50 protein-coding genes and 3 pseudogenes (1 of these 53 running past the window's edge) are annotated in these 57,671 nt (G+C 60.7%); 24 read left to right on the top strand and 29 right to left on the bottom strand.

Going from position 1 to position 57,671, the window contains the following annotated elements:
- From ABLE71_RS25220 to ABLE71_RS25205, 4 genes are all read right to left on the bottom strand, one after another.
- On the bottom strand, window positions 1–109 hold the 5' end (the start) of the coding sequence (locus ABLE71_RS25220; protein ID WP_348786239.1) for a GntR family transcriptional regulator. It extends 659 nt beyond the left edge of the window; the window shows 109 of its 768 coding nt (coding positions 1–109); the start codon lies at window positions 107–109; its stop codon lies off the left edge, out of view.
- A gap of 107 nt (window positions 110–216) precedes the next feature.
- On the bottom strand, window positions 217–1,227 hold the full coding sequence (locus ABLE71_RS25215) for a C-terminal binding protein (RefSeq protein WP_348786238.1): 1,011 nt from the start codon (window positions 1,225–1,227) through the stop codon (window positions 217–219).
- 25 nt (window positions 1,228–1,252) lie between these two features.
- Window positions 1,253–3,640, bottom strand: a complete 2,388-nt coding sequence (locus ABLE71_RS25210; RefSeq protein WP_348786237.1) for a thiamine pyrophosphate-dependent enzyme — start codon at window positions 3,638–3,640, stop codon at window positions 1,253–1,255.
- 109 nt (window positions 3,641–3,749) lie between these two features.
- Window positions 3,750–4,970, bottom strand: coding sequence for a mandelate racemase/muconate lactonizing enzyme family protein (locus ABLE71_RS25205; protein WP_348786236.1), 1,221 nt, complete (start codon window positions 4,968–4,970; stop codon window positions 3,750–3,752).
- A gap of 130 nt (window positions 4,971–5,100) precedes the next feature.
- On the opposite strand from ABLE71_RS25205, the gene ABLE71_RS25200 reads away from it, so the two are divergent.
- Genes ABLE71_RS25200 through ABLE71_RS25185 form a run of 4 tightly spaced genes read left to right on the top strand, consistent with a single transcriptional unit; the run spans window position 5,101 to window position 8,915 of the window.
- A complete protein-coding gene (locus tag ABLE71_RS25200; RefSeq protein WP_348786235.1) occupies window positions 5,101–5,895 on the top strand; it encodes an SDR family oxidoreductase in 795 nt (264 codons plus the stop codon).
- 3 nt (window positions 5,896–5,898) lie between these two features.
- On the top strand, window positions 5,899–6,747 hold the full coding sequence (locus tag ABLE71_RS25195; RefSeq protein ID WP_348786234.1) for a transketolase: 849 nt from the start codon (window positions 5,899–5,901) through the stop codon (window positions 6,745–6,747).
- A complete protein-coding gene (locus ABLE71_RS25190; RefSeq protein ID WP_348786233.1) occupies window positions 6,744–7,721 on the top strand; it encodes a transketolase C-terminal domain-containing protein in 978 nt (325 codons plus the stop codon). The genes ABLE71_RS25195 and ABLE71_RS25190 overlap by 4 nt, the downstream gene beginning before the upstream one ends.
- 9 nt (window positions 7,722–7,730) lie before the next feature.
- Window positions 7,731–8,915 (top strand): mandelate racemase/muconate lactonizing enzyme family protein, encoded by a 1,185-nt coding sequence (locus tag ABLE71_RS25185; protein WP_348786232.1) that lies wholly within the window; start codon window positions 7,731–7,733, stop codon window positions 8,913–8,915.
- Here ABLE71_RS25185 and ABLE71_RS25180 read toward each other — a convergent pair.
- The 4 genes from ABLE71_RS25180 to ABLE71_RS25165 all read right to left on the bottom strand — a co-directional run bounded on the left by ABLE71_RS25180 (window position 8,912) and on the right by ABLE71_RS25165 (window position 12,774).
- Window positions 8,912–9,943, bottom strand: coding sequence for a LacI family DNA-binding transcriptional regulator (locus tag ABLE71_RS25180; protein WP_348786231.1), 1,032 nt, complete (start codon window positions 9,941–9,943; stop codon window positions 8,912–8,914). The two genes, ABLE71_RS25185 and ABLE71_RS25180, sit on opposite strands and share 4 nt — an antisense overlap.
- 76 nt (window positions 9,944–10,019) lie before the next feature.
- Window positions 10,020–10,595: an SDR family oxidoreductase gene (locus ABLE71_RS25175; RefSeq protein ID WP_348786230.1), complete on the bottom strand. Its 576-nt coding sequence runs from the start codon at window positions 10,593–10,595 to the stop codon at window positions 10,020–10,022.
- Window positions 10,596–10,603: 8 nt separating this feature from the next.
- Window positions 10,604–11,383: an SDR family NAD(P)-dependent oxidoreductase gene (locus tag ABLE71_RS25170; RefSeq protein WP_348786229.1), complete on the bottom strand. Its 780-nt coding sequence runs from the start codon at window positions 11,381–11,383 to the stop codon at window positions 10,604–10,606.
- 242 nt (window positions 11,384–11,625) lie between these two features.
- On the bottom strand, window positions 11,626–12,774 hold the full coding sequence (locus tag ABLE71_RS25165; RefSeq protein ID WP_348786228.1) for an amidohydrolase: 1,149 nt from the start codon (window positions 12,772–12,774) through the stop codon (window positions 11,626–11,628).
- Window positions 12,775–13,004: 230 nt separating this feature from the next.
- Here ABLE71_RS25165 and ABLE71_RS25160 point away from each other — a divergent pair, with 230 nt between their 5' ends.
- The 4 genes from ABLE71_RS25160 (at window position 13,005) to istB (ending at window position 17,309) form a co-directional block, all read left to right on the top strand.
- Window positions 13,005–13,805: an alpha/beta hydrolase gene (locus ABLE71_RS25160; protein WP_348786271.1), complete on the top strand. Its 801-nt coding sequence runs from the start codon at window positions 13,005–13,007 to the stop codon at window positions 13,803–13,805.
- Window positions 13,806–13,870: 65 nt separating this feature from the next.
- Window positions 13,871–14,764, top strand: coding sequence for a DMT family transporter (locus ABLE71_RS25155; RefSeq protein WP_348786227.1), 894 nt, complete (start codon window positions 13,871–13,873; stop codon window positions 14,762–14,764).
- Window positions 14,765–14,995: 231 nt separating this feature from the next.
- A complete protein-coding gene (istA, locus tag ABLE71_RS25150) occupies window positions 14,996–16,525 on the top strand; it encodes an IS21 family transposase (RefSeq protein WP_348786226.1) in 1,530 nt (509 codons plus the stop codon).
- On the top strand, window positions 16,515–17,309 hold the full coding sequence (istB, locus tag ABLE71_RS25145) for an IS21-like element helper ATPase IstB (protein ID WP_348786225.1): 795 nt from the start codon (window positions 16,515–16,517) through the stop codon (window positions 17,307–17,309). Before istA ends, istB begins: the two co-directional genes overlap by 11 nt.
- Before the next feature lie 170 nt (window positions 17,310–17,479).
- Here istB and glyA read toward each other — a convergent pair whose 3' ends face one another.
- From glyA to ABLE71_RS25115, 6 genes and pseudogenes are all read right to left on the bottom strand, one after another.
- Window positions 17,480–18,760, bottom strand: a complete 1,281-nt coding sequence (glyA, locus tag ABLE71_RS25140) for a serine hydroxymethyltransferase (RefSeq protein ID WP_348786224.1) — start codon at window positions 18,758–18,760, stop codon at window positions 17,480–17,482.
- Between the two features lie 60 nt (window positions 18,761–18,820).
- Window positions 18,821–19,113: pseudogene (locus ABLE71_RS25135) on the bottom strand (formate--tetrahydrofolate ligase); the annotation flags it as partial.
- 237 nt (window positions 19,114–19,350) lie between these two features.
- Entirely contained in the window at window positions 19,351–20,688 is a 1,338-nt protein-coding gene (glnT, locus tag ABLE71_RS25130; protein WP_348786223.1) for a type III glutamate--ammonia ligase, read from the bottom strand.
- A gap of 38 nt (window positions 20,689–20,726) precedes the next feature.
- Window positions 20,727–22,055, bottom strand: a complete 1,329-nt coding sequence (locus ABLE71_RS25125) for an FMN-binding glutamate synthase family protein (protein WP_348786222.1) — start codon at window positions 22,053–22,055, stop codon at window positions 20,727–20,729.
- Between the two features lie 12 nt (window positions 22,056–22,067).
- Window positions 22,068–22,805 (bottom strand): GXGXG domain-containing protein, encoded by a 738-nt coding sequence (locus ABLE71_RS25120; protein ID WP_348786221.1) that lies wholly within the window; start codon window positions 22,803–22,805, stop codon window positions 22,068–22,070.
- A 4-nt stretch (window positions 22,806–22,809) separates the two neighbouring features.
- Window positions 22,810–23,706: a glutamine amidotransferase family protein gene (locus ABLE71_RS25115; RefSeq protein WP_348786220.1), complete on the bottom strand. Its 897-nt coding sequence runs from the start codon at window positions 23,704–23,706 to the stop codon at window positions 22,810–22,812.
- Between the two features lie 160 nt (window positions 23,707–23,866).
- Here ABLE71_RS25115 and ABLE71_RS25110 point away from each other — a divergent pair.
- A pseudogene (locus ABLE71_RS25110) lies at window positions 23,867–24,629 on the top strand (IS5 family transposase).
- A gap of 62 nt (window positions 24,630–24,691) precedes the next feature.
- On the opposite strand, the gene ABLE71_RS25105 reads toward ABLE71_RS25110, so the two are convergent.
- Window positions 24,692–25,705 (bottom strand): GlxA family transcriptional regulator, encoded by a 1,014-nt coding sequence (locus tag ABLE71_RS25105; protein ID WP_348786219.1) that lies wholly within the window; start codon window positions 25,703–25,705, stop codon window positions 24,692–24,694.
- 86 nt (window positions 25,706–25,791) lie between these two features.
- Here ABLE71_RS25105 and ABLE71_RS25100 point away from each other — a divergent pair, with 86 nt between their 5' ends.
- Genes ABLE71_RS25100 through ABLE71_RS25085 form a run of 4 tightly spaced genes read left to right on the top strand, consistent with a single transcriptional unit; the run spans window position 25,792 to window position 30,789 of the window.
- Window positions 25,792–27,042 (top strand): sarcosine oxidase subunit beta family protein, encoded by a 1,251-nt coding sequence (locus tag ABLE71_RS25100; RefSeq protein ID WP_348786218.1) that lies wholly within the window; start codon window positions 25,792–25,794, stop codon window positions 27,040–27,042.
- 9 nt (window positions 27,043–27,051) lie between these two features.
- Window positions 27,052–27,321, top strand: a complete 270-nt coding sequence (locus ABLE71_RS25095) for a sarcosine oxidase subunit delta (RefSeq protein ID WP_348786217.1) — start codon at window positions 27,052–27,054, stop codon at window positions 27,319–27,321.
- On the top strand, window positions 27,318–30,281 hold the full coding sequence (locus ABLE71_RS25090; RefSeq protein ID WP_348786216.1) for a sarcosine oxidase subunit alpha family protein: 2,964 nt from the start codon (window positions 27,318–27,320) through the stop codon (window positions 30,279–30,281). Before ABLE71_RS25095 ends, ABLE71_RS25090 begins: the two co-directional genes overlap by 4 nt.
- Entirely contained in the window at window positions 30,274–30,789 is a 516-nt protein-coding gene (locus ABLE71_RS25085) for a sarcosine oxidase subunit gamma family protein (protein ID WP_348786215.1), read from the top strand. Before ABLE71_RS25090 ends, ABLE71_RS25085 begins: the two co-directional genes overlap by 8 nt.
- Before the next feature lie 60 nt (window positions 30,790–30,849).
- On the opposite strand, the pseudogene ABLE71_RS25080 reads toward ABLE71_RS25085, so the two are convergent.
- Window positions 30,850–31,456: pseudogene (locus ABLE71_RS25080) on the bottom strand (helix-turn-helix domain-containing protein).
- 253 nt (window positions 31,457–31,709) lie between these two features.
- Between ABLE71_RS25080 and ABLE71_RS25075 the strand changes: the two are divergent.
- Both ABLE71_RS25075 and ABLE71_RS25070 read left to right on the top strand, forming a co-directional pair.
- Window positions 31,710–34,670, top strand: coding sequence for an NAD(P)-dependent oxidoreductase (locus ABLE71_RS25075; RefSeq protein WP_348786270.1), 2,961 nt, complete (start codon window positions 31,710–31,712; stop codon window positions 34,668–34,670).
- A 10-nt stretch (window positions 34,671–34,680) separates the two neighbouring features.
- Complete coding sequence (locus ABLE71_RS25070; RefSeq protein WP_348786214.1) at window positions 34,681–35,976, top strand: glycerate kinase; 1,296 nt, start codon at window positions 34,681–34,683, stop codon at window positions 35,974–35,976.
- Between the two features lie 207 nt (window positions 35,977–36,183).
- Here ABLE71_RS25070 and ABLE71_RS25065 read toward each other — a convergent pair whose 3' ends face one another.
- Window positions 36,184–36,783, bottom strand: a complete 600-nt coding sequence (locus ABLE71_RS25065) for a HupE/UreJ family protein (protein WP_348786213.1) — start codon at window positions 36,781–36,783, stop codon at window positions 36,184–36,186.
- 47 nt (window positions 36,784–36,830) lie between these two features.
- Window positions 36,831–38,057 (bottom strand): agmatinase family protein, encoded by a 1,227-nt coding sequence (locus ABLE71_RS25060; RefSeq protein WP_348786212.1) that lies wholly within the window; start codon window positions 38,055–38,057, stop codon window positions 36,831–36,833.
- Window positions 38,058–38,360: 303 nt separating this feature from the next.
- Between ABLE71_RS25060 and ABLE71_RS25055 the strand changes: the two genes are divergently transcribed.
- A complete protein-coding gene (locus ABLE71_RS25055; protein WP_348786211.1) occupies window positions 38,361–39,299 on the top strand; it encodes a LysR family transcriptional regulator in 939 nt (312 codons plus the stop codon).
- Between the two features lie 38 nt (window positions 39,300–39,337).
- On the opposite strand, the gene ABLE71_RS25050 is transcribed toward ABLE71_RS25055, so the two are convergent.
- The 9 genes from ABLE71_RS25050 to ABLE71_RS25010 form a co-directional block, all read right to left on the bottom strand.
- On the bottom strand, window positions 39,338–40,117 hold the full coding sequence (locus ABLE71_RS25050) for an ABC transporter permease (RefSeq protein ID WP_348786210.1): 780 nt from the start codon (window positions 40,115–40,117) through the stop codon (window positions 39,338–39,340).
- Complete coding sequence (locus tag ABLE71_RS25045; protein ID WP_348786209.1) at window positions 40,114–40,968, bottom strand: ABC transporter permease; 855 nt, start codon at window positions 40,966–40,968, stop codon at window positions 40,114–40,116. The genes ABLE71_RS25050 and ABLE71_RS25045 overlap by 4 nt, the downstream gene beginning before the upstream one ends.
- Window positions 40,965–42,002 (bottom strand): ABC transporter ATP-binding protein, encoded by a 1,038-nt coding sequence (locus tag ABLE71_RS25040; protein ID WP_348786208.1) that lies wholly within the window; start codon window positions 42,000–42,002, stop codon window positions 40,965–40,967. The genes ABLE71_RS25045 and ABLE71_RS25040 overlap by 4 nt, the downstream gene beginning before the upstream one ends.
- A 128-nt stretch (window positions 42,003–42,130) precedes the next feature.
- Complete coding sequence (locus tag ABLE71_RS25035; RefSeq protein WP_348786207.1) at window positions 42,131–43,192, bottom strand: extracellular solute-binding protein; 1,062 nt, start codon at window positions 43,190–43,192, stop codon at window positions 42,131–42,133.
- A 201-nt stretch (window positions 43,193–43,393) separates the two neighbouring features.
- Entirely contained in the window at window positions 43,394–44,311 is a 918-nt protein-coding gene (locus ABLE71_RS25030; RefSeq protein WP_348786206.1) for a polysaccharide deacetylase, read from the bottom strand.
- 94 nt (window positions 44,312–44,405) lie between these two features.
- Window positions 44,406–45,125 carry a DUF2848 family protein gene (locus ABLE71_RS25025; RefSeq protein WP_348786205.1) on the bottom strand — a complete coding sequence of 240 codons (720 nt, stop codon included), beginning with the start codon at window positions 45,123–45,125 and terminating at the stop codon, window positions 44,406–44,408.
- A 1-nt stretch (window position 45,126) separates the two neighbouring features.
- Window positions 45,127–45,888, bottom strand: coding sequence for an SDR family oxidoreductase (locus ABLE71_RS25020; RefSeq protein ID WP_348786204.1), 762 nt, complete (start codon window positions 45,886–45,888; stop codon window positions 45,127–45,129).
- A 32-nt stretch (window positions 45,889–45,920) separates the two neighbouring features.
- On the bottom strand, window positions 45,921–46,745 hold the full coding sequence (locus ABLE71_RS25015; RefSeq protein WP_348786203.1) for an SDR family NAD(P)-dependent oxidoreductase: 825 nt from the start codon (window positions 46,743–46,745) through the stop codon (window positions 45,921–45,923).
- On the bottom strand, window positions 46,742–47,470 hold the full coding sequence (locus ABLE71_RS25010) for an SDR family oxidoreductase (protein WP_348786202.1): 729 nt from the start codon (window positions 47,468–47,470) through the stop codon (window positions 46,742–46,744). The genes ABLE71_RS25015 and ABLE71_RS25010 overlap by 4 nt, the downstream gene beginning before the upstream one ends.
- On the opposite strand from ABLE71_RS25010, the gene ABLE71_RS25005 reads away from it, so the two are divergent.
- On the top strand, window positions 47,454–47,990 hold the full coding sequence (locus ABLE71_RS25005; RefSeq protein WP_348786201.1) for a LysR substrate-binding domain-containing protein: 537 nt from the start codon (window positions 47,454–47,456) through the stop codon (window positions 47,988–47,990). The genes ABLE71_RS25010 and ABLE71_RS25005 overlap by 17 nt on opposite strands.
- Before the next feature lie 18 nt (window positions 47,991–48,008).
- On the opposite strand, the gene ABLE71_RS25000 is transcribed toward ABLE71_RS25005, so the two are convergent.
- The gene (locus ABLE71_RS25000; protein ID WP_348786200.1) at window positions 48,009–48,608 is read right to left on the bottom strand and encodes a cupin domain-containing protein; all 600 of its coding nucleotides are present in this window, start codon (window positions 48,606–48,608) and stop codon (window positions 48,009–48,011) included.
- A gap of 137 nt (window positions 48,609–48,745) precedes the next feature.
- On the opposite strand from ABLE71_RS25000, the gene ABLE71_RS24995 reads away from it, so the two are divergent.
- A complete protein-coding gene (locus tag ABLE71_RS24995) occupies window positions 48,746–50,011 on the top strand; it encodes a M20 family metallo-hydrolase (protein ID WP_348786199.1) in 1,266 nt (421 codons plus the stop codon).
- A gap of 52 nt (window positions 50,012–50,063) precedes the next feature.
- Window positions 50,064–51,149 carry an arginase family protein gene (locus tag ABLE71_RS24990; protein ID WP_348786198.1) on the top strand — a complete coding sequence of 362 codons (1,086 nt, stop codon included), beginning with the start codon at window positions 50,064–50,066 and terminating at the stop codon, window positions 51,147–51,149.
- 99 nt (window positions 51,150–51,248) lie between these two features.
- Here ABLE71_RS24990 and ABLE71_RS24985 read toward each other — a convergent pair whose 3' ends face one another.
- Window positions 51,249–51,422, bottom strand: coding sequence for a hypothetical protein (locus ABLE71_RS24985; RefSeq protein WP_348786197.1), 174 nt, complete (start codon window positions 51,420–51,422; stop codon window positions 51,249–51,251).
- 411 nt (window positions 51,423–51,833) lie between these two features.
- On the opposite strand from ABLE71_RS24985, the gene ABLE71_RS24980 reads away from it, so the two are divergent.
- From ABLE71_RS24980 to ABLE71_RS24960, 5 genes are read left to right on the top strand one after another with little or no spacing between them, the layout of a single operon-like run.
- Window positions 51,834–52,919 carry an ABC transporter ATP-binding protein gene (locus ABLE71_RS24980; protein ID WP_348786196.1) on the top strand — a complete coding sequence of 362 codons (1,086 nt, stop codon included), beginning with the start codon at window positions 51,834–51,836 and terminating at the stop codon, window positions 52,917–52,919.
- Entirely contained in the window at window positions 52,916–53,902 is a 987-nt protein-coding gene (locus ABLE71_RS24975) for an ABC transporter ATP-binding protein (protein WP_348786195.1), read from the top strand. Before ABLE71_RS24980 ends, ABLE71_RS24975 begins: the two co-directional genes overlap by 4 nt.
- 45 nt (window positions 53,903–53,947) lie before the next feature.
- Window positions 53,948–55,567: an ABC transporter substrate-binding protein gene (locus ABLE71_RS24970; protein WP_348786194.1), complete on the top strand. Its 1,620-nt coding sequence runs from the start codon at window positions 53,948–53,950 to the stop codon at window positions 55,565–55,567.
- 60 nt (window positions 55,568–55,627) lie between these two features.
- Entirely contained in the window at window positions 55,628–56,572 is a 945-nt protein-coding gene (locus ABLE71_RS24965; RefSeq protein WP_348786193.1) for an ABC transporter permease, read from the top strand.
- Between the two features lie 7 nt (window positions 56,573–56,579).
- Window positions 56,580–57,482 carry an ABC transporter permease gene (locus ABLE71_RS24960; protein WP_348786192.1) on the top strand — a complete coding sequence of 301 codons (903 nt, stop codon included), beginning with the start codon at window positions 56,580–56,582 and terminating at the stop codon, window positions 57,480–57,482.
- Window positions 57,483–57,671: the final 189 nt, after the last annotated feature.

Genomic DNA, 57,671 nt, shown 5'->3' with positions numbered 1-57,671 from the left:
CGGAGATGGGTTTGCGCAGGAGGTCGGCGAGCTGGCGGTAAAGCGGACCGCTTGCACGTCCCAGAGTGCGCTTTGGAAGCAATCCCAGATTGGCGACGTGTTGGTTCATGCGACTCGCTGGCCCGTGGCCAATCTATATTCGTTTCGCCTTCCGCAGGCTAGGCGGACGGCGCAGCAAGCGAGGCAAAGCGGTGGATCATGGCGCGACAGGCAGCGCTACTTCAGATACTCCGCATTGACGCAATTGGTGAGCCGGCCTTCCGCCAGATAGGCATGGACCACTTCGATGGACTTGAGCCTGAGGTCCACCATCGACGCCGGACTGTAGAAAGCCGCATGCGGCGTCACGATCAGGCGGTTGGCGATCCATGCCTCCCCCTGGCGCCAGGCCTTGATCAGCGCATGATCGAGATCGCCGGGTTCGCTCGGCAGCACGTCCAACCCCGCGCCTGCGACAGCGCCACTGCGCATCGCGTCCTCGAGCGCATCGAGGTCGACAATCGGGCCGCGAGCCGTGTTGACGAGGATCAGTCCCGGCTTTGCCGCGGCGAGTGCCGTCACGCCGATCAGGTTGCGGGTTTCGTCCGTCAGCGGCGTGTGAACGCTCGCGACATCGGAACGCGCCATCAATTCGGCGAGCGAATGCACGCGCTCGTAGCCAGTCGACAGGTCGACGCCGGACAGGAGATGCGGATCGTAGAAGATCACCTTCATGTCGAACGCGGCCGCCCGCCGGGCCGCAGCGAGCCCGATGCGGCCGAGCCCGATGACGCCGAACGTAGCGCCCTTGTGGCGACGGATTAGCGGCGCCTTCGAAAAATGCCAGCCCTGCGACCCGTCGGCTTCTATCGCCACAGGGTAGGAAAACGTGCCGCGCGTCAGCGCCAGCATCAGCGCGATCGCATGGTCGGCGACTTCGGTGGTGCCGTAGTCGGGAACGTTACAGGCTGGGATTTTGCGCGCACCCCATCCCGCGGTGTCGATGTTGTCGAAGCCGACGCCGGAACGCACGGCGATCCGCGCTTTCGGAAAGGCGGTTGGCGGCGAAGCGACATTGTGGGTTGGGGAATAGTTGATGACCGCGTCGACCGCCTTGCAAACGTCCGGATCCAACTCGGCGGGCTTCTCGTTGGTCGACCTGGCAAGCACGAAATCGATACCAGGATAGTGCTTGCGTTCAAGCTCGGCGTCGTCGGCCGCCTGCCAGTTGGCGCAGAGAATTTTCATGTCGTTCCCTTGGAAACGGAAAGGCCTATTTCTTGATTCCGCCGATGCGTCCGCCCATCGGAACGACCGCACCGACCGGCTGGTCTATCCGACCGAGCATTCCGCTGACCGGCGCCTCGATCTCGACGACAGCCTTGTCGGTTTCGATCTCGGCGATCAGTTCCCCGGCCTTGACCTGGTCGCCGACAGCCTTGAGCCATTTCACGATCTTGCCTTCGCTAACGGTCAGATCGCCGAACGGCATGGTGATCGGCTCGTCATCTGATGGCGGCGCCGGCGCGGCCGTCGCCGCTACCGTCGCGGTCTTTGCCTGCACCGGCCTGACCGGCTCGGCGCTCTTGATGCCGACCGTGTACCAATGGTCGGGAACGGGCGGCACACCGGCAATCACGTCCAATGCACCCTGCTCGATCCGCGCTGCGTCGATCAGCATCGCGCGCTCCAGAACGGGTGCGAACGGATGCGATGTCGGCGCGGTGTGCAGGCGTCCGGGAGGCGCGTCGAGTTCGTCGAACGCAAGCTCGTTGATTGACTGCGCAATCTCGCCGCCGAGGCCGCACATCGCCCAGGCCTCGTCGACGACAAGCAGGCGATGCGTCTTCCGGACGCTCGTCACAATGGTCTCGATGTCGAGCGGCATGATCGTGCGGGGATCGATGACCTCAGCTTCGATGCCTTGCGCAGCCAGGGCCTCCGCCGCTTCCAGCGCGCGCTGCACCATCTGGCCGGCGGCAACGATGGTGATGTCGGTACCCGTGCGCGCAATGCGGGCGACGCCGAACGGCACATAGTGCTCGCCTGATGGCACCTCGCCCTTGGACGCGAACAGCGCCTTGGGTTCGAGCATGATGACCGGGTCGGACGCCCGCAGCGCGGTCTTCATCAACCCCTTGGCGTCGGCCGGATTTGACGGCACGCAGACGATGAGGCCTGGCATGTGCGCGAAGACCGGATGGTAGATGCCGCTGTGGTGCGGGCCGGAACTGCGCAGGGCGCCGGCGGCCATGCGCACCACCATCGGCGCGCTCATCGCACCATTGCTCATGTAGCGGAGCTTGGCGGCCTGCAGGAAAATCTGGCCGGCCGTCTCGAACGCGAAATCGGCGAACATCAGGTCCGAAACGGTTCTGACCCCGGTCGCGGAGGCTCCCACGGCGGCGGACGTAAACCCCTGCTCGGAGATCGGCGTGTCGACCATGCGCCCGGCGCCGAATTCCTGCCACAGGTTCTTGGTGTGGGCGAAGCTGCCGCCACGCTCGCCCGTGCCCTCGCCAAAATAGAGGATATTCGCGGAGGCCCGCATCTCCTCGGCGATGCCGTCCCGCACGGCTTCAAGCCAACCCTGGGTACGCGTTTCGCCGACGGCGCGCGGACGCAGCGCCTCGGGTGGATTGATCGGGTCGGCGAAGACATGCAGGCGCACCGTCGCCGGATCGGGCTCGGGCGAGTTGCGGGCGAATTCGAGCGCGTCCTGGACCACCTTCTCGATATGCGCCTCGATCTTTGCAAGCGCCTCGTCGTCGGCAATGCCGTAGTCGTCGATCAGCCGCTTGCGGAACATGTCGATCGGATCGCGCTTGATCCAGGCGTCAAGTTCTTCCTGCGTGCGGTAGGTCCCGATGACAGGGTCGCCTTCGTGGTGCCCGACGGTGCGGTAGGTCTTCGCCTCGATCAGCGTCGGGCCTTTGCCGGCGCGCGCGCGCTCCGTCGCTTCCTTCATCGCCAGCCAGACGGCGAAAACGTCGTTGCCATCCACGGCGACGCCCGGAATGCCATAGGATTGCGCCTTGGTGGCAATCTCGGGATTGAGCGTGATCGCATCCAGCGGCGTCGCCGTGGCATAGAGGTTGTTCTCGCAGACGAAGACGACCGGCGCCCGCTGCACGGCCGCGAAATTCAGCGCCTCGTGGAAATTGCCGTGGTTGGCGGCGCCGTCGCCGAAGAAGGCGACGCCGATGTCGTCGGTACCCCGCTGGCGCGCGCTCATGCCGATGCCCACCGCATGGCCGATGCCGGCCGCCACGATGCCGTTGGTGCCAAACAGACCGACCGACTTGTCGTAAAGGTGCATCGTGCCGCCGCGGCCGCCGCAGATTCCGTCGACCTTGCCGAAAAGTTCGGCCATGACGCGGCCGGGGTCGGCGCCCTTGGCAAGCGCGTGCCCGTGGCCGCGATGGGTCGAAGTCACCCAGTCGGTCTGGCGCAGATGCGCGCAGACGCCGACGCCGGTGGCCTCCTCGCCGAGGTAGAGATGCAGGAAACCCGGCGTTTCGCCCTTGCGGCAGGCAATCTGCGCCACGCTTTCGAAACGCCTGAGCAGAACCATGCGTTCGAAGAGATCCAGCAGGACCTCGCGGTCCGGCAGGTTGGCGGCGCCCTTGAAATGATACGATCGCGCAGCCGAAGTCGCCACCCGAGCCTCCCTCCACGTCGTGCCGCGCGATGATGCGGCCGCGAGCGTTCATATGCTCGCGTACAGGATCATAGATTATAATAGCATAATGTCTACTGGCGAACGGCCTTCACAGCCGTGTTGTGTGCACCGTAGCATCCGGCCGCTCGAAAAGCTCCGGCCGCAGGCTGAGGCCGAGACCCGGCCCATCGAGTGGCGCGACGCTGCCTTCCACGACGGACGGAATGTTGGCGACGATCTCCGTGTACCACCCCGTGTAGTAGGCGCGCACGGCTTCCTGGTAGTTGGCGTTCGGCAGGGTAGCCGACAGCGCGCAACTCGCTGCATAGACGACGGGGCCGGTGCAGTCATGCAGAGTCACCGGCAATTCGCTGGCTTCCGCCATGTTGGCGATCTTGCGAGCCTCCGACAGCCCTCCGCACCAGGCCAGGTCGATCATGATCACCGATGCGGCAGGTTTGTCGATCAGTCGCTTGAACATCTGCCGTGACGCCAGCCTTTCGCTGGCGGCGATCGGGATCGAGGTGTGTCGCGCCAGTTCAGCCATGGCATCGAGTTCGTTGTAGCGGATCGGTTCCTCCAGCCAGGCAACGTCATAGTCCCTGAGCGCATCGGCGATGCGCAGCATCGGCGGCAATGTCCAGAGGCCGTGCAATTCGACCATGATCTCCATGTCGCGGCCAACCGCATCGCGGATCTTCCCAAAAGGCTCCAGCGCCCTGTCGAGGTCGGGCAACGAGATGCGGGTTCCGTTGGATGCTTCGGCCGCGATATCGAAGGGCCAGATTTTCATGGCGCGGATGCCTTCGGACAGCAGGCTCTTTGCGAGTGCGCCGGCGTCGTAGCGCCAGGCCAGAAGATCCTCGTAAGGACCCTCGTTGGAGTCGCCGGGCTTCAGCGACCAGTCCTCGCCACGTTCGAACAGCGCATTCTTTTTCGTCGCCCGCACATGCTTGTAGCCGGCGCATGTGTTGTAGATGGGCACGCGCTCGTGGGTGCGTCCGCCGAGCAGCCGCCACAGCGGTTCGCCAAGAGCCTGGCCGTAGATGTCCCAGAGCGCGATGTTCACCGCCGAATTTCCGCGTACCTCGGCCCCGGAATCGCGCGCACCGACATAGACGCTGCCCAGCGTGCGATCATGCAGTTCGATGTTGCGGGGGTCCTTGCCGAGCAAATAGGGCGCGACGTTGTCGTGGATATAGCTGGCGACCGGCCCCGGCGCCCAGAAGGTCTCGCCGGTGCCGACGATGCCTGCGTCGGTATGAACGCGCAGCCAGAACAGGTACGGAAACTCGACAAGCTGCAGCGTGTCCACCGCCGTTACCTTCATCTGTTTTCCTCCCCTTCGGACGTCCGGCACTCGATCCCTTGTAGCACGGTTCGAGCGCCGCATCCCGTTGACAGGATTCTATGGTACCGGTATCAAGCGCGTCAAGACTGGCCGCTGGGAGGGCGCCTTTTTGCCTGCCGAAATCAAGAACAATACGGTGCCAAGGGCGCTGGTCACCGGCGCCGCGGGCGGTCTTGGCCGAGAGGTGGCGGTCCAGCTTGCAGCGCGCGGCTGCGCCGTCGCGATCACCGATATCAATGCCGACGGGATTGCCGAGACTGCGCGCCTGGTAAGCGCTCAAGGCGGGGACGTCGAGGAAATCGTTGGCGACTTCACGCTGGAAGGCGCGCCGGAAACGGCTGTGCAAAAAGTGGTCGAGCGCTGGGGTGGCATCGACATACTGGTCAACAACGCCGGCTACGGCGTGATCGAGCCGTTTCTCGACTCGACCTACAAGTCCTGGACGCGAACCTTGACACTCAACGTCACGGCGCTCGCCATGGCCTGCAAGGCGGCCGGCCGCGTGATGCGCGATCAGCGCTCGGGCCGCATCGTCAACATCACCTCGCCTGGCTCGCGCATGGCGTTGCCCGACTACACCGCCTACACGGCGAGCAAGGCCGGCGTCGATTCGATCACGCGCGCGGCGGCCGTCGCGCTTGCGCCCTATGGCGTGCTGGTCAACAGCCTGGCGCCCGGCATGATGGACACGGAGATGCAGCGCTCGACGGAGGCCGATCTCGCCCGCGTGAATGGCCGCAACGACCTGCAGGCGTTTCTCGACGAGCGCACGCGCCGCATTCCGCTGGGACGCCGCGCCGAAATCTCCGAAGTCGCCGAGGCTGTCGTCTGGCTCGCCCTCGATGCTCCGAAATACATGACCGCCGAACGGCTCAACATGTCCGGCGGACTCGACAAGGACTGACCGATGCTGAGAAACTCTCCACCCGGCGACGCCGATATCGGCGTGCTCGAAGGCCGCGCGACGAATTTGCGCCGCCATATGCTCACCATGGCGCGGGGCCAGGGCGCCGGATATATCGGCCAGGGACTGGGCATCGCCGACACGCTTGCCGCCCTCTATTTCCACGAACTGCGCTACGATCCATCCGATGTGACATGGGCGGAACGCGACCGCTTCCTTCTGTCCACCGGTCACTATTCGATCGCGCTATGGTCCGCGTTGGCGGAGGCCGGCATCCTGCCGGTCGATGAACTCTCCACCTACGGCGCCGACGACAGCCGCCTCGAAATGTCGACACTCGACACGACGCCGGGCGTCGAACTGATCGGCGGTTCGCTCGGCCACGGCCTCGGCCAGGCCGTCGGGCAGGCGCTCGGATTGCGCCTGCAGAAATCGGTGGCGCGCGTCTTCGTCGAATTGTCGGACGGTGAGATGCAGGAAGGCTCGACCTGGGAAGCCGCAATGTCGGCAAGCCATTTCAAGCTCGACGGCCTCGTCGCGCTCGTCGATTGCAACGGCATCCAGGCGGACGGCCCCGTCGTTCTCGACATGGAGCCGGTTGCCGACAAATGGCGCGCCTTCGGCTGGGACGTCAGCGAGATCGACGGTAACGACATGAACGCGATCGTCGGCGCCCTGATGCTGGCGCGGTCGCAAAACGGCAAGCCCAAGGCGATCATCCTGCGCACGCTGCCTGGCAAGGGCGTCGCACGAATCGAGACCAGCGAAAAGGCGCATTTCTTCCGCGTCGACGTCAAGGAGTGGGACGGAATCATCGCCGACTTCGAACAGAGCGTTGGAGCCATGCAATGAGCGCGCCTGCAAGAACGCTGGCCATGGGCCAGGACGAGGCGGTCGACGGCGGCCGGCCTAGCACCGAGGCGCCGTTCGGGCGCGCTCTGGCGAAACTCGGCCAGACGCGGCCGGAAATCGTCGGACTGACCGCCGACCTCGGCAAATACACCGACGTTCATCCCTTCCGCGATGCGTTTCCCGACCGCTTCTTCAATGTCGGAATGGCCGAGCAGAACCTCGTCGCGGTCGCAGCGGGTCTCGCGCGCACCGGGCTCATCCCCTTCGCCACGACCTACGGCGTCTTCGCCACGCGACGCGCCTTCGATTTCGTGGCGATCGCCTGCGCGCATTCAAACCTCAACGTGAAGATCATCGCGGGCCTGCCGGGACTGACGACCGGCTATGGCGGTACGCACCAGGCCATCGAGGATTTGGCGCTGATGCGGATGATACCGGGCCTCACCATCATCGACCCCTGCGACGCCACCGAAATCGAAGCCGCGACCGCGGCGATCGCCGACCACCAAGGACCGGTCTATATGCGGCTCCTGCGCGGCGTGGTGCCGGTCGTGCTCGATCCAAGCTACACATTCGAGATCGGCAAGGCGGTGACGCTGCGCGACGGCAAAGATGTCGGCATCGTCTCCACCGGCTTCATGACCGAGCGCGCGCTCGATGCCGCCGAAATCCTTGCCAAGCAAGGGGTCTCGGTGGCGGTGCTCCATGTTCCGACCATAAAGCCGTTCGATACCGACGCCGTCGCGTCGTTTTGTGCCGGTGTCGACCACGTCGTCACCGCCGAAAATCATGTCGTCGTCGGCGGGCTTGGCAGTCTGGTCGTGGAAACGCTGTTCGATTCCGGCGTCGGCAAGAAGGTTACCCGCGTCGGCCTGCCGGACCGCTACATCGAATGCGGCGCTGTGCCGACGCTGCAGACTCGCTACGGCATAACCACCGAGGCGATCGTCGGCAAGATCGGCGACCTGCAGTAGGATCGCGGCATGAAAATCACAGAGATAGAAACCTTTGCCGTCGGCGCGGGCTGGAAGAACTGGCTGTTCGTCAAGGTCCACACTGACAAGGGCATCCACGGCATCGGCGAAGGCACGCTGAACGGCTTCATCAAGACGACCGAGGCGGGCGTCCACGAACTGAAGCACCTTGTAGTCGGGCAGGACCCACGCCGCATCAACGCGCTCGCCAAGCGCATGCTCGACAGTGTGTCGCTGGATGGCGGCCACATCCACCGCACGGTCATCGCCGCGGTCGAGGTCGCCTGCTGGGATATCCTCGGCAAGAGCCTTGGCGTTCCGATCCATCAGCTGCTCGGCGGGCAGGTGCGCGACAACGTGCTCGGCTACGCGAACGGCTGGTACCGCACCGAGCGCACGCCAGAGGCGTTTCTCGAAGCAGCCGGGGCTGTTCTTGCCAAGGGCTTCAAGGCGTTCAAGCTGGATCCGTTTGGCACCGCTCAAGGGTTCATCTCGAGGGAAGAACTGGACCTCTCCTACGACATCTGCCGCATGCTGCGCGACAAGCTGCCGAAGGACACGTCGATCCTGATCGACGTGCATGCGCGCTTCACTGAGATCGCCGCACTCCAGGCCGCCCGGAGATTCGCCGATCTCGATATCTACTGGTGGGAGGAGCCGACGTCGCGCGACCGCCAGGAGACCGTGCACGAGGTCGCGCACCGCTCGCCCATCCCGGTTGCTACCGGTGAGATGTACGACACGGTCGGCCAGTTCTATGCGCTTGCCGAAGGCGGCGGCGTCAACATATTCCAGCCGGAGCCGATGTCGCTCGGCGGCATCGCGCCATCGATGCAGGTCGCAAACCTGGCGCTGGCGCATGGCAGCTACATCGCCCCGCACCAGAGCGGCGGGCCGGTGGCTACAGCCGTCTGCCTGCAACTCGCCGCAGCTGTGCCGAACTTCCTGATCCAGGAACACTTTGATGCCTTCAATGAGCCGTGGACGCGCGATCTCGTCACATGGCATCCAGCCGTCGATCCAAAGAATGGCCATCTGTCGCTGCCCGATGCGCCGGGCCTCGGAATCGACCTCAACATCGAGGCGATCAAGGGCCATCCCTACGATCCGCATGCCTACCTCAACGTCCACACGGAAGGCTGGGAGAAACGGCTGGGCACCGACGCCGAAAATAGGGCTAGGATGAAGCGCTAGGCGCTCTCGCGGTCGACTATCTCGAAGCCGAGGCTGGTGATGGTGGGCGACCTGCGGTCGCCGCCGAGCCGCGCCAGCAACTGGCGCACGGCGCGACGGCCCATCTCGTAGCGGTTGACGCGAACGGTGGTCAGCGGCGGAAACAGTTGCGCCGCGAGATCCATGTCGCCGTAACCGGCGATGGCGATGCGGCCCGGCACCGCCCAGCGGCGGCGGTGGCATTCCTGTACGGCGCCAATCGCTAGCGTGTCGCTCGAAAAGAAGATCGCGTCGATGTCCTTGTGCCGGTCCGTCAGCGTGACCAGCGCCTGGGCTCCGCCCTGCGCGGTGATCGGAACCTCGACCTCCATGTCGTCGTGGTTCGCGATACCGAGTTCCGACAGCGCGGTATGGTAGCCGGTGCGGCGTTGTTGCAGGCGATCGTTGCCATGGATCGGCGTCGAGACGAAACCGATGCGCTTGTAGCCCTTGGCGGCCAGATGCATGGTCATTGCGTAGGCCGTCTCGAAATTGGAGACGCCGACCACCATGTCGAGCGGCTTTCGCCCCTTTATCTCGGATATCTCGACCACCGGCGCACCGCTGCGTTTCAGAAGCGCGCGTGCCGCGTCGCTCTGCACGAAGCTCTGCAGGATCATGCCGGCGGGCCGCCAGCCAAGCAGCGTGCGGATCGACTTTTCTTCCGCTTCCCGGGTGAACTCCCCCTGCACGAGCAGCATCGAATAGCCGCTCTCGTGGCATTCGTCCGACATTCCCTGCACTTGCTCGGCAATGCCGGAATTGATCAGCGGCGGCACGACCGTGCCGATCATGCGGCCGGCGCCGCGCATGCTCGACGCCAGCCGGTTGGGCACGAAGCCCGCCTTCTCGATGGCTTCGAGAACCTTCGCCCGGGTCTCGGGCGATACCATGTCTGGATTGGACAGCACACGCGAGACGGTCATCGGCGCCACGCCGACGCGCTTGGCGATCTCGCGAACGCCGAGGCGCGTCTGAGGCTTGTCTCCGCCGCCGGCTTTCCCCGCCATCTCTACATCTCCATGCCCACAACATGGCACCATAGAAGGCCGAGGGATTGGTTTCCATAGATGGAGAGCAGCTGGATCAGAAGTTGCGTCCGTAGCCGGCGCTCCAGCCGCCGTCGACGACAAGCATCTGGCCGGTCGTATAGCTGTTCATCGGATCGCAGAGAAACAGCACAGCGGCGACCGCTTCGTCGATGCTGCCGGGCCGTCCGAGCGGAACGTGGCTGAGCTGGGCCCGGTCGCCCGAGATGGTCGCCGCAGTCTCGACAAGGCCAAAACCCACGGCATTGACCAGGACTTTCGGTCCGAATTCCATCGCCATAGTCCGCATTCCAGCCAGAAGTCCCGCGGTTTCGGCGGAAAATTCCGGGTGTCGACGCATGGGCATGCCGGCTATCGCGGACAGCAGGACGATGATCCGCCCTTTGCCGCGCCCGGCCATCGATGTCGCTGCCTCCCGTGCAGGTCGCAGCGTCGCGCTGAGGCCCATGTGCGCCGCATCCGGCAGCAGGGGGCATGAGATCAGCAGGACGTCTGCGTCCTGCGCCGACACGGAGCGCCCGCCGTTGGCGAGCAAGGCAGCCAGGGCAGCCTCGGCGATGGGGTTTATGTCGCCCGCGAGCGCAACGCCGGCGCCGGCAAGTTCAATTTCCATGGCAGGCCTCACATCATGTATCCCGCTGTCCAGCCACCATCGACGGCGAGCACCTGGCCATTGATGTAGCTGGCGCCGGGCGACGCGAGGAACAGCACGGCCTCGGCGATCTCCTCGGGCTGGCCGGGCCGGCCGAGCGGCACATGCTTCAGGAAGTCCGCCGTGCGACCGGCGAACTTGCCATCCTCGCCGTAGAACAGCTTGGCGGTCAGTTCGGTCATGACCGAGCCCGGCGCGATGCAGTTGGTGAGGATGCCCTGGGGGCCGAGTTCGAGCGCCATGGAGCGGGTCAGGTGGATGATGCCGGCCTTGGCGGCGACGAACGGGCTTTGCAGGCGCATGGCGGCGAGGCCAACCACCGATGCGATGTTGACAATGCGCCCGCCCCTGCCCGAGGCAAGCATCGGCTGCAGCGCGGCGCGGCTCGTCACGTAGAGCCCGTCGAGGTCGATGCTGGTGATGCGCTCCCATTCCTCGGGCGGAAACGCGTCGATGTTGACGCGATGCGCCAGCGTGTTTACGCTGGCGTTGTTGACCAGGATGTCGAGGCGTTCGAAGCGTTCGATGCTGGAGGCAATCGCGCCCTCGACCGAATCGGCGGAACGGATATCGACGCGGCAGGCCAATGCATTCGGCAGGCCATCGGCGACGCGCTCGGCACCGTCAAGATCGATATCGGCGATGATGACGGCTGCGCCGTTGTCGGCAAAACGCTTTGCGATGACACGTCCGATAGCGCCGGCCGCGCCCGTGACGAATGCGACCTGACCGCCTAAATCGCAACGCATTGGCAACCGCCTCCCCACGCAAGCTATTATAATCTCTGCTATACAGTGGCAATCGGCAGGAGTCTAAGAATGTGGGGCCTCAGAAGCCGAACAACTTCGGGAGCTAGAAATGTCGCCGGAGACCACCGACCAGTATCAGACCATACGCTACGGCGTGCGCGCCCTGTGCTCGGAATTTCCCGACGAATATCACAGGAAGGTAGGTACTTTCGGGTGGCCTACGGACGATCGATACCAAACCATCATCCGAGGATATTGCGAGCGACCCGCATGAACACGCGTGCGCCGATCGGGATCAGATCATCCGGAAAGTCGTAGTCGGGATTGTGCAACGCTGGATGGCGCTCACCGCCGCCCAGAAAGAACATTGCGGATTTGGCAGTTTTCCCGAACAGCCCGAAGTCTTCCGAGGCTCGCATTGGGAGCGCTTCCTCGCTATGGCGGATGCCTTCCCCATCGAGCGCCCGTCGCAGACAATCCACAGCATCCGGCGCATTGACGCTGGCGACAAAGATTTCGTGATAGTCGATGCTGTGCATCAGTCCACGCTCGGCCGCGATGCTGGCGGCGAGGTTTTCGGCCGCAGCGCAGAGATCAGCCATGTTCTCATCACGGCGGGTTCGCAACGTGGCCCACACCTCGGCCCGACCGGGAGCGATCCCGAACACCGGTTCTCCCATTGACGTGTGCGTGACGGTGACCATGGAGAAGTCGTCATCGTCGAAGGTGCCTCTTCCCAAGTCGGGAAGGGCCGGCATCAGCTGGCTCACTGCCAGCATAGGCGAGATCCCTGTCTCGGGCATGGAAGAATGGGCTGTCTTTCCCTCCAGCACGAGGCGCATGCCTCGTGACGCACAATTCACCACGCCGGCTTTCAATCGCACCTCGCCGAAAGGCACCCCAGGCAGATTGTGCAACGAGAAGGCCAGATCAGGAGCGATGTCGGCGTAGCGCGCATCGGCAACAACGCCGGCGGCACCGTTGCCGGTCTCTTCTGCCGGCTGGAACATCAAAACGACTCGACCAAGCTTGGGCCGCTTGCGACCGAACTGACGGCCAAGCGCGGCGAGTATCGCAGTGTGGCCGTCGTGGCCGCACATGTGCGATCGGCCGGGAATAAGGGAAGCATGGGCCGCGCCGGAGAGCTCATGGATTGGCAGCGCGTCGAGTTCCGAGCGGAACATCACCGTCGGACCCGCTTTCCCGCTGTCGTAGATGACGGCCACGCCGTGACCGCCAACACCGGTTAGCACGCTGTCGGGGCTCGTATTGGCGAGAAAGGTGACAACCTCCTTGGCCGTCAATTCCTCTTCATTCGATATCTCTGGGTGCTGGTGAAGTTGCCTCCGCCATGCGGTCAGCTCCACCATGTCCTGGTTGGTCAATGCCACAAGTCTGTCTCCACATCATTACACAAAGCCCTTCGGGTCTGGCCAACCCTCCAGCAGGTCGTCAGCATCTAGGTTGCCCCTGGTGCGATAGACAGGCCCCGCCTATCCTTTGACTATAGGAGGCAGCTTGTGAGTACGCAGAGGTTTGCTCCGGAATTCAAGGAAAATGCTGTCAAGCAGGTCGTGCACCGCGGCTGTGGTGTGCTGACGCCGCGGAGGTTGGGGAGGACATCGCCTTCGTCAAGTCACTGTTCACCTTCCTGTTGATCGCGCTTGGGGCCTACGCGGCCCTTGTCGCAATCCTTTACGTGTCACAGCGGGCCATTCTCTATCCCGGCGCCGACGCCGGTGCGCCGATCGGCGAGCGATGGGGCGAGGCTGTCGCGATAGGGACCCCAGACGGGGAAACGCTTTTCGGCCTTCATTCTGCCGCCTTGACCGGCAGGCCTTCCGTCCTCTCCTTCCTCGGCAATGCCGACCGCGTCGGCAACTACGGTTTCCTGGCTCGGGCGCTGTCGGCGCGCGGCATCGGCCTGCTTGCAATCTCCTATCGCGGCTACCCGGGATCGACGGGCACGCCGAGCGAACAAGGCCTGCTCGTTGACGGGCTGGCGGCATTCGATTGGTTGACCGCGCTGGGCGATGGCCCCGTCGTGCTGCTCGGCCAGTCGCTCGGCAGCGGAGTCGCGGTCAACACCGCAGTCGAGCGGCCCGCTGCAGCCGTCGTGCTCGTTTCGCCATACCTCTCAGTACAGTCGCTGGCGCAGGCACACTACCCCTTCCTGCCGGTGTCCCTTCTGATCAGTGACCCCTTCCGGTCTGACCTGCGCATTGGCAGCGTCAGGCAGCCGAAACTGTTCGTTCACGGACGGCTGGACCGCGTCATCCCCCTTTCCTCCGGCGAGGCACTCTACGCCATCGCCCCTGATCCAAAATCATTCCTGATCTATGACGACGCCGGGCACAACGATGTCTGGAACAAAGATCTCACCGACGAAATCGTCCGCTTCATCGAATCGTCTGGACCATAGGTGCCGGTCAGCGAGCGCCGGAATCCGGATGGACGCCTGGGCCGGAAGCAAGCTATCGATCTTGCATGAGCATGGCGTCGCCAACCCATTCGACGGCAGCTATCCAGCACACACTGGGCGCTGCGCTCGTGGTCGCCTCGTCGGCATTCTTCGCGATGGCCGGCATATTCACCAAATCGATTTCCAGCGATCCATGGACGATCGCTTGCTGGCGCGGCCTTGTCGGCGGCTTGCTTATCACCGCCTACGTCGCCTGGCGGTCCGGTCTGGGCGGCTTGAGCCTCGCACTCGGCTGGCGTGGCTGGGCGATGGTGCTCGTCGCCGTCCTCGCGTCGTTCGGCTTCATCGCGGCCTTCAAATACACCTATGTCGCCAACGTCGCGATTATCTACGCGACCGTCCCGCTGATGGCGGCGGCGCTGGAGTGGTTTGTGCTGGGGGTGCGCCCGCGGCCCGCGACGCTCGCCATGGCGCTCGTCTGCCTGTTCGGCGTCGGCATCATCGTGTCTGGCGGCCTCGGCGGCGGACATCTCTTCGGTGACATGATTGCAGTCGGCATGACCGCAGCCGCGGCGCTCTATATGGTGATGATCAGAGCCTTCCGCGACACGCCGGTGGTCTGGGTCGGCGCAGTCTCCGCCTACATCCTTTTCGCACTCGGCTGGCTAGTCGTCGATCCGCTGGCGGTCTCGCCAGCCGACGCCTGGCGCATGACCGGCTTCGGATTCACCTTCGCGTTCGCAGTCGTGCTGTGGACTGAAGGTACCCGTCTGATCCCCGCGACAGAAGCCGGCGTACTCGGATCGGCCGAAGTGCCTTTCGCCATCTTGTTCGCCTGGACATTCTTGGCCGAATTGCCGCCAGCCGCCAGCATAGCGGGCGGGGCGCTTGTTCTGGTGGCGGTTGTCTTTCACGCGCTGCGATCGCGCCGCAGTACGCCCGCGGTGCCGGCCGGCTGAAAGGCCTCAAGACCTGCGCTTGCGTTGTTGAACGAACTATTTCGCCAACCTCCCCCGCGCCAAGAACTTCGCCCCCCGGTTCACGCTATGCCCACATAGTTCGTAGGGTGCCCCGCGCTGTTGATTTCCGCCGAGAACTGACCCGGGATTGAGGGATTTTTCCATCGAGAAGTGACCCATGTTTGAACCCACCCCTGCTTGATGATTGCAGGGGACATTGGAGTGATAGACATGGCGTTACTGAGCGTTATCCGGCGCTGGCATCTGCGGGATGGACTTTCGATCCGGGAGATTGCGCGGCGCACGGGACTGTCGCGGAACACGATCCGCAAATACCTGCGATCCGACGAGGTCGAGCCCCGCTTTCGGGTGCCGGAGCGGCCGAGCAAGCTCGATGCCTATGCCGAGCGGCTGTCGGCCTGGCTGAGGACGGAAGCGAACAGGCCGCGCAAGCAGAAGCGCACGGTCAAGCAGTTGCACGCCGATCTGATGAGCCTCGGCTATGAGGGCTCTTACGGCCGTGTCGCTGCCTTTGCGCGTGACTGGAAAGAAGAGCGTCAGCGCCAGATGCAAACGAGCGGGCGCGGCACCTTCGTGCCGTTGGCGTTCGACCCCGGCGAGGCGTTCCAGTTCGACTGGTCGGAAGACTGGGCGGTTCTCGGCGGCGAGCGCACCAAGCTGCAGGTTGCGCACTTCAAGCGGAGCTACAGCCGTGCCTTCATGGTGCGGGCCTATCCGCTGCAAACGCACGAGATGCTGTTCGATGCCCACAACCACGCCTTCCGGGTTCTGGGCGGTGTTCCCCGGCGCGGGATCTACGACAACATGCGCACGGCGGTCGACAGGATCGGCCGCGGCAAGGATCGCCGGGTCAATGTCCGCTTCTCGGCCATGGCCAGCCACTATCTGTTCGAGGCCGAGTTCTGCAATCCGGCCTCGGGCTGGGAGAAGGGACAGGTCGAGAAGAACGTCCAGGATGCCCGCCACCGGTTATGGCAGCCGATGCCGCGCTTTCCATCTCTGGAGGCGCTGAACGACTGGCTGGAGCAGCGGTGCCGGGAGCTGTGGCAACAGATTCCCCATGGCCTCAGACCCGGAACGATCGAAGACATCCGGGCCGAGGAGGCTCAGTTCCTGATGCCGATGCCTCGGCTCTTCGACGGCTTCGTCGAATACACCAAGCGGGTCTCTCCGACCTGCCTGATCCATCTGGAGCGCAACCGCTACAGCGTGCCGGCATCCTTCGCCAACCGGCCGGTCAGCCTTAGGGTCTATCCGGAACGGATCGTGGTTGCCGCCGAAGGGCAGCTGATCTGCGAGCACCGCCGCATCATCGAGCGGTCGCACGACCGTCTTGGCCAGACCGTCTACGATTGGCGGCATTATCTGGCGGTCGTCCAGCGCAAGCCGGGAGCCTTGCGCAACGGCGCCCCCTTCACAGAACTGCCCGAAGGATTCAAACGGCTGCAGCAACATCTGCTCAGGAAGCCCGGCGGTGACCGGGAGATGGTCGAGATCCTGGCCCTTGTCCTGCAACATGACGAGCAGGCCGTGCTGGCAGCAGTGGAGATGGCACTCGAGGCCGGCGTCCCCACCAAGGTCCATATCCTCAATCTGCTGCACAGGCTGCTCGATGGCAGGCCGCTCTCGGCACCTGTCGTGGATGCACCGCAGGCGCTGAGTCTGGCCAAGGAGCCACAGGCCAATGTCGAGCGCTACGATGCGCTGCGCCAGGCCAGGGAGGTGCGCCATGCGTCATGATCCCGCTAGCGGCGCCATCGTCATCATGCTCCGAAGCCTGAAGATGCACGGCATGGCGCAGGCCGTCGCCGAGCTCACCGAACAGGCCGCTCCCGCCTTCGAGGCCGCCATCCCGATCCTGTCGCAACTGCTCAAGGCCGAGATGGCAGAACGGGAGGTCAGATCCACCGCCTATCAGCTCAAGGCAGCCCGCTTCCCCGTCTATCGCGACCTGGCCGGCTTCGACTTCGCCAGCAGCGAGATCAACGAGGCCCTCGTGCGCCAGCTCCATCGCTGTGAGTTCATGGCGGATGCCAACAATGTCGTGCTTGTCGGCGGCCCCGGCACCGGAAAGACCCACATCGCTACAGCTCTCGGCGTGCAGGCGGTCGAGCATCATCGCAAGCGTGTCCGCTTCTTCTCCACCGTCGAACTCGTCAACGTGCTCGAACAGGAGAAGGCCCAAGGCAGAGCGGGTCAGATCGCCAATCGACTCGCCCATTCCGATCTCGTCATCCTCGACGAGCTCGGATACCTGCCCTTCAGCGCATCAGGCGGAGCGCTGCTGTTCCATCTGCTGAGCACGCTCTACGAGCGCACCAGCGTCGTCATCACCACCAACCTCAGCTTCAGCGAGTGGGCGACCGTCTTTGGCGACGCCAAGATGACAACCGCACTCCTCGATCGGCTGACCCATCACTGCCACATCCTGGAGACCGGAAACGACAGCTTCCGCTTCAAAAACAGTTCCGCCCAGGCCACAGGCAAAAAGAAGGAGAAAGCAGCGCCCTTGACCAAAACCTGAGACCCAAACCATACAGGAAGGCGGGTCACTTCTCGGCGAAAATCCCGGGTCAGCTCTCAGCGGAAATCAACACTCAAAGCGAGGACTTTCCAGGGGAGCAGGCATCGGCAGCATATGAACGAGCGCGCGAACGTTGATCCGTGGAGTGACAGGGCGGCTTGAGTCGTAGTTTAGACTAAGTGGTCAAGTGGGAATTTCCGGCAAAGATCTTGGACTTCGATCAAGACCTCGTGCTCGACTTTGCTATTGCCGTCTGGCCCTGCCTCTGCCAAAGCATTCAATACCCTGAGGATCAATCTGCCAATTTGACGGAATTCCGCCTCACGAAAGCCCCTTGTCGTTCCGGCCGACGAACCAAGCCGAATGCCAGAAGTCACCGCCGGCTTCTCCGGATCGAACGGAATTGCGTTTTTGTTGCAAGTAAGGCCAGCGCGCTCCAGTGCGTGCTCGGCGTCGTGCCCTTTGACGGCCTTCGGCCGAAGATCGACGAGAACCATGTGGCAGTCGGTGCCGCCGGATACGATTCCTGTCCCACCGGATACCAGCGTTTCCGAAAGCGCTTTGGCATTGGCAACGACCTGGGTGGCATAGGCCTTGAACTCCGGCCGCAATGCCTCGCCTAGAGCAACTGCTTTGGCGGCGATGACATGCATCAGCGGTCCGCCCTGGTTACCCGGAAAAACCGCAGAGTTGATCTTTTTGGCCAAGGCTTCGTCATTGGTCAGGATCATACCGCCGCGCGGTCCCCGCAATGTCTTGTGCGTTGTTGTCGTCACGACGTGGGCGTGTGGCAGCGGGTCGGGATAGACACCGGCGGCAATGAGACCGGCATAGTGCGCCATGTCTACCATCATCAATGCGCTGACTTCATTCGCGACTCGCCGAATTGCGGCGAAGTCTATTGCGCGCGGATATGCTGAAGCGCCTGCAATGATCAGCTTCGGTCTGCTGTCGAGTGCTGTTTGCCGGAGCAGATCATAATCGATCTGCTGATCACTCTCTCTCACCGCATAGCTGACAACATCAAACCACTTGCCCGACATGGTCACTGGAGACCCGTGCGTGAGATGGCCGCCATGGGCAAGTGACATTCCCATCACCCGGTCGCCGGGCTGCAGCAGCGCCAGGAATACGGCCTGGTTGGCTTGGGCGCCCGAATGAGGTTGTACGTTGGCAAATGCTGCGCCGAAAAGGCTCTTCGCACGCTCAATCGCGAGCAGCTCCACCTCGTCGACGAATTCGCATCCGCCGTAGTACCGGCGCCCGGGATAACCCTCGGCGTATTTGTTGGTTAAGACGGAGCCTTGAGCTGCCAAAACATCTGCGGAGACGATATTCTCTGAGGCAATCAGCTCGATTTGGTTCTGCTGCCGCTCAAGTTCGCGATTGATCGAGGCTGCAATGGCGGGATCAGAGACTATCTGAGCAGTTGGGCGAGTAAACACGGTCATAATTGCATCTTTCTTGCTTCGAATCTTAAACCTGTGAAAGTTCCCGGGCGTCAGTCAGCCTCAGAACAACCCTTCGATCTTGCCCCGGTCGTCGAGGAAAATTTTTTGGTTCGACGGCATTCGGCTGGCCAGGCATGGTCATCACCTCCCCGCAGATGGTGACGGCGAAACCGGCGCCGGCCGACAGCCTGACCTCGCGGATCGGCACGGTGGCCGGTCGGTGCTCCGCGCAGATTGGGATCGGTCGAGAAGGAATACTGGGGCTTGGCCATGCAGACCGGCAGCTTGCCGTAGCCGGCCTTGTCCCACTGGTGAAGCTGGTCGCGGACCGACTTGTCGGCGATCGCTTCCGAGGTAAGCGGGCCCGGCACAACACCTTGCTTGCCTGCAAATCCTTGGCCAGCCGCTTGACCTGTCGACGACAACGCCTCCCGCGGCTTTGCCATCCAAAATAATAGGCATTTACTTTCCTACATGGTCGCCACCCGTTGCGGCCCGGCATGATCAGGTCAGTGCCGGGCCGGCGCTCGGGAGGAGCGATCGAGATTCGCCAGCATGTCGCGTTAGGACAAATCCGGGCGTTTATACCGTCAGATATCGAGCGTCGTTTGCCGCTCCCACTCGGTGAAGTGCGAAGCATAGGAATTCCATTCGCCATGCTTCAGCTTCAGGTAAGCCGAGGAGAACTCGTCTCCGAGCGCCTTCATCAATTCCCTATTTTTCTCAAATTCACGCAAGGCGTCGAGCAGATTGAGGGGAAGCTTGGGACCGCTCGTTATCGTATGGCCGTCCTTGTACATGTCGATATCGCTGCGAGGGCCAGGGTCGGCCTTGGTCCGAATTCCATCCAGGCCCGCGGCGATAATGACTGCCTGCATCAAATACGGGTTTGCCGCGCCGTCAGGGAGGCGAAGCTCGAACCGCCCTGGACCTGGTACGCGCACCATGTGCGTCCGGTTGTTGCCCGTCCACGTGACCGTGTTAGGCGCCCAGGTCGCCCCCGAAATCGTGCGCGGGGCGTTGATCCTCTTGTAGGAATTAACGGTCGGGTTGGTTATAGCAGCCAGCGCAGACGCGTGCTTCATGATGCCGCCAAGAAAATTTCGGCCCTGTTCGGAGAGGCCGAGTTCCTTCTGGTCGTCGGCGAAAGCATTGGTCTTGCCGCCGAGATCCCACACCGAGATGTGGGCATGGCATCCGTTGCCTGTCAGCCCCTGGAACGGCTTGGGCATGAATGTCGCCCGCAGCCCATGTTTCTCGGCGATCGACTTCACCATGAACTTGAAGAACGAGTGTTTGTCGGCTGTCGCCAACACGTCGTCAAAGGCCCAGTTGATCTCAAACTGGCCATTCGCGTCTTCGTGATCGTTCTGATACGGGCGCCAGCCCAGATGAAGCATGCTGTCGCAAATTTCTACTATTACATCATACCGGCGCATGACAGCCTGCTGATCATAACAGGACTTACTCGCGGTATCGTATTGATCGGAAATCTGCTTGCCATCCTGAGTCGTGAGGAAGAATTCCGGCTCAACGCCAGTCTTGACCGATATTCCGAGTTCCGCTGCCTCCGCGACAAGCCGCTTGAGCGTGTTTCTTGGAGCTTGAGCAACGCTCTTACCGTCCATCAGACAGTCGGATGCGAGCCACGCAACGTCGGGCTTCCAGGGCAGTTGAATGACCGAATGGGGATCCGGTAAGGCAAGCATATCAGGATGAGCCGGCGTCAGATCGAGCCAGGTCGCAAATCCCGCGAATCCCGCCCCATCTTTCTGCATCGCGGATATCGCCTGAGCGGGAACGAGCTTCGCGCGCTGTCCGCCAAACAGATCGGTGTAGGACACCATGAAATATTTGACGCCTCGCGCCTGCGCGAACTTCTCGAGATCGCTCTCTGCGTCGGCCGGCATAGCAAGACCCTTATCCATTGCTCCCCTCCCATGCTTTCTTTGTATTAGTGGCTCGCTCAGAATTTGCCCTGGCCGGGGATCCAACCGGTTCCCGCAAGCGGCACCCGCGCTATCGCTGCCGCTTCGATCGTCAGGGCGCAGAGGTCTTCCGGCTCAAGATTGTGAAGGTGGTTCTTGCCGCAGGCACGCGCTATCGTCTGTGCCTCTAACGTCAAGACTTTCAGGAAGTTTGCCAGTCGACGGCCCGCCGCCTGCGGATCAACGCGTTTCATCAGCTCCGGATCCTGGGTAGTTATCCCGGCAGGATCTTTTCCCTCGTGCCAGTCATCATAAGCGCCGGCTGTCGTTCCGAGCGCGTTGTATTCGGCTTCCCATCGCGGATCGTTGTCGCCGATCGCCACAAGCGCGGCCGTGCCGATTGAAACCGCGTCGGCGCCAAGTGCCAGCGCCTTTGCCACGTCTGCGCCATTTCGGATTCCACCGGAAACGATCAGCTGAACCTTGCGGTGCATTCCGAGATCCTGCAGCGCCTGAACGGCGGGTCGGATGCAGGCAAGCGTCGGCTGACCCACATGTTCGATGAACACCTCCTGAGTCGCGGCGGTGCCGCCTTGCATGCCGTCGAGGACGACGACATCGGCGCCAGCCTTAACCGCGAGCGCAGTATCGTAATAGGGGCGCGCGCCGCCGATCTTCACATAGATGGGCTTCTCCCAATCGGTGATTTCCCGGACCTCCAAGATCTTGATCTCGAGGTCGTCCGGACCGGTCCAGTCAGGATGCCGGCAGGCGGAACGCTGGTCGATCCCTTTCGGCAGGTTGCGCATGTTGGCAACCCGATCCGAAATCTTCTGGCCAAGCAGCATGCCGCCACCGCCGGGCTTGGCCCCCTGCCCCACTACGATCTCGATTGCATCGGCACGGCGCAGGTCACGCGGGTTCATACCGTAGCGCGACGGCAGGTATTGATAGACCAGCGTCTTGGAGTGCCCCCGCTCCTCTTCCGTCATGCCGCCATCACCGGTGGTGGTCGACGTGCCGGCCAAGGTGGCGCCGCGGCCAAGAGCTTCCTTCGCAGGACCCGACAACGACCCAAAGCTCATCCCGGCGACCGTCACCGGAATTTTTAGTTCGATCGGCTTCTTGGCATAGCGTGTACCGAGTACGACGCTGGTCTCACAGCGTTCGCGATAACCTTCGAGTGGATACCGCGAGATGGATGCGCCGAGAAACAGAAGGTCGTCGAAATGCGGCACCTTGCGTTTTGCGCCCGCGCCGCGGATGTCGTAGATGCCGGTAGCGGCAGCGCGGCGAATTTCCGATAAGGTGTAATCGTCGAACGTTGCCGAGCGGCGAGGCGTGGTGGGAGGATTGTGGTAGGTCATATCGTTCGCGCCTCAGTACGCGTCGGCATTATCGATGTTGAAATTGTAGAGCGTGCGCGCCGAGCCATAGCGGCTGAATTCTTCCGGATTCGCGTCGTCGATGCCAGCCCGCGCGAGCAGCTCCCGGAGTTGCGCCATGTGCTCGGGCCGCATGTCCTTCTTGATGCAATCTGCACCAAGGCTTCGGACTTTGCCGCGAACGAAAAGTCTGGCTTCGTAGATCGAGTCGCCGAGCGCGTCGCCGGCGTCGCCGAGTACGACCAGATTGCCGGATTGCGCCATGAAGGCGGACATGTGACCGATGTTGCCGCGTACGACGATATCGATACCCTTCATCGATATGCCGCACCGGGACGAAGCGTTGCCTTCGATGACCAAAAGCCCGCCGCGGCCGGTGGCACCGGCATATTGGCTGGCGTCGCCTTTCACGACGACCTTGCCCGACATCATGTTTTCTGCAAGGCCCGGACCGGCCGAGCCGTGAACGGTGATCTCGCCGCCGTCATTCATGCCGGCGCAGTAGTATCCCACACTGCCGTGAACATAGATCGAGACGGGCTTGTCCACACCCGCTGCGAGCGCGTGGCTGCCTTTGGCATTCACTACTTCCCAGACGGGTTCGTCAGCCGCGTCATCGATCCGATGCAAGGCTGCGTTTAAGTCGCGAAGAGGTTGCTGCGCGAGATCAAAGACTTGCGGCGCGTTGGCGACCGCGCGCGCCGGGGCTACGGCGACACTCGATTTGCTCATGATCTTAATGCTCCCAGAAATAGACGGTGGACGGCTCGGGCTCCCAGACCCTGGCATCCTCGATGCCGGGAAGATTGGCGAGCGCCCGGTATTCGGAGCCGAAAGCCACGTAGCGTAACGTTTCGGCCATGACCGCGGGCTTGCAGGCGATGGGATCACGCACCACACCGAAGCCGTTCCGTGTGCCGACGACGAAGGAATAGAAGCCGTCTAGATCCCTCAGGCTGCCCTCGAGCGCCTCGCCGAGATTCATCCCTTTGCCGATTCTGGACGACAGGTAAGCGGCGGCGACTTCTGTGTCGTTCTCCGTTTCGAATGTCATACCTTGGCGGATCAGCTCGCGCCGCAGGTTGTTGTGGTTAGACAGTGAACCATTATGGACAAGGCATTGATCCGGACCGGTGGAGAACGGATGCGCGCCCATGGTGGTGACCGCGGATTCGGTCGCCATGCGGGTGTGGCCGATACCGTGGGTGCCAGTCATGGCGGCAAGGTCGAAGCGCTTGGCCACATCCTCCGGCAAGCCGACTTCCTTGTATATTTCCACGTATTCCCCCGACCCCGTGACGCGAATTCCGGGCCGCAGCGCCTCGATGGCTTCACGCGCCTGGGCCACCCGATCGGTCGGCAGGGTGATGACCGCATGCGTGGACTTGATCTGCACGCTTGGTTTTACGCCGATTGCCTTTTGCAAGTCGGCAGCGAGTCCCTCGAAATCTGATCCTGGCGCCTGCGACTGCACGGTGGTCTTGGAGAAGCCCTCCTTACCTGCGCCATAAATCGCGATGCCCGCGCTATCAGGTCCGCGATCCGTCATCAGGACCAGCATGTCCGAAAGCAACGCACCGAGTTCAGGCTCAAGGGACTTGTCCTTGAGGAATAGACCAATGATCCCGCACACGGTTATGCCCTCCTTTAATCGCCGGAACTCAGTACCAGAGCCCAAATCGGAAATCAACTGGGAAGAATATTTTATTCATGTGGTGCAACTATGTTCAAGACCCATTAATTCATTGAGTTGAAGGAGCGGTGGTGATTCAAGGTGGCTGGAGGTGGCCCCCATGGGTGATTTGTTACTGCTTTCGACGACGCAGATGCGGCGGATCGAGCCATTCTTTCCACGCTCGCCCGGGGTGCCTCGGGTCGATGACCGACGGGTGCTGAGCGGGATCCTGTTCGTGATCCGTAATGGGCTGCGTTGGCGGGATGTGCCGGCCGCCTATGGTCCGCACAAGACGATCTATAACGGTTCATTCGCTGGAGCCGGCTGGGTGTGTTCAACCGCATTCTGACCGAACTCTCGGCCCGTGGCGGCGGCACCGACAAGCTGATGATCGATGCCACCCATCTCAAGGCGCATCGCACGGCAGCCAGCCTGCTCAAAAAGGGGCTCTACCCCGATGTATCGGACGCACCAGAGGCGGTCTGACCACCAAGCTGCAGGTGGTTTGCGACGATCAGGGACGTCCGTTGCTGCTGCACCTGAGCGAAGGCCAGGCCAACGATCACAGAACCGCTGCTGCCGTGCTCGACGAACTCCCACCTGCCCGTCATCTGCTGGCCGACCGGGCCTACAGTTCCACTGGCTTCCGCGAGGCGCTCATCGGCAAAGGCATCACACCCTGCATCCCGCCTCACGCCAAGCACCGAGTCCAACACAGCTATGATCCGCTGCTCTATAGGCAGCGCCATAGGATCGAGAACATGTTCGCCCGCCTCAAGGACTGGCGACGCATCCACACACGATACGACCGATGCGCGCACACATTCCTGTCAGCAATCGCCTTCGCTGCTGCCTTCATCTTCTGGATCAATGAGTCCTGATCCTAGCTGCGATGCTTCCCGGTCGCAGCCAAGTGACGCAAGCATTAGCGCTGGGGTCGCAGTTAGATGTGGGTACCCCGGGCAAGGATCTTAAATCCAATCCCTCGGGCCGGCTTAAAGATATGACTGACGCGTACGGACCGCGGCGTCTGGCGATATTTCGACTTGAAGCAACGCGAGAAATGCGACGCGCTCGAGAAGCCTGTCGCGAAGGCGATCTCGGCCAATGTGAGAGGACTTTGCTGAAGCAGGCGACGGGCATGGCTCAGCCTCAGGTTCAAATAAGTGTTTTGAAATCCGACCCCCAAATGGCCGGCGAACAAGCGGTCGAGATGACGTTCGCTGACGCCCGCGAAGGCAGCCATAGACCGTCTGTCCAACGGCTGTTCCACGGTAGTTTCCATCTTCTGAAGAATATTCAATAGTACTGGATGATGCGCACCGTATCGCTCGGCGATCGACGCGCGCTGAGGCGCAGAGTGCTCTGAAACTGCAATGTGAAGGTACCAGTCGCTGACGCGGCGAGCGAAATCGGCACCCATTCGTTCCATGATGAGGGCATGCATCATGTCTAACGGCGCAACTCCGCCGCCGCAAGTTATCCGGTTGTTGTCTATGACGAAGCGCGTGTGACGCGGCGATAACGTCGGAAATGCTTCGACGAGCGCGGGCGCGTGCTCCCAGTGTATAGTGAAGTCACGTCCCTGCAAAAGGCCTGCCGCCGCGAGAAGATATGCCCCGCCGGAAATCCCACCGATCCGAACACCGGCGCGGGAGAATTTTTGTAAGGCGCCGATTATCTCGGGACATTGCCACTGGGCAGGATTGCCACCGGCGCAGACGAAGGCTGTGTGAAGACCGCTTACCTGGTCAAGCCGCCGAGTGGGAACCAGAACGCCTGATGAGCTGATCACTGGGTTTCCGTCGGGCGACAGCGGAACCACGGTGAACAGCTCCTGCCCAGCGAGCAAATTTGCTGCCCGAAGTGGTTCGGTCGCCGACGCGTAAGACATCAAGGCAAAGCCGGGAACCAGCGCGAAGCCGAACGTCTGCGAGAGTCTACTCATGGAGTTCATGGCCCACCTATATCTGATATTGTCTCACTGATGCAATTCTTCGACGTGCATTCGACGGTAGGTTGCTTGTCGACTCGGATTTCGCGATGCGTTACTCAGCTTTATCGATTCTTATTAACGGTCTGCGCGGCAGCCATCATTGGGCTCCGGCTTGGCGCGCGCCGCAACCAAAACCGAAATACGACGTCGTGATCATTGGTGGTGGAGGCCATGGCCTGGCAACCGCGTACTATCTCGCGAAAGAATTCGGGATCATAAACGTTGCGGTGCTTGAAAAGGGCTACATCGGCTCGGGCAATGTCGGCCGAAACACCACGATCATTCGGGCCAACTACCTCCTGCCCGGCAACAATCCCTTCTACGAATTGTCCATGAAGCTCTGGGAAGGCCTGGAACAAGACTTCAACTTCAACTCCATGGTCTCCCAGCGCGGTGTGCTCAATCTTTGCCACACTGACGCCCAGCGGGATGCCTTCGTCCGCCGCGGCAATGCCATGCGCCTGCATGGCGTCGACGCGGAACTGCTCGATCGTGCCGCAGTCAGGCACATGCTGCCATTCCTGGATTTCGAGAGCGCCCGCTTTCCGATTCAGGGCGGTCTTCTCCATCGGCGCGGCGGCACCGTGAGGCATGATGCGGTCGCTTGGGGCTATGCGCGAGGTGCTGATCGGCGCGGCGTCGACATCGTCCAGCAGTGCGAGGTGACAGGCATCCGCCGCGAAGGCAAGCGGATTATCGGAGTGGAGACCACCAGAGGGTTCATTGGTTGCGGCAAGCTCGCTCTCGCGGCGGCAGGCAACTCGTCACGGGTCGCCTCGATGGCGGACATCAAGCTGCCTTTGGAAAGTCACGTCCTGCAAGCGTTTGTATCGGAAGGTCTGAAGCCGTTCATCGATTGTGTCGTGACCTTTGGCGCAGGGCACTTCTATGTGTCGCAGTCGGACAAGGGCGGGTTGATCTTCGGCGGCGATCTGGACGGTTACAACTCCTATGCGCAGCGCGGCAACCTGGCGACGGTCGAGCACGTGGCGGAAGCTGGCGTCGCGCTGATCCCTGCCTTGTCGCGAGTTCGCGTCATGCGTTCATGGGGCGGCGTTATGGACATGTCGATGGACGGCACGCCGATCATCGACCGATCGCCGATTGCCAATCTCTACTTGAATGCCGGCTGGTGCTATGGCGGCTTCAAAGCCACGCCCGCCTCCGGCTTCTGCTACGCTCACCTCATAGCTAAAAACGAATCGCATCCGACCGCCAAGGCATTCCGGCTCGACCGCTTTGCCCGCGGCGCGACGGTCGACGAAAAGGGCGTGGGCGCACAGCCGAACCTCCATTGAGATAGCACGATGGCCAGCCTTATCCTCTGCCCGCATTGCGGTCGCCGCCCCAAAGAAGAATTCACCATCAAGGGTGCGGCTTTGTCGCGCCCCTCTCACGAAGCGCCAGCCGAAGACTGGTTCGACTACGTCTACCTCCGCGACAACCCTCGCGGCCGATACGATGAATATTGGCATCATACATCCGGCTGCCGCCGCTGGCTGGTCGTCACACGCGATACCGCGACGCATGCAATCTATGAGAGCCGTGACGCGACTCGGCGCGGAGACGCGGCATGACGTCCTATAGACTAGCTTCCGGCGGCGACATCGACCGGACAAGCCGGCTGCGGTTCAGCTTCGACGGAACGAAGATGGAGGGCTTGGCCGGAGACACCGTCGCCTCCGCTTTGCTTGCGAACGGTCAACAACTTGTAGGCCGCAGCTTCAAATACCACCGCCCCCGTGGGATCCTGACTGCCGGCTCGTCCGAACCCAACGCCCTGCTGACGATCGGAACCGACGGACGTGTCGAACCGAACACCCGTGCCACCATGCAGGAATTGTTCGAGGGCTTGGTCGCTCGCAGTCAAAACCGTTGGCCTTCGCTGAAGGTCGATATCGGAGCGCTGAACGGCCTGTTGTCGCCATTTCTGAACGCAGGCTTCTACTACAAAACCTTCATGTGGCCCGCCCCGTTGTGGGAGAAGTTCTACGAGCCGTTCATCCGCAAAGCCGCGGGGCTTGGGAAAGCTTCATATGACAGGGATCGGGACGTTTACGAAAAATGCTGGGCGCATTGCGATTTTCTCATCGTCGGTGCCGGGCCAGCCGGCCTATCGGCCGCACTGGCCGCTGGACGGGCGGGCCTGCGGGTGATCATTGCCGACGAGCATGCACGGACAGGTGGCTCGCTGCTCTCGGAAACCGCGACGATCGGGGGATTAGCCGCGCCGGCGCTCGCGAGCCAGATCCGAGATGAACTGGTCTCGATGCCGAACGTTCGCATCCTGGAGCGGACCACCGTATTTGGATGGTACGACGATAATGTCTTCGGCGCGATTGAACGCGTGGGCAAGCATCTGGCGGAGACGCCTGCGGGTGTTCCCGTCGAACGGCTCTGGAGAATAGTTGCTCGGAAAGCCTTGTTGGCGACCGGCGCCGAAGAACGGCCGCTGGTCTTCGGCGGCAACGATATTCCCGGCGTCATGCTTGCTTCGTCGATGCGAACCTATCTCAACCGCTTCGGCGTCGCTCCCGGCCAAAAGGTGGCGATCTTCACGACCAACGACAGCGGCTATGCCCTCGCGCGCGATCTGGAGCAGGCAGGCGTCAGCCTTGCAGCCATCGTCGACAGCCGGGCCGAAAGCAGCCATCGCTATCAAGCCAAAGCGCCTGTGATCCGCGGGGCAGTGGTCACCGATGCGCATGGCGGCAAGCGTGTGTCGTCAATCGACGTCAGCAATAACGGTCGAACCCGGCGTATCGAGATTGATGCATTGGCCATGTCGGGCGGCTTCAGCCCGATCATTCACCTCGCCTGCCATCGCGGGGGCAAACCCGAGTGGTCGCAAAAAGCCGCCGCGTTTCATGCACCTGCGACCCTTAAAGATCTCGCGTTGGCAGGATCGGTGACATCCGCCTGGGGTCTCTATTCCAGCCTAAGAAGCGGCGGCGGCAAGGCGGTCGACCTCGCGCACGATCTTGGCTTCAAGGCATCGGTGCCCGATTTCGGCGCCGTCGACGGCGACGTGTCGGTCCTTTCGGCCGAGACTTTGTGGCGTGTGAAGAAAGCAAAAGGCAAAGCGTTCGTCGATTTTCAGAACGACGTCCACGCCAACGATCTCGATCTCGCCGTTCAGGAAGGTTATGGCGATGTCGAACTTGCCAAGCGCTACACGACCAATGGCATGGCGACCGACCAGGGCAAACTCTCCAACATCAACGCGATCGGGATCCTTGCCGAGCGCCGTGGCGTCTCCGTCGCGCAAGTCGGCACGACCACCTTCCGCCCATTCTATACACCCGTGTCGTTCGGCGCATTGACCGGCGCGTCGGCCGGCTACCATTTCCAGCCGGTTCGAAAATCTCCTCTGCACGACTGGGCCAAGAACAACGGCGCCGTCTTTGTCGAGACGGGCCTTTGGTACCGCTCCTCCTGGTTTCCGCGCAATGGCGAGAGGACATGGCGCGAAAGCGTCGACCGAGAAGTAGTCAACGTCCGCAAGAACGCTGGCCTCTGCGACGTATCCATGCTCGGCAAGATCGAAATTTGCGGATCCGGCGCTCCCGAATTCCTCAATCGCGTCTACTGCAACGCCTTTCTGAAGCTGCCGGTCGGCAAGGCGCGCTACGGCCTCATGCTGCGCGAGGACGGCATGATCTACGACGACGGCACAACCAGCCGACTGGCCGAAGACCGGTATTTTATGACGACGACGACTGCCTACGCGGCGCCGGTCATGACCCATCTCGAATTCTGCGCGCAGGTTCTGTGGCCCGAGCTTGATGTGAAGCTTGCGTCCGTCAGCGATCAGTGGGCGCAAATGGCGATCGCCGGACCGAAATCACGTGCGATCCTGCAAGCGATCGTAGACGCGGATATTTCAGACGAGGCGTTTCCGTTTCTCGGAGCGAGGGATGTATCCCTGCTTGGCGGACAACTGCACGGCCGTCTGTTCCGCATCTCATTTTCCGGTGAACTCGCCTACGAACTGGCGGTCCCCGCCGGTTACGGCGCAAGCATTGCCGACATCCTCATGGAAGTCGGCAAGCACCACGGCATTCAACCTTATGGCGTCGAGGCACTGACGGTGCTTCGCATCGAGAAGGGCCACGTCACGCACAACGAAATCAATGGAACGGTCGTGCCGGACGACCTTGGCTTCGGTCGCATGGTGTCCACCGCGAAGGCTGACTTCATCGGCAAGGCGATGCTCGGGCGTGAGGCTCTAAACTCCGCAGATCGCGCTCAGCTGGTTGGCGTGGTCACCCTCGATCCGTCGAAGTCGTTCCGCTCAGGCTCCCACATACTGGAGAAAGACTCGGCCCCGACATTGGAGAACGACCAGGGATATGTGACGTCGAGCTGTTTCTCGCCGCATGTCGGTTCGACGATCGGACTAGCGCTCGTAACACGCGGTCGCGAGCGGCACGGCGAAGAGATCCTAATCTGGAATGGCCTGCAAAACGAGTTCACACCGGGACGCCTCTGCGATCCGGTCTTTTTCGACAAGGAGAATCAGAAGCTCCATGGCTGAATATCGGGTCGCTCATCACTCTGTATTGACTGGCCGATCGGCAATCGCGAGCAATGATATCGTTCTGGCTCCGCTGCCAGAAGGGCATGTATTTCAACTCCTGAGCATCGCCCAGCGTTCGCAGGTGCCGCTGCCTGCCGCCGATTCGTGTCTCTACGGCGCCGGCCCAGAACAGTGGTACGTGGTGGGCGATGCGCCACTCACCGTGCAGGCGCAAGCCACATATTTCGCCGCTTTGCCAAAAGGAGCCTACGTAATCGATCAAAGCCACGGCCGCGTTCGAATCCGGATCGAGGGTCGCAGAGTCGAGCAAGTTCTGGCTAAAGGAACGGGAGTGGACCTAACCCTGTCTCAATTTCCTCTCGGCAGCGCCACCACCACACTCTTCGGGCATATCGCCGCGCACCTCATCCGAAAGGACACGAACTTATTCGAACTCATGATTCTGCGGGGTTTTGCCGAAAGCCTGTGGGACGAGCTCGTTCGCATGAGCGTCGAATCTACCTGAGCGCCGGCCCGAACGGATCGAGTGACGTTCGCTGGCCCCTTTTAGTCGAACTACTCGGAATCAGGTTTGCTCGGTCAACTGGTCTGCCGGATAAGAGATAGTGGACAGGTACCGCATTGGCAGCTTGGTCAATTCTTCAGGCCCGTGGGGCGCATCGGCGTCGAAGAATAAGCTGTCTCCTGGAGTCAGTTGGTAGAGGTGGCAGCATGTAGAGAAGTTCCATCCCGTCGTGCTGGAAGGTGCGAAACACGTCCGAGTCCGCCGTCAGGATGATCAGATAAGGTTCCACTACCACGCCGCTGGTGTTCGAACCGATGTGGCCGAGCAACGTGTACTGATGGCCCGCGCGCGTGCCACGGCGCTCCACGTCGACGCCTTCTCCAGCCTTCACGAACACCGCGTTGCGCTCTTCCTCATAGGCGCGAAAGAGCGAGGTCAGCGGCACGCCCAGCGACCGTGAAAGGGTCTGCAAGGTTGTCAGCGAAGGCGACGTGACGCCATTCTCGATCTTGGATAGCATTCCAAGCGATATGCCTGTCGAGGCCGAACGATCCGCAACAGTGATCCCGAGCTTCCTGCGCACGGCGCGCACTTCCCGGCCTATGGCCACCTCCAGTACCTTTTCACGCTCGTCGCTGACTGCCTTGCGAAAAGGCACGGAGGACACTTTCTTGACCGCCCGCCAACGGCTTCCGGTCCGTTGAATCCATGGTCATTGAATAACACTCTCCTTCTCGGCGGTGATTAGCTGTTTTGCGCCGAGGAAACACGTTGCATGAGGGTACATCATCAGCACTTATTTTCATGGGAGGAATTTTTGTTTCCTCTTATTGACAGGAACCACACTATCGATAGATTGGTGCCATGTCGCCGCGGGTAGGCACGGGCGGATGCAGAAGCCGTTGCAAGAGAGAGGAATGATGACGGACCTTCATGTCTTGGAAAAACAACGTCAACGGGCGTTGGACGATGCCGGCGCTTGCCCACCCAGGCGTGTATCAAACCCCTTTTTCGGCGTAGGTCCAATCACCGACGGCACATCCGACGAAGTAGAGCGCCGCCGGTTACGGTTCGAGTTCGAGGCGTGGCTTGAGAGCCGCTACAGGAAGCTTGACGATACCGGGCGGGATATCGGCGCCTTTACCGCCGGCGAACTCGCCCGCAGCATGCATCGGGGCTATCCGGCCGACAAGATTCTCTGCGACATGATGCGCGAGATTCATCGCTATTTCGAATTCCCCAAGGCCAACAAAATAGCGGTCGGGTTGGGAGGCGGACACAGCGGCTTTACGGTCTGTGTCCTCCACCTGCTGAACACGTCCGATCTAAATCAGCACATTTTTATCGACACGTCGCGCCCCGAAACACCGACCGGTGGTTCGGGCGGGTTCTTTCGGCAATCCTGGGGCGCGCAACTGATCGAACTGCACCGAAAGAGCCGGGGTGGTGATGAAAGCCGCCTGCATTTCGCTGACGGCGAAGGCGCGATCCCATCTGCCGACAAGCTCGATGAACTCGGAATTCGAATCTTTATCGGCGTGGGACACGAGACGACCGGCGCCACCACCTACACGCAACAAGACATGAACAATCTACTGGAATGGCTCGGGCGCGATCCGGACAATCGTCACGCCGTTCTCGACGTAACATCTATGCTCGGAGCAATGCCGTGGAAACCGGCGACGATCCGCGACGCCATGTCCAAGATTTGCATGTTCACCCCTTTCCAGAAAGCGATCGGCGGCGTGTCCGGCTATTTCATCGCCTCGTTCACGCCGCAGGCGCTCGCGTTGATCGAGCGCAACCAGAGCGATCCATGCTTCGCCATTCCGCGTCAGTTCAAACTTGCGGCGCCGGTGGACCCGAAGCGTTCGATTTCCGGCACCCGCACTGTCCAGGTTGGGCCTTTCTACGATCCCGAACAGGACAAGATGCTGGGTGGGATCATCAACACCTACTCGATACTCGCTTTTGCCGAGACGACATTCGGCCTTCTTCGCTGCGAGCGCATGATCGGCCCGCTCGCCGAGTTGAACCGCAGATCGGGGCAGAACCGCGAAACCGTCGAAGAATGGATTGCCGGCCAAAACCTCCTGCAATTGGGCGTCGCAAACCCGGAAAGCCGGGGAACCGCGGTAACCTTGCTGAAAATAGTCGATCCCGACATCTCCGACCCGGCCATTCAGGCGCGCATCGTGATGCGTTCGAAACAACTGCTGGGTTATGAGGGAATCACGCACCCGAACGGCGAGCATGAGCGCGGCTTGGACGTAGCCCGCTATGTCAACGCGTTCCCGGGAACCCCTGGCGATTACCGCGCCTGGATCGGCGGCATCCGCCTTCCCACCGATGTCACCGCGCTTCTCGAAAATATTGCTTATGCCTACGGGCGCGCGAAGGTTGTGGTTCTTGAGGAAGAAATGGGCAAGAAAGGAAAATTTCTCCCCGCTCCGGGGAGCGTCTCGGCCGAGTTGGTCCAGAGACGCACCGCCACGGTCCTGATCGCCGATCCTGTCGGCTTGAGACGCACGGCGCCTTACGCGAGAGCGGACCATTCCGAGGTGCAAAGGCACATCGAAGCCAGAGGCGGCGTCTTCCATGACGGGCCGCTGACGGACCGAGCGGCGCTCGAGCCTGGACGAATCCATTTCTTCTACCAGCCGGATCTGTCCACCGAAGCCGAATTGCTGCCGGTCACCCAGGATGCCCGCTATGACGCAGTGATCGCCGCGGCAACCTTCCTGCCGGCAGATTCGGTCTTTCCGGAAGGCGGCGTGCGGATCGGAGCGGGAACCGGCAATATGGGTTCGCGGTCCTGGGGTGGAAGCGATGGCGTCGGCGGCAGCGCCCCGCTGATGAATACGCCAAGCTTCAACAGCCGCGCCACCGCGCAAATGGTCTTCAAGTCGCTGTTGAGAGTTCTGCCCGATCTTGATGTCGATGCCCTGCATCGGCGCGTCGTGGGCGCCGATTTCGACACCGGAAAGAATCTCAAGGAATTTCCAACCGAGAAACTCGAAAGCACGCGGATAGCGGTTGTAGGCTACGGCAATATCGGCCGACAGGTCGCAAAACTCGCCAAGAGCTTCGGTATGCACGTGACCGTGCATGCGAGGGAAAAACATCGGCCTTGGATAGAATCCGAAGGTTTCGCCTACGCCGCCACCATCATCGAAGCCGCCAAGGGTGCCGCTGTCATTACGCCGCATGTAGGGCTCGGCGGTATGAACCGTGAAAAGGGCGAATACGCCAACGCCGGGATTATAGGAAAGGAGGTCCTTTTTGCCTTGTCCGACAATGCCGTTCTGATCAACTTCGATCGCGGGGAGTTGGTCGATGTCGGGGCGCTCGACGCGGCCCTGACATCCGGCAAGGTACGTCATGCCTCCATCGACGCGGATCTGTTCCGCAACGCGGACGGAAGCGTGCGCGGGCCGCTCGCGCCATATCTTCCGCTGGAGGTGCGACATCGGGGCAAAGTCGAACTGCTTCCCCATGTTGCCGCGGACACAGATCACCCTTCGCGCGTTGAAGGCGCCAAGCAGGCGGTGGACCAGATCATCGATGCGATCGTGAACCGTCGTGTGACCAATCTGAAAGGCGATCTGCCTGAAGGCTACAGCAATGCGGGCGCGCAAACGGTCCCCGGAGTCGGCGCGGTCACCCGACGCGAAATCCTATCAGCGTGCGGGTCACACGACATAAAGCTTGCCAGAGAGGCGACGGAGGAACTTTCATCGATCTGGGGGGCCTTATCATCCGTATCTGGCGCGGACCGGCTTGGTGATCTCATCGATCGTCACGGCTCCACTCTGGTCAGGACGTCCAATCTCTATAGAACCTTAATGGAGCGCTTGGGCATCGAAGGCCGTCATGGATGAAACATGAGCTATGGCCAACGCTCGAAATCTCTCAACATCCTCGGAACCTCTCAACCCAAAAACCTTCCTGAGCTCGATCTTTGATGCGGCTGTTGCCGCAGCCGACGCGAAACTAACAATCCGAGGCCACCTGCCGCAAAAGCCGAAGGGCCGCACTGTTGTCGTCGGCGCCGGCAAGGGCGCGGCGCAGATGGCCGTGGCTTTCGAAAAGGCATGGGATGGGCCGATCGATGGGTTGGTCATCACGCGCTACGGCTATTCCGCCCCGACGGAGCGCATCGAGATCGTTGAATCAGCGCATCCCGTGCCGGACGAGGCGGGACTGATGGGCTCGCGCCGCCTGCTCGAGAAAGTCGCGGGTCTGACAGATGACGATCTCGTCGTTGCGCTAATCTGCGGCGGAGGATCGGCCTTGCTGCCCTCTCCTGCTCCGGGCATATCACTGGCCGACGAGATCGCAGTTAATCAGGCGTTGCTCGCCTCAGGCGCTCCGATCGCGGCAATGAATACCATCCGCAAGCACATCTCCACAATCAAGGGTGGGCGCCTTGCCGCCGTGGCCTGGCCGGCCAAGGTCGTCTCACTAGTCGTTTCAGATATTCCCGGCGACAATCTTGCACTTGTCGCATCCGGTCCGACTGTGCCAGATACCGGCAGCCGCGCCGACGCGCTGGCCGCGATAGCAGCCTACGGCATGAAATTCCCGGACGCCGTCATGGCGCACATCAATTCTCGTGCGGCCACTGCCCCCGATCCGGCAGACGAAAAATTCGCGCGCAATGAGGTCTATTTGATCGCCTCTGCCTCGGTCTCGCTGGAGGCAGCCGCTGCCGACTCCAGGAGACAAGGCATTGAAGCGGTCATCCTGTCCGATGCCTTAGAGGGCGAGGCGCGCGAGGTCGGTTCAGTCCATGCCGCGATCGCGCGGGAAGTGGCGACACGCAACCGTCCTTTCACCAAGCCGGTGCTGATCCTGTCTGGCGGCGAGACGACGGTGACGCTGCGCGCGAAGGGCAAGGGCGGCCGCAACTCTGAATTCCTGCTCGCTTTCGCCATCGGCATCGACGGGCTAAATGGCATCAACGCACTTGCGGCGGACACCGACGGCATCGACGGTTCGGAATCCAATGCCGGTGCCTTCTGCGACGGCTCCACTGTCGCCCGCATGCGTGCCGTCGGCGTTGATGCCAAGGCCATGCTCGCCGGCAACAATGCCTGGACAGCGTTCAAAGCCGTAGGCGATCTTTTTGTAACCGGCCCGACCGGAACAAATGTAAATGATCTGAGAGCAATTTTGGTCCGGTGACTTTGCCTTCTCCCCCTGCCAGGAGCAGCAGGGCGGTAGGCGATGCGAATCCGTTGCGGTCGCTGACTAATGCATCACATGCGTTTATCGCGTTTCGCGACTTGGTCAGCGGGGGCATGATTTCGATATCGCCCCGCCCTGACTGAAGCGAGCCAGTATAAACTACGGCGCAAACACGATAGGCGCCGAAGGAATGCAATCCGCATTTCAGATCACGCCAAATAGGATAGCCACACCGGAAAGCGAGGCGGCTGCGCCAACGCCTTTGAGGAGCAACGTTCCATTTCTCAGCCAGGCATTGACAAAAGCCAGCCCTGCTAGAAGACCCGCGATGTGGAGACCTGCCGTGGCCACGATGAACCCGGTCACGTAGGCCAGAAGACCAGCGGTTGAAGGCATTTCCGCGCCGTGGGCATGGCCGTGAAATAGTGCGAAAAAACCTGTCAAAAGCGTGACAACCATCACGGGAAGCGAAATTTCGAACGCCAACATGGCGCCGAGAACGACAGTCGAGCCGGCTATACCCGTCTCGACAAAGGTTAGTTCAACGCCGAAGAACCCCAGCAATCCGCCAAGCGCCATGACTGAAAGGAACGTCAGTGGGACTGACCACACCGCGCGCGCGCCAGGTTGCACCGCCAGCATGCCGACGAGAACCATGGCAAGCACATGGTCCAGACCGCCGACGGGGTGCGAAAACCCATGGGCGAAGCTTACGGCGCTTCCCGATTCAGGATGCGCGAGTGCAAGCGACGGCAGCGAAGCAACCGCGGCGGTCAACAGGAATCTAGCGGCAGTTTTCAGCATAGCGAGCCTCGATTTGACAAGGTTGAGAGACGGTGAACAGCACCTGCTCAGCGAGCACCGGGCAATCGCGCTTTCTCGCGATGACCTAGCTTGCCGTTGGCGATCAGCGTCCCGAGTGTATCCAGGACGACGCGGCACGCGAGCTGCGCGGTATTGTCATTGACGTCGTAAGGCGGGGACACCTCCACGACCTCCATGCCGCATAGTCCCTCGGCGGCAATGGTGCGAATGATCTCGAACGCCTCGCGCGGCATCAGGCCACCCGGCTCCGGCGAGCCCGTACCTGGGGCAAAACCGGGGTCAATCGAATCGATATCGAACGACAGGTAGACGGCCTTGCAACCGTCCCAAGCCATCTCCAAGGCCATTTCCGCGACTTTGCGCGCGCCATGCTTCTCCAGGTCGAACATTGTCATGACGCTGGTGCCCCGCCTATGCGCAACCGCACTGCCCGGACGATTGCCGTACCATCCGCCGATTCCGAGCTGCACCAGATTCTTGGGATGGCAGTTCGGGAGCCCGACATCATGCATGTGGCTGTGGTCTCGGTGGGTCGTCTCGCGCCCTTCATGCGTGGTCCAAAACCACGGCGTGGTATGCATCCGCTCATCCATATCCTTCTCCTGAATATCGATGTGACGGTCGATGTGGATGATGCCGACATTTCCGTCGATGTGGGGCGCGATGCCTCGCACATTCGGGAACCCTAGGCTGTGATCGCCGCCGCAAATGATCGGGAACACACCGGAGGTGTAGATGTGCGATACGGCCTTGGTGACCTGGTCGAAGGTCTTCTCGATATTGCCAGGGATGACGAAGATGTCGCCGGCGTCACACAGGTCCAATTCCTCATAGATATCGACGCCGCCGTCGAACCAGTAACCATCGTAAAGGGCCGAGATGCGGCGCACGGCCTGAGGGCCGAAGCGCGTGCCAGGTCTATAGGTGGTCGCCGAATCGAACGGAGCGCCGACGAATGCGGCTTCGTACTGCCCGACCTTGCGGATGTCCTCGCAGTAGGGAACTTTCATGAAGGTATTGATGCCCGCGAAGGCAGGCTGATGACCGCGGCTAAAGAGCGAAATGCTGCGATCGATCACCGAAGGCGCGGCTTCGAGGCCCAATTCCAGGGATCGGGCGGTTTCTTCAGCCTGCTTTGTCTGGGAAATGCGCGACAGCCGCTCCAGCGCCTGGGTTCCATCCGTCGCGTTTCTTATCTCATCGGGATGTGAATGGTCGTGATGGCCATCGTGTTCGTGCGGTCCCTGTCCCATAGTCCCCTAACCTCGTTCTGAGATGATAACGCTGACAAACGAAAAGACCTTGGGCTGTTGGCGCTTAAAGTCCCCTCACCGAATTGAAGGTGTAAATACGATAACTGTATTTATACTTCAAATATGCGATTACATTATAATCAATATTCAAGTTTCAACTGGCATATTATAAGGATTGACACTTATTGCTTAAACGTTTTAAACATCAATCTAGAGCATTGATTGTATCAATCCAGAGTACCGATCTGCGGCGTGAGCCCCGCGGTCACACGCGTTGTCTGGTTGATGATTCAGAGGATTCGTATGGCAAACAGGGCTGAACGGCAGCTTAGCGAATCTCTGTCGGCACGCCGGTTTGTCCGGAACTTGGATTGGAATCTGATCAAGGTCTTCCACGAGATCGTGAAGAACGACGGGGTGACGAACGCTGCCAAGGCAATGTCGCGTCAGCAGCCGGCTGTCAGCAGTGCGCTCAAGCGGCTCGAGGATTATCTAGGCAAAATCCTTTGCGAGCGAGGTCCGGGGGGATTTGCTCTTACTGACCATGGCATCCAGCTCGCCGAACTTGCCGCCAAGCTAGACCAACTCATCGGGTCGCTGCAGACGGTTTTAGACGAGATCGACAATGAGTTGACCATCCAGTTGCAGATAGCCACGGTGGGAAACATCGTCAGCGACCGCTTCGACCGGACAATACGCGCCTTCGCCGTCAAGTATCCCAGGGCCGAACTCAGCATACATGTCGCCCCCTACCCTCAAATTGAGGATATGGTGCTGAACGGCGATGCGGACGTCGGCATTTGTCCGGATCCGCGCATGGATTCGCGTTTGAGCTACGAGTTTCTTTTCAGCGAGCGGCATCTGGTCGTGTGTGGGCCTACGCATCCCTTGGCTAATCGCATCACGGCCGACTTCGAGGCTCTCGCAGACGAAGCTTTCGTCATTCCAGGGACGGACGAAGCCCAGATCGTGAAGAACTTCCGGCTGCGTTACGGCTGGGGCCGTCGCAAGGCCGGTCAATCTCTCGACTATGGAGAGCTGAAGCGGCTTCTGATGGCTGGCGTGGGTGTGGCTCTCTTGCCGAATGACACGGTATTGCCGGAACTTGAGCAGGGAAAGCTCTGCGCCGTGACAGACCTAATCAACGGCCTTGAGGACGACATCTTTCTCGTCACAAACGCAGCCAGCCCGCGCTACTTCGCGGCCAGCAAGTTCCTGGAATTGCTGCCGCCCCGAGAGTAGCGCTGCCGCCCCGAGAGTAGCCTTGCCGCGCTTGTCGACTAGCCTCTGTACTGCGTGATGCGCAGGCCAAAGACAGTCGTGCCGATCGATAGCAGCATGATCAGCGTGGCCACCACATTGATGCTTGGATCGACACCTTTTCGCAGCATACCCCACATGAAGGTGGGAAGCGTGTTGCTGCCGCCGATCGTGAAGAAAGTGACCAGGAAATCGTCAAGCGACAGGGCCATCGCAATCAGCGCGCCACCGACGACGCTGGGCGCGATAATGGGCAGCGTCACATCGAAGAACGCCCGCAGTGGTCCGGCCCCGAGATCACGGGCGCTCTCAACCGCGGCGTGATCGAATGAAGCCATTCGCGCGTTGATGACGAGAATAACGAATGGCTGCGTGAACACCAGATGACTGAGGATGACGGTGGGCAGGCCAAGCGTCAGGTTGAGCCAGGTCGAATAGAAGGTGAGCAGCGCCACGCCCAGCAGCAAAGGCGGTGCCATGATTGGAACCGTCACAGCTAGCATCAGCCCGACCGACAACCCCGGTCGCATGGTACTCAGGGCCATGGCCGCCATGGTTCCGATGATCGTAGACGTCGCCCCCACGCAGACAGTCACGATAAGGCTGTTGCGGAAAGCGAGCAGAAATCCGGGACGGGCGAAGGCGTCGGCAAACCAATGCAGCGACCAGCCCTCGATCGGAAGCGTCAAGAGCGGGCTGGACGAAAAACAGAACACCACGAGGACGACCAGAGGCGACAGCATGAAGCCGATGACCGCGGCACCGAAACCGTTCCAGGCATACCGGTGCATCGAGGTCATCTCCGGCTCCTGGTCACGGACACCATTGCGGTCGCAAACGCCAGGACGATCACCATGCAACTTGCAATCACGACGAACGAAAGCGCAGACCCGAGAGGCGAATTCAAGCGGTTTCCAAACTGGTTCTGGATAAAGACCCCAATCATCGACGCGTTGGGACCGCCGACCATCAGTGGCGTCACGTAGTCCCCGGCCGTGAAAATGAAGGAGAGGCTGAAGGCCGCGACAATACCTGACCGGATCTGCGGCAAGACAATATCGAAAAACGTCCGCAACCGACCCGCGCCGAGATCGCGAGCTGCCTCCAGTGGCACATCTTCAACGCCGCGGAGCGCCCCGTAGATCGGCAGGATCGCAAGTGGCAGCGTATAGTGTACAAGCGTGATGATAACAGCGACCGGACTGTAGAGAAGCGCAGTGATCGGGCTGTCGATCAGCCCGAGTTCCATAAGCGCGGTGTTCAGGATGCCGGCCGAGCCGAGGATGGTCTTCCACATGTAGATCTTGGTGAGATATCCGCCGAAGAGCGTGACCAACACCAGGAAGATAAAAGCCGGTCCCGCGGGGCCGGCCTGAAAACGGCAGAAATAGGCAAACCCAAGTGCGATCAGCACAGTCACAATCGCAACGACAGACGCAAGCGCGAGAGTGAACTGCAACGGGTCAGAGAATTCGGCAAGGACTTGTCGGTACTGATCAAAAGTAAACTCCGGCCGCAACTTGAAGGCTCGGACGCGCCAGAACGATATGACGAAGAAATAGGCCGTTGGTAGCACGAAGACGAACAACAGTACGCCAATGGTTGGAGCGAGCTGCAGCGCCGCCCGAATGGAGAGCGACCTGTCTTTCATTGCGAAACTATCCGTTGGTCGGCAACGCGCCATCCGATCGTGACAGTCGACCCAACATCGATATCTGGGCTTCGATCGCGCGACGATACGATGATGTCGTCTCCCAGAACACTGGAGAGCCGGTATTGCCGGTGATGGCCAAGGAACGTCACATTTTCCACAATCGCTTCGGCCCTTATGTCGCATCCGCCCTGGTCTGGCAGGCAAATATCTTCAGGTCGCACCACACAATCGACCTCGCCGTCGTTAACCTTCGCGCTGAACGATGCGCCGTTGCGCAAGGTGACGACGTTGGACTGGGCCACACCGTGGAAGAAGTTCGCTTCGCCGATGAAGCGTGAAACGAATCGTGTCGCGGGCCTGCGATAAATCTCTTCCGGAGTGCCATCTTGGACGACGCGAGCGCGATCCATGACGCAAATACGTGTCGCGAGCGACATCGCCTCCTCCTGGTCGTGGGTGACGAATATGAAGGTGCCGCCGATAAGGGCGTGGATGCGCCTGAACTCCTCTTGCATGGCGCGACGCAGCTTGAGGTCGAGCGCAGCCAGCGGCTCATCGAGAAGCAGCACCTTGGGGCGCATGACGAGCGCCCGCGCAAGCGCGACCCTCTGACGCTGGCCACCGGACAATTGCTCGATCCGGCGTTCTCCGAAATCCTCGAGATGGACCAGCGCCAGCGCTTCTTCGACGCGCCGTTTTCGTTCCGGCAACGATACTTGGGCCAACCTGAGACCGTAGCTGACGTTCTGCGCGACGCTCATGTGCGGAAACAGGCCGTAGCCTTGAAAGACCATGTTGGTTGGGCGACGCTCTGGCCCCAGCCTTGTAACGTCGACACCGTCCAGAATGATCTCTCCCGTCGACGGCTGGATGAAGCCGCCGATCATGCGCAGCAGGGTCGTCTTGCCGCAGCCCGACGGTCCGAGGATCGCCATGAACTCGCCGGCTTGGATTTCGATATCCAAAGGCTCCACGGCCTTAACGACGCCGTAGGCTTTGGATACCCGTCTAAGTTGGACAAGCGCGCTCATCCAGATGCCCCCTGTGTTCACCTGTCGAGGTTGAAAAGATGCAACAACGGATTCGCTGCAGCAATAGAGCCGCCAGCGAACCCAACCTGTCACGGCCGCCCTAAGACCGATCTACATATCGATCGATCCTAGGCTGCGAGGAACTTATCCCAGGCATCGAGCACGTCATCGAACGTCGCAAGATCGCCCTCGGGCTCGCTCGGCCAAAGCGGGAGAGGCTGGCCGCCGGTCGCCTTCTCGAAGAAGCCGACAATGTCATCATGCGGCTGGATCTGAAGGATCTCGGGCTTTAGCAGCGGTATCGCTTTCGTGTTGACCACACCAGTTGCGTTGATATTCGCGGCGTAAGCCTGTCCTTCGGCCCCGATCGCGTTGTTCAAGAGCGTGTAGGTGTCGTCGAGGTTCGGGCTGTCCTTGACGATGGCCATGCAATCGATCGGCACATGCGCGCCTTCCTTCGGCACTGTCCAGTGTATCTCTGCGCCTTTCTGCTTGGCCCACAATTGGACCGGGACCCAGCCTTGTGAGATCCATATCTCCCCACTGGAGAGGAGGTCGGTAAGTTCGCCGTAGCTGGAGACCACGGTCCTGGCCTGCTCCTTCTTGAGCTTGACCATCAAGGCCAGCATTTCCTTCAATTCCGCCTTGGAAATACGCGTTGCGTCCTTGCGTCCGCTGACAGCCAGGCCGAAAACGACCATGTTCGAAATCAGGTCGTTGGTCATTCCGACCTTGCCTTGGAACTCGGGCTTCAGCAGGTCGTACCAGGACTGCGGCACTTCCTTCACAAATGCCGGATTGTACATCAGCGGGATGATCGTCCAGGCAACCGGAAGCGCGTAAACGTTACCGTCGACGCGGATACCCTGATTGTCTTGGAAGAACGGGTCGAGGTCCCCGAAGTTTGGCACCCGCGACAGGTCGATTGGCGACAGCATGCCCACTTCAGCCATCAATTTGGTATAGGCTGTATCCGGCGTCACAATATCCATGTTGCCCATGCCGCCATTGGATATCATGGTCATCGCGTGGCCATTGTCATTCTGATAGGTCGCGCTGACCGTGATGCCGTTGTTTTTGGCGAATCCTCCATTGTTGAAGGCCTCGTCATATCCTTGCCAGCCCATGAAGCGAACTTCGCCTGCAGCCATGGCCGGGCGGTACGATCCCATCGCGGTGGCTGCGCCCATTGCCATCAGTTTGCAGAAATGCCGCCTCGACATGGGACTGCCGAGGGTTCGGATGCGGAGCAGGCCGTCGCCTGCATCCTCGATGAGCCCTGCCCTGCTAAGCCTTTCGTAAGTGACCATTGTTGTTCCCCATTTTTGTTTGTCAGCTAATTTTACTTGTCAGCTGCGCGCAAGCGTCTCCTTGCCTGCACCCAGCCGCGTTCACGCGTGAAACGGCGACAGTTCCTTGATCGGAGATACGTCGAATGGGAGGACATCCGTGCGCGGATTCCACGTTCCCGCGGCGATGCAACCCTGAACATGGTCGTGGATTTCGCCCATAGTCGCGAACCACACGTCGCCCTTCGCAGCGATGTATTCGACGATTTCGACCAGCATCTTGGCCCGGGACGTGCGGCCGCTGAGGAAGGGATGCCAAACCGTCATCCACATGCCGCCCGATTCATACTGTGCGTCGAACTCGGCGAGATAGACATCCTTCGCGCGCTGCGGCGACTGTATCGGCATTTCGATGCCGAGATCCCAATTGTGCATGAATTGCGGATAGTCATCATTGGCAATGAACTGCGGTATCTCCAGAACGCTTCCGGGCCTGTTACGGCTTGTCAGCAGATACGGAACGTCGTCGCCCATCAGCGAACTGTCATAGGCGATTCCGGCCTCGATCAGGTGGTCGAGCGTAAACTTGGAGAACTCGTTGAGCGGCGCCCGAAACCCACGCGGGCGATAGCCGACATGCTTCTCATATACGCGGATGGCGCGCTCGAACCAGTAGCTCTCAAAATCCTTGGACAGCTGATTGTAGCTCTCATGGATGTAGCCGTGATGTCCAATCTCGTGGCCGCCCTTGAGTATGGTCTCTACCGCCGCCGGATAACGCTCGACGCACCAGGCAGGCATGAAGAAAGTCTGCCTCAAGCCGAAATGCTCGTAGATCCGGCAAATGCGCGGAAGCGAGACCAGAGCACCATAGCGAAGCAGGGACTGGGTGGACACAAAGGTGTCGGCGTTTTCCGGCTTTGCGATGTGGATCAGGCTGTCGGCATCGAGATCGTAAGTGATGGCGACCGCGCAACGCGCTCCACTCGGCCACGGCACCGGATTCAAGATAAGCTGCATTTCCATCTCCAGATCAAAAGGAGCGTCAGCGTTTCGCGTCCGGTCGAACCCGGAAAGACGCTCCCGGCATAAGTTCCGCAGAAAAGGAGCAAGGTCAGGCCCCCCTTACGTCCAATAGTTTTGGCACCGTTGCAGGCATACATTGGTAGGTGTGCGAGATGACACGGCCCAACCGGGGATCAGTCATCGAGACTTCATAGGCATCACCCTTCAGCAGGCCGGCGATATGGTTGATCGTCCCGCTGAACAGCATCGTTCCGTCGGCGATGCCGCCCGAGAAGGCTGCATGGTCCAGCCAGAAATTCGGGCTTCGCAACGTCGAGCAAGTGGCCTCCTGCGTTACTCGCCATGCGCCGTCGACGCGCACGCGGCATCGCAGGAGAAGTTCGTCGAAATGATCTCGCACATCGGACCAACGCCACAGCCTGTTGGCCATCACGTCGGGCGCGACATTCTTAGAATGGGCGAAATCGTGCTTCTCCAGCAGCCAATCGCAATGGTCCGATCCGACGCCCACGAACAGCTGGCCCCGGTGAAATACCAATACGTATTCCACCTCGCCGATCATGCTCGGCGTGTATTCCTGCACCTCATCTAGGGTGACCAGATTGTGGACTGACACCGGCGCGAGCGACGGGATGGGAAACCGGGGCCGTTCACCGCCTAGCACAACATCCGCAATGTGACGCTCCACGTCTTCCGCATCGCGTCCCGCGTAGGCGGCGTTGAAAACCGCACGCGGCGTGATCACCAGATCATGCTCGGCCGCTTCGACCGGCTGGACCTTGAACCGCAGTTTGTGCACCTTACCCATCTCAGTCCTGGTACTCGCCACGGTCGACGTGAATTGTCTGGCCCGTGATATCCTTGGCCAGATCGGACGCTAAAAACAAAAACCCGCCGACGACTTCCCGTGGCTCGAGATGTCCCGTCATGGCCTGGAGCCGCAGGACCTCGTTGCCAACATCTTCAACGCTTCTGCCGGTATCAAGGGCGATCTGGCGTACGGACCTGTTCGAGAATTCGGTATTGACCCAACCCGGGCACACGGCATTGACCGTGATGCGGCGGCCCCCGAATTCGTGCGAGAAGCTGCGCAGCATGCCGACCAGCGCATGTTTCGAGCTGGCGTAGGCAGCCATCCGCGCAATCGCGTATTTTGAATAGGTCGACGCGGTGTAGATAACACGCCCGCCGTCGCGGAGGCGGCCCGCGAGTTCGTTAGTTACATAGTAGGCGCCGAGCAAATTCACGTCGATGATGCGGCGGAACAAATCCTCGGATTTGAAGTCGCCCAGCGGGGTCAGTCGCTCGAACCCGGCATTGTGTACGAGTATGTCGAGGCAGTCGATCGCGGCGAGATTGGCGCGCAACAGATCGCGGTCGGTGATGTCGCAACGAAGCGCTTTTATGACCCTGCCGGTTTCTTGGCCCAGGCAGTCGGCGACCTCGAAAATCGCCTCCTCGTCGGCGAGCACGGTGACATCGGCGCCTTGGAGGACGAACTCCCGCGCCACTTCGCGTCCGATCCCGCTGGATGCGCCGACCACCAATGCCTTCTTGTCATCCAGCCTCAAGCTTAATGCTGACAAAGCCAGTCCCTCCTGTCTCACCCTAAGAATTCACCGCGATCTATGTTGATCGCTTGGCCTGTTATGTTTCGGGACAGGGACGAGGCTAGGAACACAAACAGTCCCGGTACGTCGTCGGGCGCCTGAAACCCCGGAAGACATTGCGAGGTCAGAACTTCGTCAAGGATGTCGGCTTCGCCGATGCCTGACCGTTCGGACATTTGCCGAAGCGACTTGAGCGCAGCCTCCGTCCGCACCCAGCCGGGACAGACGCAATTGACCCTAATGCCGCGCGGTCCGAGTTCCCGGGCAAGGCTGCGCATCAGCCCGATAACGGCATGTTTGGAGGCAATGTAAGCGCCAAACTCGCCAACGGCGGATTTTCCCCAGACAGAGGAGGTCAGGATGATGCGCGATTCACTTCGCATCTTCGGCACTGCGGCGCGAACGGTGAGATAGGTGCCGATGACGTTGACCGCAATGACGCGCCTGAAGTATTCCTCCGCCTCGGCGGAAAGGTCGTCGATAGGCGTAAGGCGCTCCATGCCGGCATTTGCAATCAGCACGTCTATCTTCGGAATATCCGACAGCATCGCTGTGGCCGCGCCCGACTCCGCAATGTCCCCAATGCGGCCGGATACCTTGCCTTTCGCAGATGTCGCCAACTCGGCGACGACGGAAGTGAGCGTGGGATCATCCGCGAGGACACGAAGATCGGCATGCGATCGGACAAATGCCTTGGCGACAGCCAAGCCGATTCCCCGCGATCCCCCCGACAAAACGACTGTCTGTCCGCGAAAATCGAGGGTGACGTCATCCTGCATAGGGGCAGCGGACAGAGTAGTCGCAACGACGTCGGTCATGCCATCACCGACCCGCCATTGACGCCGAGGCCCTGTCCCGTGATGTAGCTGGCGTCATCGCTGGCCAGGAAGCGCGCGGCGCGGGCGATTTCGGCAGGATCGGCGAACCGCTTGAGCGGAAGGTCAAGTTCCTTCGCCCGCCATTTGTCGGAAAGCTGATCGGCAGCGAGCATCCGCGTGCTTGTCGGGCCGGGGCAAAGGGCGTTTATCCGGATCGCCGGAGCAAACTCTTCCGCCCAAGACCGCACGAGACCCATGACGCCGTGCTTCGAAGCCACGTACGCGGAATGATCGGCACGACCGATGTAGCCAAGATTGGACGCGACGAACGTCGCTGAGCCGGCCGTTATGCGCCGCAAGGCCGCCTGCCCCACGAGGAAAGTGCCTTTGAGATTGATGCGGATGACGGTGTCGAATTCGTCTTGCGTCATGTCGAGCAGGCTGCGTTCGAGGACAACGCCGGCACTGTTGCAAACGTGGTCTAGGTCGCCTTCCGTCGCGGCGACCGACGCAAACAGGTCAGAGACGGACTCCTTATCGGAAACGTCGACAGGATGGCTGCGCGCCTGGCCGCCGATGTCTATGATGCGGGCGACCGTGCCGTAACAGTCATCAATGTCGGCGCAGACAAGACGTGCGCCCTGCCCTGCCATCTCTACCGCGCAGGCCGCGCCAATACCTCTTGCCGCGCCCGTAACGACTATGGTCTTGCCACGCAAGCTCATCACGCTTCCCTCGCCATGCGCCACCGCCTGTGACAGCGCAACCTTTGTGATGAGGATGATCCGCGGAACCCTGCGTGTAAAAGCATGCAAAGTCCGATCCGCAGCATTGGCGGCGTCAATCCTTCTTTCGGTGCTGCTCGATTTCGGCCCACCGGGAGTTCTGGGTTCGGCCGCCATATCCGTAGGAATCGTCGGGTGGGAGCAAGGCGTCCGCGGCATCAATGCGGCTGACTGGCTTGCTGCGCGGATACCGGAATCGGCAATCGTCTATCGAACGAACAGCCTCATCAATCAGCTCATTGCGGTCCGCGCCGGCATCGGCGCAGCGGTTCTGCCTTGCTACCTTGGAGATCTGGAAAGCGACCTGATCCGCCTGTTCGAACCAGTCGCTTGTACGAAGCGGGAGCTATGGATCGTGACCTACTCCGAATTGAAACGGACGGCGCGTATCCGTGCATTTTTCGACATCGTGGGGGATGCATTAGTCGACGACCGCGCGCTCGTGACTGGTTCCGCCTAGCGGAGCGCTTCGCTCCCGTCAGAATGTCGGCGGCGTGTTGATCCACAGGACCTTCGCCACCGTCTTTCCCGGATTGTTGTAGCCGTGCGGCAGGTTCGACCGGAAGAAAAAGCCTTCGCCCCGCTTCAAGCTGTACTGTTCGCCCGCTACGTGCAGGCTCACCTCACCTTCAAGGATGTAGCCGAATTCGTGGCCCTGATGCTCGATTGTCCCGTCGCTGGAGCCGCCGGGCTGGATGTGATGGATATTGATCTGCAGCAGATCGCTCAGCGAAGACGCAACGATGCTTTCCAGTCGGATGCCTTTTCCGGTCCGGATGTTCTTTTCGACGAATACAGCATCTTGCGGACGGTAGATGTGTACGAGGGAAGCGTTCCCCGTATCTTCCACGAGGCGTGCAATGCTGATGCCGAGACCATGCGCGATTCGGTGCAGCATAGACAGTGACGGAAGAATCTTCTCGTTCTCAATCTTCGAAATGAGACTCTCGGAGCAGCCAACCTTCTCGGCGAGGTCCTTGAGGTACAGCCCTGCCCCGATGCGGGCGTGCCGAAGCCGCGCGCCCAGGCCATGATTTCCGTTCTCGTCCTGACGATTAGCGCGCGTTCTTCTTGCCATCTGCCTGCACTGACCGATCCCAAGCGGCGCGGTCGAGTAACCTATAGGGGCAGGAAAGCACTGTATCAATAAGAAAGCGACTTGACTGACAGGCAATTATGTTTCATGTTGGGAATGCATTTCATGAGGACCGTTCTTTGAGCGCCGAGGTCTTTTTCCGAACGCACATTGATGGCGAGACCATCGACCCTTCACGCTTCCTCGCGCGCTTCGACGAGATCTCCTCATTTGGCGCGACGGGCGATGGCGGGCTCGACAGACAGGCGCTGTCCAAGCCGGACATCGAAGCCCATCGCACTGTGATCGACTGGTTCAGGCGGCCTGGATATCGAATCAACGCTGATGCCGTCGGAAATATCTTCATTACGCGAGCCGGCACCGATGGCACGGCGGCACCCCTCGTGACCGGCTCGCATTTGGACAGCCAGCCGACCGGCGGCCGGTTTGACGGCGCGCTCGGGGTTGTCGCTGCTGCGGAGGTGCTGGCCAGCCTCGATGATAGAGCGATCGCGACGAGACGGCCGATCCAGCTCGCAATCTGGATGAACGAGGAGGGCTGTCGGTTCTCTCCTGTCACCATGGGTTCTGCGGTTTTTTCGGGTTCGCTGCCAAGCGCCGTAGCAGGACGTGCCGTCGACCGCGAGGGAGCGAGCTTCGCTCGGGAACTGGACAAGTTCTTCCTTGGCATCGGAGTCAAGGGCACGACTGAACCCCTTTCCCGACCGTGGCGTTATCTGGAACTGCACATCGAACAGGGTCCGATCCTGGAGTGTGAACACAGCACCATTGGAGTGGTGACGGGCGTTCAGGGCACCATCCAGTACCGGATCGACATCGAAGGCCAGGAGGCGCATGCCGGCACGACACCTCCGGCCATGCGTCGGGATGCGTTTAAGGCAGCGCGCACGCTTATCGACCGAATCGAGTCGAAACTCGAAGACGGTGACTGTTCGACACGATTTACGGTAGGGCGCTGCGACATCCATCCGTCGGCGCCGAACACGATCGCCGGCCGCACAAGTTTCACCGTCGATCTTCGCCATCCGGATGCGTCCACGCTGGAACGCCACGATGTGCTCATTCACAAAACGATCCAGGATTATGCGGGTCCCTGCGGCGTCACATTGACGAAGCTGATCAACACGAAACCGGTGGCCTTCGATCTTCGGCTCACGAACGCGATCGATGCGGCTGCGGAGCGGCGTGGCTTGGCGCGGCAGCATCTTCTGTCGGGCGCTACCCATGATGCGGCCCGTATCGCCGGTCTCTGCCCCGCGGCGATGATCTTCGTGCCGTGCCGCAACGGTCTAAGCCACTGCCCCGAAGAGTTCGCAAGTGAGACCGACATGATCGCCGGTGTTTCAGTTCTGCATGACGTGGTGCTGGCGGAGGCGCAAGCCTGACTGCCCCAACCGTGCCGCTCCCGCGCGGCTCTTTGAAAGAGGAACCAGGCCGATGTCTTATCCGAGCTGGCAGGAAATCCGCCAAGGATCGATTGCGAATACCTACTCCTTCATGAACCCCTGGTACGTGCCGATGATCGCGGAGGACATGCCGACCTTCATGGCGCGGCCGCACGCGACCACTGAGAACGACTTGGAAGGCGCGGACGTCGTGATCATTGGCGCCCCTTACGTCGCCGGCTGGGGCGGATACATGGGCGTGGACGCCAAGGAGTGGCTGGCCGCACCGAAACGCATCAGGCAACAGTCCATCCGCTATGGCTCCGGATATATTCAGGAATTCGATCTTGACGTTTTCGACCATCTCAAGATTGTCGACTATGGCGACGCGGACATCCCGCCGGAATGTCTTGTCGAGCCGACCGCGGCAAACGTGCTCCGCGCGCAGGCGGCGGTGGAACTCAAGGTCAACCATGCCATGGCGGCCGGCGCCGTTCCCGTTGTCATCGGACAGAACAGCCCTTGCGGCTCCTTCGCCATCGCCAAGGCGGTGTCGGAGCGTACTAAAGGAAACGTCGGCTGCGTATCTCTCGACACCCACTGGGATATCGCGCCGCTCGACAAGCTGACGATGGATCCGCGCATCGCCGGTTCGGACGCGTGGAAATTCAAGACATACGAACTTCTGCACAATTTCGACCAGAAGCATCTGGTGGAGATCGGCGAGCGCGGCATGCTCGAAAACAAGGAGATGGTGCGGGAATTCCTGCGAAAGGGGACGCACTTTTATCCGATGTGGAAAATCCGCTCCGGCCTCGGCATCGAGGGGCTCGTAAACGAACTACACCATGCTTATGAAGGCACGGACGCAGTTTACTGCCACTGGGACATGGATATTTTGGGAGGCGCTGGGCCAGCGCCGGGCGATATCCTCGGTGAGCTGGCGGAACCCTTCGGGATGACCGACTACGAGGTCATCCGGTTGGCGCACGAGGTTGGCAAGCGCGGCATAGCGGCCTTGTCGTTTATCTGCATCCCGCCGGGATCGGCCGCGATTTATCGCGTTCTGGTCTACGTGATAATGTATATGTGCGCGGGACTGGCGATGAGGAAGGCGGGCCTTTCCGCACCCGCATGATGTCGCCGGAGTGTACGCAATTGCCATGCATTGCGCGCGCCTAGCATGGACCGGTTCGACCGAAAGGACCGAACTCTGTTTTGGGTGCCTTCGTCCGGCTCAATTCACCCGTACTTCACCCAGGTTTTTTGGCGTGCCTGCAAAGCGGTAGGACGAAAGCAAAATCATTGCTGCAAAGACGACAGCTGCAGCGGTAAGGGCGGCAGTGATCGAGATATGCATTTGCTTCGATGGATATCGGACATGCGGAACGTGCCCATCCACCGCAGGCATGCGGGATCTTCACAGGCCTAAGCTCCTTTAGTAGCCACTAGAGGGCACCATGCCCGAAGGAGAGCCGGTTTCTCGGTAATCCGTTCCATTGAGCAAACGAATGCATCCGGAGATCGCTGCATTCGTTTCATCGATCCGTCGCATCAAAGCCCAGCCAGTGTCGTGAAGCCTCTGCTGCAGCAAAGATATGTTCTGACAGGTCGCAGAGATGCCGACGATAGCGGCATTGCAGCCCGTCAGAATGGACTGCTCGATATTTGAGGCGTGACTCATCACGCTCGAACCAAAAGCGGGCAGTGATATCCGGTAATTGCAACCGCTGCGTGAAAGGATTTCCCAGTCAGGTCACTTGATTTATGTGCAAATGACTTGACTTTTACGAAAGTAATTTTCATTCTGGGAAAAATGCGAATGAACTTTCGCAGTAAAAATGGGAGCGCTTTCGTGGGAACGCATATCAGCCCGCCCCGCATCGACGCGGATATGCCGTTGCCGAGCGCCGTGGACTGCTTAGAAGCTGCTGCTCAGCGCTTGCAGGTCAGAAATCTCAGCGTATCGTTCAACACGCCCGCGGGACGGGTAGTGGCTGTAGATAACGTCAGTTTCGAGGTCGGCAGCAGGCAGATTCTTGCGTTGGTCGGCGAGTCTGGTTCAGGCAAGTCGGTAACTGCGATGGCCCTGATCGGCCTCCTCGCGCGCAACGCATCAATCTCCGGGTCTATTTGTCTCGGCGGCGACGAGATTGTCGGCATGGCCGAGCGGGATTTGCAGGCGCTTCGCGGCAGCAAGATTTCGATGATCTTCCAAAATCCTCGGGCATCGCTCAACCCCAGCCTCACCATCGGCAACCAGATGATTGAGGTGATCCGGCGCCACTCTCCCGACACGAGCAGGGAAGCTGCCACCGAGGCTTCGATCGCCATCCTGCGGCGTCTCAACTTGCGAGACGCGGAGCGGCAGATCAACTGCTACCCTCACGAACTGTCGGGCGGAATGTGCCAGCGCGTGGCCCTTGGCATTGCGCTGACCGGAGCACCGCAACTTCTCATTGCGGATGAGCCGACCACGGCGCTTGACGTGGTTGTCCAGGCAAAAACGCTGCAGCTGCTGCGGGAAATTCACGGTGCCGACGGGTTGCCGATGATCATCGTGACCCACGATTTTGGCGTCGTGCGAGCGATCGCCACACACGTGGCTGTCATGTATGCCGGCCAAATCCAGGAGGCCGGCCCAGTAGATGAGGTACTCGAACGGCCGACGCATCCCTACACGCAAGCACTTATTGCAACCATCCCCGACTCGGCCAAGGCGGGAACACCCTTGATACAAATCGACGGCGGGCCGCCTGATCCGCTGCATTTCCCGCCTGGCTGCCGGTTTGCTCCGCGCTGCCACAAGGCCTCGGACGTCTGCCTGGGACCGCCATCCTTCAAGCAGGTGTCGCGTAACAGCCGCGCGCGGTGCCACTTCGTTTCCGATCGGAGTCACCTGTCATGACACCGCACCAGGGCACGCTCCTCACCGCACACGAAGTCTACAAGTTCTATGACCGCAAGGGCCAAGCCAAACGCCAGGCAAGCGCCGTTGATGGGGTGAGCCTGGATGTCCGGCAAGGAGAATCGCTCGGCCTTGTAGGCGAATCGGGCTCGGGAAAATCGACATTTGGCCGAATGCTGCTTGGTTTGCTTCAGCCGACTGCCGGGACCATAAGCTATGCAGGGATCGACATAGCGTCGCAAACTGTCGCCGAACGCCGTCAGGCCTGCGCGAAACGCCAAATGGTGTTTCAGGATCCGATTTCGGCTCTGAATCCCCGGCGCACCATCGCAGAAAACATCGAATTGCCCTTGTTGAACTTCGGCTGGGACCGCGAGCAGCGGCGTCAGCGGGTAGATGAGCTCCTCAGGCTGGTCGGGCTGAATCCGGCACATAGGAACCGATACCCTCACCAGTTCAGCGGCGGACAGTGTCAGCGCGTAGTGATCGCCCGCGCCATCGCGCTCGAACCGGAATTTCTATTTCTGGACGAGCCTGTCTCGGCATTGGACGTCTCGGTTCAGGCGCAGATTCTCAACCTTCTGACGGATCTCAAGCGCAATCTCGGCCTCACATATCTCTTCGTTTCGCACGACCTTCGTTTGGTGCGTCACATGTGCGATCGCACCGTCGTGCTCTTCCACGGCCAGCTGGTCGAGATCGGCGACAGCGAAGAGATCTATGAGCGGCCCGGTCACCCCTACACACGCGCCCTTCGAGGAGCAGTGCTGAGTGTCAAGCGCACCGCCGCCGATATTGAGGTGACAGAAGACGACCGGACCCCGAACCGCGATGGGCGTAGCTTATCTGCAGGCGGATGCCGCTATGCGCCGTTTTGCCCACTGAAAATGGATATCTGCACCCGGGAAATCCCACGCATGACCGATCTGGGGGCCGGACACCGGCTCGCCTGCCATGCGTTGGAAAAAGCCGATCTTTTCTAGATCGCAGACTTCGTTCGTTCACTTCAACCAAAAAGGAGGGGTTCCGTGAAAGACAAACGCCTAGGTTTAGTCCGAGCCGGCCGTGGCCTTGCCGCGGCTCTGGTGATGTTATCGGTTTTCGTTCCTATCACCGATGCACCGGCGCAATCGGGCGAGAAGACGGTCGTGATGGGCATCGAAGGCGACCCGTTATCGCTAGATCCGCACACCCATGCGCTCTGGCTGACCGCGCGGGTGGTATCCAACATCTTCGAAGGGTTCGTAGGCCAGGATCTCTCGAAGTCGAACGTCCCGATCGCTCCGATCGTGCCCGCGCTCGCTGAAAGCTGGGATATCTCAGCCGACGGCGCGGTCTACACATTCAAGCTGCGTCAAAATGTGAAGTTTCATGATGGCGAGTCATGGAATGCCGAAGCCGCGAAGTTCAATTTCGACCGCATTCTGAACCGCGAGTCCCCGCAGTTCTACGAAAAGGCCTACCAGCAGAACACCTGGTGGCGCCAAGACGTCGAGAAATACGAAGTTGTCGACGACTATACGTTTCGCATCACGCTGAAGACCCCCAACGCAGAGTTCTTGCGGCGGCTCTCCCAAGGTGGCATCGGCTCGGCCTGGATGGCCAGCCCGAAGGCCGTGCGCGCGGCCGCGAGCAACGACGACTTTGCCAAGACCCCAGTTGGAACCGGCCCGTTCAGGTTTGTCGAGCGCGTTTTCGGCGAGCAGATCGTCCTGGAAAAAAATGAGAACTATTGGGACCCTGCGCGGGTGCCTCAATACGACCGTCTGATCTATCGGCCTATTGTCGATGTCGCGGCGCGCGAGCAGGCGCTCGTCACGGGCGCGATCGACATCGCGGCGACGCCCTCCCCGGACAATTCGGCGCTGCTTGAGCAGCAGGGCTTCACGCTAGTCAAGGGCGAGGTGCCGACCGTTTACGTCATCTGGCTCAACATGAAACAAAAGGCTCTTCAGGATGTCAGGGTGCGACGTGCGATCTCGATGGCCCTCGACCGTGAGGGGTTGTCGCAAAAGCTACGTCTCGGCCAGGCGATCCCGGCATATTCGATGCTCAACATCGGCGGCCCGGGATACGATCCGGACTACAAATGCAACGCTTATGACCCAGCCAAGGCAAAGGACCTGCTTAAGGAAGCAGGTTATGGCGATGGCTTTGACGTAAAAATGATCTGGACGCCCGGAGGAGCCGGCGATGTCGGAATGGTCGCCGATGCGGAGTGGTTCCAGCGCAACCTTGCGGATGTTGGCATCCGTGCTTCGATCGAGGTTCTCGATATCGGCACGTTTTTCACGATGATGAATCAAGGAATGCCTGAAGGCTCAGACATGCTTCAGATCTCGTGGGGAGAGAACTCAGCGAACTGGCTCGACGCAGTTGTCCGTACCAGCGCGCTGCCGCCGAACGGATACAATTCGGGCTATTACGACAACCCGAAGATGGATCAATTGCTCGACGAAGCACGCACGTCTGCATCCGAGGAGCAGATGACGAGCAAACTGCGCGCCCTGCGCGATGTCATCTGCGAGGATGCGGCGTTTATCCCGACTCACTCCCCACTGGGTGTTGTCGCGACATCAAAGAGCATCCACAACTTCGTCATGGCGCCTCAACACTGGCCAGACATGGCGTTGGTAACCAAAGAATGACGTCCCCGCTGCAACGATTCACGACGGCGCCTGCTCAGGCGCCGTCACGAGAGGTTCCCTATGTTTGGCTATTCAATATGGCGATCGGTGCAGACGTTGCCGGTGCTGCTCGGCGTCAGCTTCATCGTATTCATTTCCGTCTACCTGCTTCCCGGAGACGTAACCCAGCAACTGCTCGGCCTTGCTGCTAGCAAGGAAAGCATCGCCAGCCTGCGCAAGGAGCTTGGCCTGGACGATCCGTTCATCGTGCAGTTCTGGATTTGGCTGGAACGTGTTCTGACCGGAAATCTCGGCAACAGTCACGTGATGCGGGCACCCGTATGGGACCTCGTGCTCGGAAAATCGATGAACTCCTTCGTCCTGATGTTGTCCAGCATGTTCATCGTCATGGTGCTTTCGTTTATGCTGGCAACCATCTCCGCATGGAAAAAAGACTCCGCCATTGACCGCGCAATCTCCACCGCCATGTTTCTGCTGGCGAGCATGCCGGTTTTCTGGCTCGGGATCGTCCTGATCCTTCTGTTTTCGGTCACGCTGCCGCTGCTTCCGTCTGCAGGAATGTACAACTTATCCGCGCCAGGCGGCTTTTCTGACCTGCTTTCGCATTTGATTTTGCCAACGGTCACCACAGCCGCGACGTCGCTTGCGATCGTGACACGCGTGACCCGCTCCGCCATGGTCGATGCGCTCGCCTCTCCCTACATCACCGCGGGCAAGGCACGGGGACTTTCGTCGCGATCGATCATTTATCGGCATGCTTTCCGAAACGCCCTGCCGACCTTCGTCAACATAAGCGGACTTCAGGTCGGATATCTGTTTGGGTCGGCCGTATTCAGCGAAATCATCTTCGCGTGGCCAGGGATCGGCCTGCAACTCTATAACTCGGTCATTTCCCGTGACGGACCGATGATCCAGGGCTGCGTACTGATGGTTGCTGTCGTTTTCGTACTTGGAAATCTCGTCGCCGACATCATCGTGAGATGGCTCGACGTGCATCAGAGGTAAGGAAGCCATGACATCGAAAACGATAGCCTTTGCCCCAGCGCCGACCCGTGAGAATTGGCGCGAGCGGACCTCTGCGGGCCGGATAGCCGCGAAGCTCCTGGCCGATGGTTGGGCCATGGCAGGTCTCACCATAGTCGTCGTGTTTCTCGCGATGGCCGTGCTTGCACCTGTCCTGGCTCCCTATGAGCCGACGTCGTCCTTCATCGAACTTAGACTGCGCGGCGTGTTCACGCCGGGTCACCTGTTCGGCGTCGACACGCAAGGGCGTGACGTGCTCAGCCGCGTGATCTACGGCTCGCGAGTATCGATGGTCACCGGCCTCGTCCCTGTCGCGCTTTCCGCCATTCTCGCAATTCCGCTCGGCCTCGTGGCAGCACATTTTAGCAAGTCGGGCGCGGCGATCATGCGGGTGATGGATGTGCTCTTCGCGTTCCCGATGGTGCTTCTCGCAATATTGCTGGCGTCCATTCTGGGACCGGGCATGGGCAATCTGATTGCGGCGCTCGTCATAGTCCTGCTGCCGTTCAACACGCGCGTCGTCTACGTCGAGGCGCTCGGTCAAAAAAATGCCGGCTATGTCGATGCCGCCCGCACGCTCGGCACACCAACACACCGCATACTCTTCCGTGAGATGCTCCCGCATGTCGCGTCCTCGAGCATCGTCTATTCGCTGACAATCGTGGGGACGATCATCGTCACCGCTGCGGGTCTCTCCTTTTTAGGACTTGGCGTTCAACCGCCAACTGCGGACTGGGGCCTGATGACCAGCGAAGGACGCTCGGTGCTCTATCTTGCACCGCATGTCGCATCGATCCCCGGCCTCGCGATCTTCACCCTTGTTGTTGGATTCAACTTGCTCGGTGACGGCTTGCGAGAAGCTCTTGATCCTCGTTCACGTGGACGATCCTGAGAACACCTTGGCTGCTGTAATGACGGCGCGGTTGTGAGACATCCTGCAGCCCGTTTATAGCCGTTCGCTGTCCGGGATCAGCGCCTATGGCACAGAAATGAGGGTGTGATTTAAGGAGTGTTCGTTCTCGTCGGAGACGAAGGAACGAACATGAATTCGAAGTCGACTGGCGGCAAACGCTCCGCCGAA

The organism is Mesorhizobium sp. KR9-304, from assembly GCF_040049215.1.
Classification (GTDB): Bacteria; Pseudomonadota; Alphaproteobacteria; order Rhizobiales; family Rhizobiaceae; genus Mesorhizobium_K.
Note: the sequence above shows the minus strand (reverse complement) of the source record. Positions and strands in the feature narration are given on the sequence as shown.

Bases quoted from the DNA above. Each gene is read 5' to 3' on its own strand.
- ABLE71_RS25215 (WP_348786238.1), bottom strand. From the start codon at position 1,227: ATGAAAATTCTCTGCGCCAACTGGCAGGCGGCCGACGACGCCGAGCTT.
- ABLE71_RS25205 (WP_348786236.1), bottom strand. From the start codon at position 4,970: ATGAAGGTAACGGCGGTGGACACGCTGCAGCTTGTCGAGTTTCCGTAC.
- ABLE71_RS25195 (WP_348786234.1), top strand. From the start codon at position 5,899: ATGCTGAGAAACTCTCCACCCGGCGACGCCGATATCGGCGTGCTCGAA.
- ABLE71_RS25190 (WP_348786233.1), top strand. From the start codon at position 6,744: ATGAGCGCGCCTGCAAGAACGCTGGCCATGGGCCAGGACGAGGCGGTC.
- ABLE71_RS25185 (WP_348786232.1), top strand. From the start codon at position 7,731: ATGAAAATCACAGAGATAGAAACCTTTGCCGTCGGCGCGGGCTGGAAG.
- ABLE71_RS25180 (WP_348786231.1), bottom strand. From the start codon at position 9,943: ATGGCGGGGAAAGCCGGCGGCGGAGACAAGCCTCAGACGCGCCTCGGC.
- ABLE71_RS25175 (WP_348786230.1), bottom strand. From the start codon at position 10,595: ATGGAAATTGAACTTGCCGGCGCCGGCGTTGCGCTCGCGGGCGACATA.
- ABLE71_RS25170 (WP_348786229.1), bottom strand. From the start codon at position 11,383: ATGCGTTGCGATTTAGGCGGTCAGGTCGCATTCGTCACGGGCGCGGCC.
- ABLE71_RS25155 (WP_348786227.1), top strand. From the start codon at position 13,871: ATGAGCATGGCGTCGCCAACCCATTCGACGGCAGCTATCCAGCACACA.
- istA (WP_348786226.1), top strand. From the start codon at position 14,996: ATGGCGTTACTGAGCGTTATCCGGCGCTGGCATCTGCGGGATGGACTT.
- istB (WP_348786225.1), top strand. From the start codon at position 16,515: ATGCGTCATGATCCCGCTAGCGGCGCCATCGTCATCATGCTCCGAAGC.
- glyA (WP_348786224.1), bottom strand. From the start codon at position 18,760: ATGACCGTGTTTACTCGCCCAACTGCTCAGATAGTCTCTGATCCCGCC.
- glnT (WP_348786223.1), bottom strand. From the start codon at position 20,688: ATGGATAAGGGTCTTGCTATGCCGGCCGACGCAGAGAGCGATCTCGAG.
- ABLE71_RS25125 (WP_348786222.1), bottom strand. From the start codon at position 22,055: ATGACCTACCACAATCCTCCCACCACGCCTCGCCGCTCGGCAACGTTC.
- ABLE71_RS25120 (WP_348786221.1), bottom strand. From the start codon at position 22,805: ATGAGCAAATCGAGTGTCGCCGTAGCCCCGGCGCGCGCGGTCGCCAAC.
- ABLE71_RS25105 (WP_348786219.1), bottom strand. From the start codon at position 25,705: ATGAACTCCATGAGTAGACTCTCGCAGACGTTCGGCTTCGCGCTGGTT.
- ABLE71_RS25100 (WP_348786218.1), top strand. From the start codon at position 25,792: ATGCGTTACTCAGCTTTATCGATTCTTATTAACGGTCTGCGCGGCAGC.
- ABLE71_RS25095 (WP_348786217.1), top strand. From the start codon at position 27,052: ATGGCCAGCCTTATCCTCTGCCCGCATTGCGGTCGCCGCCCCAAAGAA.
- ABLE71_RS25090 (WP_348786216.1), top strand. From the start codon at position 27,318: ATGACGTCCTATAGACTAGCTTCCGGCGGCGACATCGACCGGACAAGC.
- ABLE71_RS25085 (WP_348786215.1), top strand. From the start codon at position 30,274: ATGGCTGAATATCGGGTCGCTCATCACTCTGTATTGACTGGCCGATCG.
- ABLE71_RS25075 (WP_348786270.1), top strand. From the start codon at position 31,710: ATGACGGACCTTCATGTCTTGGAAAAACAACGTCAACGGGCGTTGGAC.
- ABLE71_RS25070 (WP_348786214.1), top strand. From the start codon at position 34,681: ATGGCCAACGCTCGAAATCTCTCAACATCCTCGGAACCTCTCAACCCA.
- ABLE71_RS25065 (WP_348786213.1), bottom strand. From the start codon at position 36,783: ATGCTGAAAACTGCCGCTAGATTCCTGTTGACCGCCGCGGTTGCTTCG.
- ABLE71_RS25060 (WP_348786212.1), bottom strand. From the start codon at position 38,057: ATGGGACAGGGACCGCACGAACACGATGGCCATCACGACCATTCACAT.
- ABLE71_RS25055 (WP_348786211.1), top strand. From the start codon at position 38,361: ATGGCAAACAGGGCTGAACGGCAGCTTAGCGAATCTCTGTCGGCACGC.
- ABLE71_RS25050 (WP_348786210.1), bottom strand. From the start codon at position 40,117: ATGACCTCGATGCACCGGTATGCCTGGAACGGTTTCGGTGCCGCGGTC.
- ABLE71_RS25045 (WP_348786209.1), bottom strand. From the start codon at position 40,968: ATGAAAGACAGGTCGCTCTCCATTCGGGCGGCGCTGCAGCTCGCTCCA.
- ABLE71_RS25040 (WP_348786208.1), bottom strand. From the start codon at position 42,002: ATGAGCGCGCTTGTCCAACTTAGACGGGTATCCAAAGCCTACGGCGTC.
- ABLE71_RS25035 (WP_348786207.1), bottom strand. From the start codon at position 43,192: ATGGGCGCAGCCACCGCGATGGGATCGTACCGCCCGGCCATGGCTGCA.
- ABLE71_RS25030 (WP_348786206.1), bottom strand. From the start codon at position 44,311: ATGCAGCTTATCTTGAATCCGGTGCCGTGGCCGAGTGGAGCGCGTTGC.
- ABLE71_RS25025 (WP_348786205.1), bottom strand. From the start codon at position 45,125: ATGGGTAAGGTGCACAAACTGCGGTTCAAGGTCCAGCCGGTCGAAGCG.
- ABLE71_RS25015 (WP_348786203.1), bottom strand. From the start codon at position 46,745: ATGACCGACGTCGTTGCGACTACTCTGTCCGCTGCCCCTATGCAGGAT.
- ABLE71_RS25010 (WP_348786202.1), bottom strand. From the start codon at position 47,470: ATGAGCTTGCGTGGCAAGACCATAGTCGTTACGGGCGCGGCAAGAGGT.
- ABLE71_RS25000 (WP_348786200.1), bottom strand. From the start codon at position 48,608: ATGGCAAGAAGAACGCGCGCTAATCGTCAGGACGAGAACGGAAATCAT.
- ABLE71_RS24990 (WP_348786198.1), top strand. From the start codon at position 50,064: ATGTCTTATCCGAGCTGGCAGGAAATCCGCCAAGGATCGATTGCGAAT.
- ABLE71_RS24985 (WP_348786197.1), bottom strand. From the start codon at position 51,422: ATGCCTGCGGTGGATGGGCACGTTCCGCATGTCCGATATCCATCGAAG.
- ABLE71_RS24980 (WP_348786196.1), top strand. From the start codon at position 51,834: ATGAACTTTCGCAGTAAAAATGGGAGCGCTTTCGTGGGAACGCATATC.
- ABLE71_RS24975 (WP_348786195.1), top strand. From the start codon at position 52,916: ATGACACCGCACCAGGGCACGCTCCTCACCGCACACGAAGTCTACAAG.
- ABLE71_RS24965 (WP_348786193.1), top strand. From the start codon at position 55,628: ATGTTTGGCTATTCAATATGGCGATCGGTGCAGACGTTGCCGGTGCTG.
- ABLE71_RS24960 (WP_348786192.1), top strand. From the start codon at position 56,580: ATGACATCGAAAACGATAGCCTTTGCCCCAGCGCCGACCCGTGAGAAT.